A 57065-nucleotide genomic window follows, 5' to 3' on the forward strand; every position below is an offset into this window, starting at 1 on the left:
ACCGACATCTCGGCAGGTCAGCGCGTGAGCGTCGACAGTGCCTGCGCCACGTTGGACACCTCGAACTTCTTCATGCCCTTCGGCACTCCCTCGACATCGCGCGGGACCACCCCGCGGTCGAAGCCGAGCCGGTTCGCCTCCGCGAGCCGACGACCCGCACCGACGACACGACGGACCTCCCCGGCGAGACCGACCTCGCCGAGCAACACGGTGCCGGCCGGGACTGGCTGGTCGCGCACGGCCGAGGCGACTGCGAGCGCGAGCGCGAGGTCGGCGGACGGATCGGTGATCCGCATACCGCCGACGGTGGAGGCGTAGACGTCGCAGTTGCCGAGCCGGCCGAGCCCGCAGCGACGCTCGAGCACCGCGAGCACCATCGCCACCCGCGCCGAGTCGAGACCGCTCACGGCGCGTCGCGGTGACGGATTGTGCGTGGGCACCACGAGCGCCTGGACCTCACCGAGGAGCGGGCGTTTGCCGTCCATCGTGACCGTGACGGCGGTGCCGGGCACGGCCTCGTCGCGGTGCTGCAGGAACAATCCCGACGGGTCGCTGACGCCGACGATCCCGTCCTCGGCGAGTTCGAAGCAGCCCACCTCGTCGGCGGCCCCGAACCGGTTCTTCACCCCGCGCACCATGCGCAGCGTGGAGTGCTTGTCGCCTTCGAAGTGCAGCACCACGTCGACGAGGTGCTCGAGGGAACGCGGACCGGCGACCGCGCCGTCCTTGGTGACGTGGCCGATGAGCAGCACCGGGATGCCGCTGGACTTCGCGAGGGAGGTCAGGGCGCTGGTGACCGCGCGGACCTGCGTGACACCGCCGGTGACGCCGTCGACGTCGGCGGCGAGCATCGTCTGGACGGAGTCGACGACCAGCAGCGTGGGTTCGACCTGCTCGACGTGTCCGAAGATCGTCGCGAGGTCGTTCTCGGCGGCGAGGTAGACCCGGTCGTGCACGGCGCCGGTGCGGTCGGCGCGCAAACGCACCTGACCGGCCGACTCCTCGCCGGTGACGTAGAGCGCGCGATCGGCTTCGCCACGCAACGCCCAGCGGTGCACCACCTCGAGGAGCAGTGTGGACTTGCCGACACCGGGTTCGCCGGCGAGCAGGACGACCGAACCAGGGACGACACCGCCACCGAGGACGCGGTCGAGCTCGGGGATGCCCGTGGGCTTCGCGTGGGTGGACTTGCCGTCGATCTGCGACAGCGGGATGGCCGGGGTGCTCGGTAGTACGGCGGCGGCACCGGCGCGGGCGAGCGAGGTACCCGACCGCGAGGCGACCGCGACCGGCTGGACGGGTGCTTCGTCCATCGACCCCCACGTTCCGCATTCGGGACAGCGCCCGACCCACTTCGCGACGGTGTGCGAGCAGTCGGAACAGCGGTAGAGGGTCTTGGTCTTTGCCACGGCCGGAGGATAGACGGTCGCACCGACATCGGAGCGGATGCGAAAGGGCCCGGCCGAGCTGTGCTCGACCGGGCCCTTCTGCAGGAAAGTCCTAGTGTGCTTCGCCCACGATCGGCGAGAGCTCCGACTCGTCGCGGGGGAGCTCCGGGCCGGCATCGATCGGCACGGACAGGGTCACGTCGCCGGCCTCGGCGAACGTGAAGGTCACGGGGATGGTCAGGCCCGGGCGGACACCCTCGGAGAGGTTCACGAGCTCGACGTTGTTGACGACTTCTGCCGGAGCCGGGGAAGGGGTCTCCTCGGTGCTGTTCGGACGCGGCGACTCGTCGACCTCCTCGACGAGGGCGGCGTTCTCCTCGGAGACACCGGCGACCACGGAGGACTGGGGCGGAATCTCGAGGCGGGCACCGGTGACCGAGGCTGCGAAATCGGTGGAGATATCGGTGAGCTGATCGCCGACGTACGGGTCGAGGTTGACGATCGTGAAGCCGAGCTGGGCGGTGCCGCCGGGCTCGATGCTGTACTCCTCGGAGTCCGGGTAGATCACGTGCACGTTGCGCAGCGCGAGGCTGCCGGCGTCCACGTTGGAACCGTTGATGGCCGCGACCTGGGTCGAGGTCTGGGTGATCTGACCGGCGCTGCACGCGGACATCGTGAGCGCCGCTCCCGCGGCAAGGGCGAGAGCGGTCACGACTCGGCGAGTCGGCGCTTTGAGAGCAGTCACGGGTTCCTCCACTCGAGTAAGGCTCGCAATCCACTAGGCAGAGTAGTAGTTCCCGTGTGCGCTGTGTACGTCGGGGCCGGATGTCGTGCGGATTCGCGCGCGGAAGACAAGATCGACAGGCGCCGACGGACGGGTGTGTCGGAGGTCACCCGATACACGGAAGGAACTGCCTGTCAAGCCCTACGCTCAGTGCTCGGTGCCCCTGACCTGCACCGTTGACGGGAGGGTGATGTGGTCACGTGTTAAACTGGGAGAATCGAAAGGGGCACGGGACACATGATTTTCAAGGTCGGAGACACCGTCGTATACCCCCATCACGGTGCGGCGCTGATCGAAGCAATCGAAACACGCACCATCAAGGGTGAGCAGAAGGAATATCTGGTTCTGAAAGTCGCGCAGGGCGACCTGACGGTCCGGGTACCTGCAGAGAACGCGGAGTACGTCGGAGTGCGCGACGTCGTCGGGCAGGAAGGCCTCGACAAGGTTTTCCAGGTGCTGCGCGCACCCCACACGGAAGAACCCACCAACTGGTCACGGCGGTACAAGGCCAACCTCGAGAAGCTGGCCTCCGGCGATGTCAACAAGGTCGCAGAAGTTGTGCGCGACCTGTGGCGCCGGGAGCAGGACCGCGGCCTGTCCGCAGGTGAGAAGCGGATGCTCGCCAAGGCACGTCAGATCCTCGTCGGTGAGCTCGCGCTCGCCGAGGGCACCGACGACGTCAAGGCGGAGACCATGCTCGACGAGGTTCTCGCCGCCGCTTCCTGACGCGCGAGACATCGGCAAACTGCACATGAGCGATCGCAACGGGCCGGTCGTCGGAATCCTTCCGGCGGCCGGCCGCGGTGTTCGCCTGGGAGAACCACTGCCCAAGGCGTTCGTGGAACTGGACGGCCGCACGATGCTCGACCGCTCGGTCGAGGCGATGCTCTCCTCGGCGGTCATCGATCGAGTGGTGATCGTGGCGCCACCCGAACTGGCGGCCACGCCCACGGACCGGCTCGTCGGCGGGTCGTTCGCCGACCGGGTCACCGTGGTGGCGGGCGGAGCCGAGCGTGCCGACTCGGTGCGCGCCGGCCTCGCCGCGGCATCGGGAGCGCGTTTCGTGCTCGTCCACGACGCCGCGCGTGCGCTGACCCCGGCCGATCTGTTCGTCCGGGTCGTCGACGCGTTGCGGGCCGGCAGCGACGCGGTGATCCCCGTCCTGCCCGTCGTCGACACCATCAAGAGTGTCGACGCCGGCGGGACCGTCACGGGCACTCCCGACCGGTCGACCCTCCGCGCGGTGCAGACGCCGCAGGGATTCGACGTCGAATTGCTCGAGCGGGCCAACCGCGACGCCGCCGACGCGACCGACGACGCGGGACTCGTCGAGCGGCTGGGGGAGCGGATCACCACCGTCGTCGGAGACCCTCTCGCTTTCAAGATCACCACCCCGCTGGACCTGGTGTTGGCACGAACCGTGCTCGCGTCCGGCGTCCGCACCGAGAAGGAGATGTGAGCATCGTGCGTGTCGGCATCGGAACGGACGTGCATCCCGTGGAGGCCGGACGGCCGTGCTGGATGGCCGGTCTGCTGTTCGAGGACGCCGACGGGTGCGCGGGTCACTCCGACGGGGACGTCGCTGCGCACGCGCTGTGCGATGCGGTGCTCTCGGCCGCCGGTCTCGGCGACCTCGGATCGGTCTTCGGCACGGGCCGACCCGAGATGGCCGGCGCGTCCGGTGTCGCCATGCTCGGCGAGGTACGTCGACTGCTCGACGATGCCGGCTGGGTGGTGGGCAATGCCGCTGTCCAGGTGATCGGGAACCGCCCCAAGATCGGGCCGCGGCGCGAGGAGGCGCAGGCGGTGCTGTCCGAGGCGCTCGGCGGTCCGGTCTCCGTGTCGGCGACCACCACGGACGGACTCGGGCTCACCGGTCGGGGAGAAGGTGTGGCCGCGGTTGCGACCGCACTGGTCCTGGCCCAGCAGGACGAGCGGTAGGATCGACGGTCGTGACCTTGCGCTTATACGACACCGAATCGCGGGCCGTGCGGGATTTCGAACCGCTGGTCCCCGGCCAGGCCTCGGTGTACCTGTGTGGGGCCACCGTCCAAGGCGAACCCCATATCGGGCACGTACGCAGCGGCGTTGCGTTCGACGTGCTCCGTCGGTGGCTCGCTACCAAGGGTCTCGATGTCTTGTTTGTGAGAAATGTCACAGACATCGAAGACAAGATCCTCCGCAAGGCCGCAGAGGCAGGTCGGCCGTGGTGGGAGTGGGCCGCGACCTACGAGCGGGCCTTCAACCGCGCCTACGACGCGCTCGGTGTGCTTCCACCCTCGGTGGAACCTCGCGCGACCGGCCACATCACGCAGATGGTCGAACTCATCCAGCGCCTCATCGACGCCGGGCACGCCTACGCGGCCGACGGCGACGTCTACTTCGACGTACTGAGCTACCCCGAATACGGTGCTCTCTCCGGACACCGCATCGAGGACGTCCACCAGGGCGAGAGCGCCGGACTCGGCAAGCGCGACCCCCGCGACTTCACGCTGTGGAAGGCCGAGAAACCCGGTGAGCCGTCGTGGCCCACCCCGTGGGGACGCGGGCGCCCCGGCTGGCATCTCGAGTGCTCCGCGATGGCCGGTTTCTATCTCGGCGGCACCTTCGACATCCACTGCGGCGGCATGGACCTCGTCTTCCCGCACCACGAGAACGAGATGGCGCAGTCCCGCGCCGCCGGCGACGGCTTCGCCCGCTACTGGCTGCACAACGGCTGGGTGACGATGGGCGGCGAGAAGATGTCGAAGTCGCTCGGCAACGTACTGTCGATCCCCAACGTGCTCGCCCGCGTCCGGCCGCAGGAACTGCGCTACTACCTCGGCAGCGCCCACTACCGTTCGATGCTCGAATACTCCGACGACGCGCTCGCTGAAGCGGCCGCCGCGTACCGGGGACTCGAGTCGTTCGTGCTCAAGACCCGCGACCGCGCGGGTGAGGTGCCCGTGGGCGAGTGGACCGAGGCCTTCGCCGAGGCGCTCGACGACGACCTCGGCGTCCCCAAGGCGCTCGCCGAGATCCACCGTAAGCGCAGCGAGGGCAACAAGGCGCTCGACAACGGCGATCTCGACACGGCCGTGCAGATCGCCTCGCAGGTCCGGAGCATGCTCGACATCCTCGGTGTCGACCCGCTCGACGAGCACTGGTGCTCCACCGACGACTCCGGATCGGCCGCACTCGCGGCACTCGACGTGCTGGTCGGCGCGGATCTCGAACGCCGCACGACCGCCCGGGCCGAGAAGAACTGGGCGGTGGCCGACGAGGTGCGGGACCGCCTCGCAGCCGCGGGGGTCGAAGTGACCGATACGCCCAACGGACCCGAGTGGTCTCTGAAAGCAGGACAGTGATGGCAGGCAATTCCCAGCGTCGCGGCGCTATTCGTAAGGGCGGCACGAAGAAGGGTCAGGTCGTCGGGTCCGGCGGACAGCGGCGACGCGGGCTCGAAGCGCGTGGCGCCACCCCCAAGGCCGAGGACCGGCCCTACCACCCCGCCGCACGGCGCGCCCGGGCTGCGGCCAAGGCCGCCGACCCGCGCGGCGGCGGTCGTCGTCCCGCGGCCGGTCGCAAGGCCGAGGACGGGCCCGAGATGGTGCTCGGCCGCAACCCGGTCGTCGAGTGCCTGCGTGCCGGTGTGCCCGCGACCGCTCTGTACGTCGCCCTCGGCGCCGAGGCCGACGAGCGGCTCAAGGAAGCCGTGCAGCGCTCGGCCGAGATGGGCATCTCGATCCTCGAGGTCTCGCGTTCCGAGCTCGACCGGATGTCGTCGAACGGGATGCACCAGGGCATCGGTCTGCAGGTGCCGCCGTACCGCTACGCGCACCCCGACGACCTGCTCGCGCGCGCCGCGGAGAACCACGAGCGTCCGCTGCTCGTGGCTCTCGACAACATCTCCGATCCGCGTAATCTCGGTGCGGTGATCCGCTCGGTCGCGGCCTTCGGCGGGCACGGTGTGGTCATCCCGCAGCGCCGCTCCGCGTCGGTGACGGCCGTGGCGTGGCGCACGAGCGCCGGCGCCGCAGCGCGACTGCCCGTCGCGCGTGCCACCAACCTCACCCGCACGCTCAAGGACTGGCAGTCCCGCGGTGTCCGCGTCGTCGGTCTCGATGCCGGTGGCGACACCAGCCTCGACGATTTCGACGGTACCGATCCCGTCGTCGTGGTCGTGGGGTCGGAGGGCAAGGGGCTCTCGCGCCTGGTGCGGGAGACCTGCGACGCTGTTCTCTCCATTCCGATGGCCGGAGACGTCGAGTCGCTCAACGCCTCCGTCGCGGCGGGCGTGGTGCTCGCCGACATCGCGCGGCAGCGCCGCGTTTGACAAGACTGCACCGCAGTCGGGTCTGACAAGACTGCACCGCAGTCGGGTCTGACAAGACTGCACCGCAGTCGGGCCTGATCGAGTCGGTCCGATTCGCGGTCGCGAGGGCCTAGTCTGTCCTCGTGGTCGCATCCCTGCCGTTCCGTACGAAGGTGTTCGCCTTCCTCGAACGCTTCGCCAACAAGTCCATCGCCGACGCCTCCGTCGACGAGATCCCGGCACGTCGTGCTGCACGCGCGAAGCTGCTGTCGTCCCCGGTCGGCCGGTTGATCTCGGGGCGGACGCATCCCGGCGTGCGGATCGAGGACCGATGGGTCGATCTCGAGCACGAGGTGATCGACGATCTCGCCACCGAGGGCTCCCCGGTCCGGACCCGTCTGCGGATCTACCGGCCCTCGGCGCGGACGAACGGTCCGCTGCCGGTCGTGCTTCTGTTCCACGGCGGCGGGTGGGTGCTCGGCAATCCGGAGCAGAACGAGTGGTGGGCGAGCCACACCGCCGCGCGGACCCCGAGCGTCGTGGTGTCGGTGGACTACCGGCTCGCCCCCGAACACCCCTATCCGGCAGCGGTCCTGGACTGCTGGGCGGCGTTCCGGTGGGTCCTCGCACACGCTGCGGAACTCGGCGGTGATCCGTCGCGCGTCGTGGTCGCCGGCGACAGTGCCGGAGGTAACCTCGCTGCGGTCGTCGCCGATGTGGCCGGACGCTCGGGTGGTCCGTTGCCGGTCGGCCAGGTGCTGATCTATCCGGCGACGGAGATGGAGGAGGAGTTCCCGTCGGAGCGGCAGTTCGCGAACGCTCCCGTGCTCACCTCCCGCGGTATGCGGGCGTTCGTGCGTCTGTATCTGGCCGGCGCCGATCCGTATGCGCCGACCGCGGCTCCGCTGCGCGGCACGCTCGCCGGTGCCGCAGTACCGGCCCTCGTCCAGATCGCGGGGCACGACCCGTTGCGCGACAACGCCGTTCGATACGCCGAAGCATTGCGGGCCAAGGGCGGCGACGTCACGGAGATCGACTATCCCGACACCGTGCACGGCTATCTCAGCCTGCCCGGCATCTCGCCACCCGCGCCACGGGCACTCGACGAGGCGATCACCTTCGTACGGCGGGTGACGGCCGCCGATCCGACCGACGAGGACGACGCATCCGTGCGGTCGCGCGCCTGACGGTCACCCGGCTGCGGTCACCTCGCAACGATCAGCGCACCGGCACGAACCGCACCCGCTGTCCGGGACGCAGTTGCGCCGCGACCGGCAGATCGGCGGCGACCGCCACCGCGGCCACCGGATAGCCGCCCGTGACGGGATGGTCGACGAGGAACAGCACCGGATGCCCGTCCGGCGGTATCTGCAGCGAGCCGGGAACCATGCCCTCGCTGGGCATCTCCTCGTGTCGTGCCCGGTGCAGTCGGCCGGGACCGTGGAATCTGATGCCCACCCGGTCGAGTTCCGGTGTCACCGTCCATGTCTCGTGGAACAGCGCCCGCAGTGATCCGGGCGTGAACCAGTCGTCGCGCGGACCGGGTCGTACCCGGATCTCCACGGGGTCGTCGATCGGCGGCGGTGGTGGGAACTGCTCCTCGTCGGGCAGGTGACCCGACATCGCCCCGACGAGCAGACTGTCGCCGGCGCGAACGGGTGACGGTCCGGTGTGCGACAGGGTGTCGGTGGATCTGCTGCCGAGCACCTCCGGCACGTCGATGCCGCCGCGTACCGCGAGGTAGGTCCGCAGGCCTTCGTTCGGGATGCCGATCCGCAGCACGTCGTCGTTGCGGAGGGTGATGCGCGCCCAGTCGCCGACCGGCCGGTCGCACACGGTCACGTCGGCGCGGGCGCCGGTCACGGCCACGATCGTCTCGCCGACGCTGCGGACGGCGAGACCACCGCCGGTCACCTCGAGTGTCGCCGCGTCCGGTTGGTTCCCCACGAGCCGGTTCGCGGCGTCGTGTGCGCGCCGGTCGGCGGCACCGGACCGGGTGAGGCCCGAGGAGCCGTAACCGGGACGTCCGCGATCCTGGACCGTCGTGAGCATTCCGCCGGAGAGCACCTCGAACCACGCCACGATGTTCATTCTCACCCACCGGCTTCGATCGCACGGCCCGACTCCGGCCGAACGATCGCGTTAGGTTGAAGATCATCGAGGACGGAGGTGACGATCATGGACGAAGCAGACGTCCGGGCAGCGACGACGCGACTGATCGAGAAGGCCGTGGAGGCCGACGACCTTCCGGCCGCGCACGACGCCGTCGCGGATCTGAGCGTCGAACAGGTCGTCGACGTGCTCGAACGGCTCGGCCGGACGGACCGCGCGGTGCTCTACCGGCTGTTGCCCAAGGACCGGGCGATCGACGTCTTCGAACAGCTCGACCCGAGCATGCAGAGCGAACTGCTCCGCGGGCTGCGCGACGACCAGGTGGCCGCGATCTTCGCCGACCTCGAACCCGACGACCGGGTGGAGTTGCTCGACGAACTGCCCGCCACGGTCGCATCGACCCTCATGCGCGGCCTGCCGCCCGCCGACCGCGAGGCGACCGCCGCGATCCTCGGCTATCCGCAGCGGGCGATCGGCCGGCGGATGAGCCCGGCCTTCGTGTCGTTGCGGCAGGACATGACCGTGGAGCAGGCGATGGACGTCGTGCGTCGTCGGCTCGACGACGCGGAGACGGTGTACACGCTGCCGGTGGTGGACGACGGTCGTGTGCTCGTCGGGGTTGTCGGTCTGCGCGAGCTGATGAGTGCGGCGCCGGGAACAGCGCTCGCCGACATCATGAGCGAGCCCTACTGGGCGCGCGTGACCGACGACGCCGAGGAGTCCGCGCGCCGCTGCGCCGAACTCAAACTGCTGGCGTTGATCGTCGTCGACAGCGAGACCAGGTTGGTGGGCATCCTGACCGTCGACGACGCCCTGCGGATCCTCGAGGCCGCCGACAGCGAGGACCAGGCGCGCATCGGCGGTACCGAGCCGCTGCGCCGTCCCTATCTCGCGACACCCGTCGGGCAGTTGGTGCGCTCGCGGGTGGTGTGGTTGCTGGTCCTGGCCCTCGGCGCGACCCTCACGGTTCAGGTCCTCGAAGTGTTCGAGTCGACCCTCGATCAGGTGGTCACCCTGGCCCTGTTCGTGCCGCTGATCATCGGCACCGGGGGCAACACCGGAAACCAGGCCGCCACCACGGTCACCCGTGCATTGGCGCTCGACGACGTGACGCCACGCGACATCGGCGGGGTGATCGCCCGCGAGCTCCGGGTGGGGCTGTCCCTCGGTGTCCTGCTGGGCTCGGTCGCGTTCGTCCTGACGTCCCTGGTCTACGACTCGTCGGTGGGTGCGGTGATCGGGCTGACGCTGGTGAGCATCTGCACTCTCGCTGCCACGGTCGGTGGTGCGATGCCGTTGGTGGCCAAATCGATTCGCGCCGACCCCGCAGTCTTCTCCAATCCGTTCATCACGACCTTCGTGGACGCGACCGGCCTGGTGATCTACTTCCTCGTCGCGAAGGCCGTGCTCGGTATCTGACCACCACGAAGGACCGGATCAGATCGCGACGAAGCGCACCGTACACCCCGGCCGCAGCAGCGCCGCAGGGGTCCGATCCGGTTGCCACAGCGGGGCACTGGAGGTTCCGATGAGCTGCCATCCTCCGGGCGACTTCCGCGGGTAGACGCCCGAGAACTCACCCGCCAGTCCCACGGCGCCGGACGGGACGGAGGTGCGCGGCGAACTACGGCGCGGCACATGCAATCGCGAATCCCCGCCGGTGAGATACGCGAAGCCGGGCGCGAACCCGCCGAAGGCGACCGTCCAGAGGCTGCCGGTGTGGGCGGCGATCACGCCGTCCGCACCGAGGCCCGTCAACTCGCCGACCTCCTCGAGATCGGCCCCGTCGTACCGGACTTCGAGCGTCACCTCCTCGACGTCGACCTCGTCCCGGGACACCGGTGGGGTGGTGGTAACCCATTTGTGCACGACCTGCACGCCGGTCTCCGACGGATCGAAGCACACCAGGAGTGTCCGCGCCGCCGGCACGAGATCGACGACGCCACGCGGCCGCTCGCGGTCGAGTGCCCGGAATTGGGCGAGAACCTCGTCGAGGGAATCGAATTCGGCGAGCAGTGCGCTGTCTCCGGCACGAAGGATTCTCATCGGTGGACCTCGCGGTGTCGGGCGTTCACACGAACGCCCGGATGTCGATCTTCTCGGCGTCGAGGCGACGACGCACGGCGACGGCCATCGCCGTGGCGTCGGGGGAGTCGCCGTGGATGCACACCGACTGCGCGTTCACGCGTACGTCGCTGCCGTCGACCGCGGGGACCACCCCCTCGGTGACCATGCGCAGGACCCGCTCGGCGACCTCGTCCGGATCGTGCAGTACCGCACCGGCTTCGCGCCGGGAGACGAGCGTGCCCTCGGGGGTGTAGGCGCGGTCGGCGAACGCCTCGGTGACCACCCTCAGCCCGGCCCGTTCGGCCTCCTCGAGGAAGACGGAGTCGGGTAGTCCGAGGACGGGCAGCGAGGCGTCGTAGGCGCGCACCGCATCCACGACCGCGCGGGCCTGTTCGCGGTGATGGGCGATCGCGTTGTACAGCGCGCCGTGGGGTTTGACGTAGCTCACCGACGAACCGGCCGCCCGGGCGAGACCGTCGAGCGCGCCGATCTGGTAGATGATCTCGGCGGTGAGATCCGCCGACGGCACCTCGATGAACCGGCGGCCGAAACCGCCGATGTCGTTGTAGCCGACCTGGGCGCCGATCCGTACCGCGCGCTTCGCTGCGCCGTGGCAGGTGCTCAGCAGTGTCGCCGGGTCGCCGGCGTGGAATCCGCACGCCACGTTGGCGCTGGTGACGATGTCGAGCATGGTCTCGTCGTCGCCGAGGCGCCACCGGCCGTAGCTCTCACCGAGGTCGCTGTTGAGGTCGATGCGGGTCACGACCCGAGTCTAGGCCCGCTCAGAAGACCGTTCCCACGTCACGGACGACGATGTCGTCGAGGGCGCGTTCGACGACCGCGGCGATCGTCATCGTCGGGTTGCACGCGGCGGTGTTGCCCGGCATGAGGGCGCCGTCGAGCACGTACAGCCCGCGCTGGCCGACGACCCGGCCCTCGAGATCGCACACCGTGCCCATGCTCGCGCCGCCGAGCGGATGCCAGGTCGACGGGACGATCGAGTTGGTATCGGTCAGGATGCTGCGTTCGCCGGCGATGCGGCGCACGGTGGGGTCGATGTGGCCCGTCTGCAGCACCGAGTCCCCTTCGTGCGGCCAGCGCAGGACGGCGTCGTCGCGAGCGGCGTCGTAGACGAAGTGCCCGCGACCCTTACTGACGCCGTAGCCCACCAGTACGGTGCTGCGCATGTCGATCCCGTAGAAGCCGGGAATGGAGGCCTGGATGACGGTGTACGCGGAGTTCGGGTCGTCCCAGTTCTTGCTCCCGTAGACGACGGGACCGCCCTGAACCGCGCCGAACTCCTCCTCGAGGTTCGTCCAGAGGTAGATGCGGTCGGCGTTCGAACCCCAGCCCTGTCCGACGCCGTCGGGCAGGTCGGAGATCAGATCCTTCGCGGCGGCCTTCATCAGCAGCCGGGTGGTGTTCATGGTGCCCGCGGACAGCACCAGCGCGTCGGCGGTGAGGATCTTGTTCTCGACGACGGCACCGGAGGTGTCGATGTGATTCACGTGCACCGTCCACCGGCCGTCCTCGGCACGTTCGATGTCGGTGACCTCGTGCTGCGTCGCGACGGTGACCAGACCGGTGGCCTCGGCCTCCGCGATGTAGGTGACGTCGACGGAGTGCTTGCCGCCGTTGTTGACACCCATCGCGCCCGAACCGTCGGTGTAGGCCGGGGCCATCTCGCCGCGGAGTTCGGCGAGCGCGTAGTCCCAGTCGATCGGCATCGGGATCTTGTCGATCGGGAAACCGGCCTTCCGCGCACGGTCGGCGAAGATGCGCGAGGTCGCGTAGTTGGGGCTGGCGACGAGTTCGTCCGGTGCCACGGCCAGGCGCAGCATCTGCGCGACGCGCGGGTAGTGGACGCGGTCCATGCGTGCCCAGTCGAGTTCGTTCGGGAAGTGGGCGTTGAACACCGCTTCGTCGGGTTGCAGCGTCATGCCCTGGTAGACGAGCGACCCGCCGCCGACACCGGCGGCGCACAGGGCCGTCATGTTCTCTCCCACGCACGCCTCGACCAGACCGGTGTAGGGCTCGAAGGCGAGGTGGCGACCGAACACCTCGGGGTTCGACCGGTGCCACAGGAACCGCTTGTCGGGGTTGTCGACGCGGGGGAAGGTGTTCGCGTTCGGCCCGGTGGGCCATCGGATGCCGCGCTCGAGCATGTGCACGCGCACGCCGGCCTGGGCCAGCCGCAGGGCGGTCACCCCACCGCCGAAACCGGTACCGATGACGACCACCCGGTGTTCCTCGTGGGTGAGCGGCACGTTGTTCACGCGGGCGGGGATGCCGGGCACCGCGCGGGCACCGGCGGTGCCGGTGAGGGCGAGTCCGGCGGCCGCGGCCGCTCCGGTCAGGAAGGAACGACGCGTGACGTGCTGCACTCTCTACCCCCGATGTCTGTGACGTCCCGTTACCGGAACAACCTCGGGAAACTAGGCGGACATCGAGGAGCGCGTCAAGATCACATCCCGGTGGCGGTGGGGTCAGGCAGTTGCGGCGACCCGCCCGGAACCACGCCGGTTGCGGGCGGTGCCGATCACGCGGCAGATCATGTAGATGACGAACGCGATCGTCGTGATGAACGCCGAGACCGGCACGCCCGGCGCCAGTGCGAGCAGGATGCCGCCGACCGCCGAGATCTCCGCGAAGACCACAGACAGCACCGTGGCGGCGAGCGGACCGCTGACCACCCGGGCCGCCGCGGCGGCCGGGGTGATGAGCAGTGCCATCACCAGCAGCGCGCCGACGATCTGCACACCGAGTGCGGCGGTGACACCGACGAGCACCGCGAACACGATCGACAATGCGCGCACCGGGACGCCGCGTGCAGCCGCGACCTCCGGGTCGGTGCTGGCGAACAGTAGTGGACGGTAGATCACCAGCAGCGTGAGGATCACAACGGCAGCGCACGCGGCGAGCAGGGCGATGCCGGTACCGCCGGGCGCCACGATCTGACCGGTGAGCAGCGAGAAGGCGGCACCGGTGCGTCCGTCGTAGGCCCACAGCAGCAGGACGGCGAGACCGAGACCGAAGGCCATCACCACGCCGATGACGGAGTCGCGCTCTCGGGCACGTGTCCCCAGGACCCCGAAGAGGATCGCGGCGATCACGGCGCCCGCGACCGCACCGATCCCGACGGAGACCCCGATGATGAGCGCCGCCGCGGCACCGGTGAGCGACAGTTCGGAGGTGCCGTGGACGGAGAACGCCATCTGACGGCTGATGATCAGCGGGCCGATCACGCCGGCGAGCAGACCGAGGATCGCACCGGCGACGAGCGCCTGCTGCACGAAGTCGTACTGCAGGAGTTCGACGGTGGTCTCCACGTCGAACATCCGCCCGAGGGCGTCGGTGAACTTGCTGCTCATTCGTGATCCTCGTGATCGTGGTGGACGCCTTCCCCGGGGCGCAGTCCGCCGGCGCTGCCGAGCGCGTCGATGGCGTCGCCGGTGCCGACGACCACCAGGCGGCCGCGCATCTCGAGTACCTCGACGTCGGTGCGGTAGAGCTCGGAGAGCACCTGCGAGGTCATCACCTCGGCGGGGGTGCCGATGCGGAACTGGCCGTCGACGAGGTACAGCACGCGATCCACCAGCGGCAGGATCGGATTGATCTCGTGGGTGACGAACAGGACGGAGGTGTCGTGGTCGCGGCGGCGCCGGTCGATGAGCGCCGACACCAGGTGCTGGTTGGCGAGATCGAGACTGAGCAGCGGCTCGTCGCACAGGAGTACGCGCGGATCTCCCACGAGTGCCTGCGCGATGCGCAGCCGCTGCTGCTCACCACCGGAGAGCGTGCCGATCGGGGCTCCGGCATAGGTCTCTGCGCCGACCTGGGTGATCGCGTCGTCGACCGCGACGCGGCGCTGCCGGCGCGTGCGCAGGCCGGTGCCCCAGCGATGTCCGTCCATGCCGAGGCCCACGAGATCGCGTCCCCGCAGCGGGACGCCCTCGTCGAGGGACTTCTGCTGCGGCACGTATCCGACGTGCGAGTTCCCGGTCCGGACGGGCTGCCCGGCGATCGTCGCGGTTCCGGAGGTGAGCGGGAGTTGACCGAGCAGCACCTTGAGCAGCGACGTCTTTCCGGCACCGTTCGGTCCGAGCACCGCCAGGAACTCGCCGGGTTCGACGACGAGGTCGAGTGCGTCCCAGAGGACCCGATCGCCGAATGCCAGCCGGGCATCGCGGAGTTCGACGGTGGGCGTGCGGTCGGATGGAGGAGGTGTCACCGGGGTCCGTGTTCTCGATCGGATGGTCAGGAGGCGGTCTCGAGCGCGGCGGCGAGGGTCTCGGCGGTCCGGGCCTGCCACTGAATGTAGTCGACACCTTCGGGCAGGGTTTCGAAAACCTCGACCACGGGGACGCCCGACGACTCTGCTGCCGTGCGCATCTCGCGGCTGATCCGGTCCTCGGTCTGCGGGTTGTAGAGCAGGACGCGAACCTGCTTGTCGACCAACAACTGCCGTGTGGCTGCGATCGCCGCCGGGGACGGATCGGTGCCGTTCTCGATGGCGTCGGTGAAGTCCGGGGGAGTGACGTCGTCGAGCGTCGCGGCCGAGACGAGGTAGTGGCCGATGGTCTCGGTCTGGGCGACGGGTGCGTCGCCGTGCGTGTCGGCGAGCTTGTCGACGACATCCGCGACGTAGTGCAGGTTCTCGTGGAAGGCCGCGGCGTTGGCCTCGTAGACGGCGGCACCGTCGGGGTCGAGTTCGGCGAGCTGTTCGGCGACGGCGTGCGCGACGGCGTCGGCGGTCGCGAGGTCGTACCAGACGTGCTCGTTGATGCCGCCGTGGTCGTGACCCTCGTGCGAGCGCCCGTCGCCGGCGACATCGGCGTCGGACACCTCACCGCTCTCGTGCGAGTGGTCCTCGGAAACGGTTGTCTCCGAGCCGCTCTCGATGGCGTCGTCGGTGCCGTCCTCGTCGCCGTGATCGTGTCCGGCGTGCAGGTCCGAGTACGCGCCGGATTCGAACAGGGCGAAAGCCTCCACGACCGCAGGCTTGTCCCCGGTGGCGCCGAGGATGTCGTCGACGAAGTGGTCGTAGCCACCGCCGTTGTAGACGACGAGCGAGGCGTCGGAGATCGCCGCGGCGTCGAGGGGGCTGGCCTCGTAGGAGTGCGGGTCGGCGCTCGGTTCGGTGATGAGCGAGCGGACCTCGATGCGATCTCCGGCCACGGCCTGCGCGATCGACCCCCACACGTTCGTGGAGGCGACGACGCTGATCTCGTCGTCGTCGGCGCCGGAGGTATCGGTGCCGCACGCGGCGAGGGCGGTCGCGCAGGCTACGGCGGCGGCTGCGAGGGCCGTGCGGGAGGACAGTCGCACAGTTCTTCTCCTGAGGATCGGCGGTCTTCGACGAACGGGGTCCGGAACGACCGAGCGACCGACCCAAACGTTATTGGTAACCGTTACCGTTCCACTTTAGCGGACGACGCGGAGCCCTCCTACCATCCCTGGGTGGTCGTGACCACGGACACAGGACTACGGTCCTCTCATGTCCAGGTCTCGTCAGCCGCGCCGACAGGCGACCCTGGCGTCGATTGCCGCCGAGTTGAAGATCTCCCGCACCACGGTCTCGAACGCGTACAACCGCCCCGACCAGTTGTCCGCCGAGCTACGCGAACGTGTCCTCGAAGTCGCCAAACGACGCGGATATGCAGGCCCGGATCCGATGGCGCGGTCGCTGCGCACCCGCAAGGCAGGAGCCGTGGGGGTCCTGCTCACCGAAGCGTTGAGCTATTCCTTCCGGGATCCCGCCGCCATGAGTTTCCTGTCGGGACTGTCCGAGGCCTGCGAAGCGGCCGGACAGGGACTGCTGCTCATCCCCGCCGGACCGGGCCGGACCGACGACGAGGCCGCACAGGTCGTGCACCGCTCGTCCGTCGACGGGTTCGTCGTCTACTCGGTCCCCGCCGAGGACCCCTACCTCGCGGCCGTGCTCGAACGGCACCTCCCGGTCGTCGCGTGCGACCAGCCGCGCGGTCTCGAGAACACCCCGGTGGTGGGCATCGACGACCGGCGGGCGATGCGCGATCTCGCCGCCCACCTCATCGAACTCGGCCACCGACAGATCGGCATGTTGTCGATGCGCCTCGGCCGCGAACGGCACGACGGGGTCGTCGACCTGTCGACCCTCGAATCCGGCGCCTTCCACGTGCAGCGCGAACGCATCCGCGGCGTCCAGGACGCCATGAGCGCCGCAGGGCTGGCCCCCGGATCGCTCACCGTCGTCGAGCGCTACACCCACACCGCGGAGGACGGCCTGTCCGCCGCGGCGCAGATCATGCGCGTCAACCCGCGGATCACCGCGCTCGTGTGCACCACCGACGTGCTCGCGCTCGGCGCTCTCGCCTGGGCCAATCAGATGGGCCTCGACGTGCCCGGGCACCTGTCGATCACCGGTTTCGACGGCATCGACGAAGCGATCCGCGAAGGTCTCACGACCGTGCGGCAACCGCAGAAGGACAAGGGGCGGCGCGCCGGCGAACTGCTCCTCGCCGCCCCCTCGCACTCCGGTGTGCCCGCGCTCGAGACCCTGGGGACCCAGCTGTGGTTCGGTGCCAGCTCGGGTCGGGTCGAGAGCGAGTGGTACGCCGAGTGACCGAGCGGTCCCGGCTGGGACCGTAGCTCAGCGGTCCCGGTCGCCCATGGCCTTCGCGCCCGACAGCAGCTGCGCACAGCGCAGCAGACCGATGTGGCTGTACGCCTGCGGGTGGTTGCCCAGCGCACGCTCCGCGACGGGGTCGTACTCCTCGCTGAGCAGGCCGGTCGGTCCGGCCGCCGCGACCAGCTGCGCGAACAGTGCTTCGGCGTCGTTGCGCTGCCCGACCAGCAGGTAGGCCGCGACCAGCCACGCCGCGCACAGGTGGAAGCCACCTTCGGCGCCCGGCAGGCCGTCGTCGCTGTGATAGCGGTAGACGGTCGCGCCGCTGCGCAGCTCCCGTTCGGTGGCCTGCACGGTCGCCCGGAACCGCTCGTCCTGCGGGTCGACGAGTCCGGTGAGGCCGATGAACAGGGTGGCCGCGTCGAGATCGGTGCCGTCGTAGGCCGAGGTGAACGACTGGACCTCGTCGTTCCAGCCCTTCTCGGTGACCTCCTCGGCGATCTCGTCGCGCAGCGCCGCCCAGCCCTCGCCGGCGGTCCGGCCGAACTTCTCGGCGAGCGTCAGCGCCCGGTCGACGGTCAGCCACCCCATGACCTTCGAGTACACGTGGTGACGGGGCGCGTGGCGGATTTCCCAGATGCCGTGGTCCGGCTCGAACCAGCGCCGTTCGACCGCGGTGACCATCGAGCAGACGAGTTCCCAGTCGCGGTCGGTGAGGGCCCGGTCGTGGGGCACGCCGAGTGTCTCGCGGCTGTGCGCGAGATCGGAGATCAGGTCGACGATCGGGCCGAAGACGTCGAGCTGCACCTGCTGGTTCGCCGCGTTGCCGACCCGCACGGGCCGCGAACCGGCGTATCCGGGAAGCGAGTCGATCACGGCCTCGGGCGGGAGCGGTCCGCCGGCGAGCGTGTACAGCGGGTGCAGGCGTTCGGGGCCGGGCACCGTCTCGAGGACGCGGTGGACCCAGTCGAGATAGTTCTCGGCCTCCTCGAGCGATCCGACCCGCACGAGCGCCTGCGCCGTGAGCGCGGCGTCGCGCAGCCAGCAGTAGCGGTAGTCCCAGTTGCGGACACCGCCGATCTCCTCGGGGAGCGAGGTGGTCGCTGCGGCGAGGATCGATCCCGTCGGTCCGTGGACCAGTCCGCGTAGGGTGAGCGCCGAACGCTTCATGAGATCGGGCTTGAGCGGCGGCAGCTCGAGGCGGGACGCCCACGTGTGCCAGTAGGCCTCGGACTGCGCCCGGCGCTCGACCTCCGGCGCAGGGTGCTCGTCGAGATCATCGGTGCCACAACGGAGTTCGAGGATGATGTCGTTCTCGGTGGGATCGACCACGGCGTGGGCCGTCTGGTGCACCCCGTCGGTCGTGATGTCCCACCGCACACCGGGGGAGCGAAGGACGTAGGGCTCGTTGAAGCCCATCACGCGGATGCCGTCGTCCTCGACCTCGAGGGTGACCTGGCCCTGCCCGAACTCCGGTCGCGGCGCGAAGGTCACCACCGCGCTCGCGCGCCCGGTGATCACGCGGGTCAGGTCGGTGCGACCGGCGTCGACATCGTGCGGGAGGTAGTCGATCACCGCGAGCGACGCCCACCGGGTCACCACCGTCATCGTCGAGTCGACGTAGCGCTGGCTGAGAGGCAGTGCCTGGCGGGTCGGACCGATGGTGAAATGACCCGCGGCGTCGCCGCCGAGGAGATGGGCGAACACCGCCGCGGAATCGGGTTCGGGGTGGCACAGCCAGGTGATCGTGCCGTCGGGGGTCACGAGCGCCTTCGAGCGGGGGCTCGCGAGCATCGTCAGACGTTCGATCGGCGCGACATGGGCACCGGACAGCCACGTGCGACGTTCCTCGAGCAGGAACGCGAGCGCGGCGATGACCTCTTCGCTGGTGCGGACGCGGTACTCGGCGGCGGTGTCGTCGTCGCCGATCTTCACGCCGACGTCCGGGCCCTGCAGTGAGCGGAAGGCCTTCTCGTCGGTCACGTCGTCGCCGAAGAAGACCGCTGCGGTGGCAGCTTCCTGGTGCCGGATGACGTCGAGTGCCTTGCCCTTGTCGGTGGGCACCACGGACAACTCGATCACGGCCTTGCCCTCGGTGACCTGCACGCCCGGCCGGAGTGCGAGGTCGTTCCGTACGAGGTCGAGGGCCTGCTCGGCATCGGCGGGAGCGGCGTTGCGCACGTGCAGCGCGGCGCTCGCGGGCTTGGCCTCCACCCGCACGCCGTCGAACCGGGATGCCACCGAGTGCAGTCCCTCGACGATCGTGACGAGGAGGTCCCTGGCGTCGGGATCGATCTCGTGGACGAATCCGATGTCGAACTCGGAGCCGTGGCTGCCGACGAGTTTGACCTCGACCGGCAAACGCGACAGAGCGGCGAGATCCTTGAGAGCGCGTCCCGAGATGACGGCAGCGGCCGTCGACGGCAGAGCGGCGAGGCCCCGCAGTGCCCGCACCGCATCGTCGTGCGGGTAGGCCTTCTCGGGGTCGCTCACGATAGGGGAGATGGTGCCGTCGTAGTCGGTCGCCACGAGCAGACGAGGCGTCCGCGCGACAGCCACCAGAGCACGTCGAAGGTCAATCGGAAGATCGTGGGCACTCACCTGATCCACGTTAGGTCAGAGTGGGGCATGAATCCGACCCGGTGTGCATTCCGACCACGTGTTTCCGGTTACAGGACGCGGCGGATCGGACGTCAGGCTTGCGGCGCGAGCGCCGTCATGCTTCCGACGCGACCGTCTTCGGTGCTCGTGAGCCGTCGCCGAGCAGCAGATCCACGGTCAGTTCGAGCCGGCGGGCGACATCGGTGGCCGACGAACGGCGCGTGAGCCAGGCGACGAGATTCGACAGCCACACGTCGCTGATGACGCGCGCGATGGCGAGCTCTTCCTCGGTGGGTTCGCCGTCGTTCATGGCCCGCGCGAACAACCGGTCCATGAGGGTGCCCACCTGGTCGACCTCGGCGGCGGCGGAGGCGTCGGCAAACATGAACGCCCGCGTCATGGCCTCGGTGAGCAGGGGATCGCGCTGCATGGCCTTGGTGATCAGACTCAGGATGAGGTGCATGCGCTCGAGGGGGCTGTGGCCGGGTGGGATCCGGCCCTTGCCCTCGATGCGGGCGAATTCACGGCCGAGGGCGGAGACCAGCAGGTGGACCTTGGACGGGAAGTACCGGTAGAGGGTGCCGACCGCGACGTCCGCGCGTTCTGCCACCGCCCGCATCTGCACGGCCTCGTAACCACCCTTGGACGCGAGCGCCAGGGTGGCGTCGAGAATCCGCTTGCGCCGTTCCTTCTGGGCATTGGAACTGAGATCGTCCTCGGTGAGGGCGGTCAGAGTTCCGTGTCCGTTGGCACGGGAGCGGGACGGGGTGGCCATAGATTCGTTTCCTCACGCCTTGACTCTGAATCGGTGTCATATTAGAACACGTTCTAGCAATGATGTCATTCGGAAGGGCGGAAACCGCTGTGAGTATCGCCACGACCGAGGAGCAGCGGGCCGTCCAGGCGTCTGTCCAGGCCTGGTCACGTGCCGTAGATCCCATGTCGACGATACGTCGCGCAGGCGACGCGACGTGGCGCGACGGCTGGTCCTCCCTCGCAGAACTCGGAATCTTCGGCGTCGCCGTCCCGGAGGAGGCGGGCGGTCTCGGCGCGACCACCGTGGACCTGGCCGTCATGCTCGAGCAGGCCGCCTGCGAACTCGCGCCGGGCCCGGTCCTGACGACCGCCGTGGCGGCCCTCGTGTTCGGCCGTGCCGGTGAGACCGTCGCCAAGACGACGGAGCGGCTCGCCGAGGGCGAGGTCCCCACCGCGCTCGCTCTCGACTCGGCCGTGACCGCGGAGTCGGCGGGTGACGGATTCCTGCTGCGCGGTGAGGCCGGACCGGCCGTGGGTGCCGAAGCCGGGATCGCCGTGCTCGTGCGTGTCGACGGCGAGGGTGATCCGGCCGTCGAGAGCTGGGCGCTCGTCGAGGCCGACGATCCGGGTCTGCACATCGAACCGCTCGAGACCATCGACGCCTCCCGCGCGGTGGCCCGCGTCCGCATCGACGGCGCGACGGTCTCGACCGATCGGGTCGCGACCGTCCCGGCCGGTTTCGTGCGCGACCTCACCGCCGGCCTCGCCGCCGCGGAGCTGGCCGGTCTCGCCGGTTGGGCGCTGAGTACCGCCGTCGAGTACGCGAAGATCCGCGAGCAGTTCGGGAAACCGATCGGTTCGTTCCAGGCCGTCAAGCACATCTGCGCCGAAATGCTCTGCCGCACCGAGAAGATCCGGGCGGTGGCCTGGGATGCGGCGGTCACCGTCGACGCGCAGCCCGACGAACTGCCGATCGCGGCGGCCGCCGCCGCGGCGGTCGCACTCGACGCAGCGGTGCAGACCGCCAAGGATGCGATCCAGGTGCTCGGTGGCATCGGGTTCACGTGGGAACACGACGCGCACTTCTATCTTCGCCGTGCGGTCGCCACCCGCCAGGTGCTCGGCGGTTCCACCGCGTGGCGGTCGCGGCTGACGACCCTGGTCCGCGACGGCGCGCGCCGTCACCTCGGTATCGACCTGTCCGATCGCGAGGAGGAGCGCGCACGGATCAGTGCGGAGGTCGAGAAGATCACCGCTGCACCCGAATCCGAGCGCCGTGTCGCTCTCGCCGAGTCGGGTCTGCTCGCGCCGCACTGGCCGCCGCCCTACGGTCGCGGAGCCGGTGCCGCCGAACAGCTCGTCGTCCAGGAGGAGCTCGCCGCCGTCGGTATCGAACGTCCCGACCTCGTGATCGGCTGGTGGGCGGTTCCGACCGTCCTCGAACACGGAACACCCGAGCAGATCGAACGTTTCGTCATGCCCACCCTGCGCGGCGACGTGGTCTGGTGTCAGCTGTTCTCCGAACCCGGTGCCGGCTCGGACCTGGCGGCACTGCGCACGAGTGCCGAGAAGGTCGACGGCGGATGGGTGTTGCGCGGGCAGAAGGTGTGGACCTCGCTCGCGCAGCAGGCGGACTGGGCGATCTGCCTGGCCCGCACCGACCGCGACGTCCCCAAGCACAAGGGCATCACGTACTTCCTCGTCGACATGAAGTCGGCGGGCATCACGATCTCGCCGCTGCGCGAGATCACCGGCGACGCGCTGTTCAACGAGGTCTTCCTCGATTCGGTCTTCGTGCCGGACGACTGCGTGGTCGGCAATCTCGGCGACGGCTGGAAGCTGGCCCGCACGACCCTCGCCAACGAACGCGTCGCGATGGGCGGCAAGTCGTCGCTGGGGCCGCGCATCGAGGAACTGCTCGAACTGTCGACCCCCGGTGATCCTGTCGCCGAGGACCGCATCGCGACGCAGATCGGGGAGGCGACGGTCGGTTCGCTCCTGGATCTGCGGGCAACCCTCGCGCAGCTCGAAGGTCAGGATCCGGGCGCCGCGTCCAGCGTTCGCAAGCTCATCGGTGTGCGGCAGCGGCAGGACACCGCCGAGCTCGCTATGGATCTCGCGGGCGAGGCCGGCTGGGTGGAAGGTCCGCTCACCCGGGAGTTCCTCAACACCCGCTGTCTGACGATCGCCGGCGGAACCGAGCAGATCCTGCTCACCGTGGCGGCCGAGCGGCTCCTGGGCTTGCCGCGCGACTGAGCGGTCCTTCCGCGTGGCGCCCCGTAGTGCTACAACTAGAACACGTTCTATTCGAAGGTGGGTGACGGTGGACTTCGCACGTGACGAGACACAGGAGGAGATCGCCGGCGTGGCGGCCGGTCTCCTGAAACGCGGCCTCACCGACGACGCGTTGTGGGCCGCGCTGGCCGACGCCGACCTGCTCTCGCTCGCCCTGCCGGAGCGTCTCGGCGGATCGGGCCTCGGACTCGGAGAAGTCGCCACCGTGCTCACCGAGATCGGACGCGGAGCCGCGCAGACCCCGGCGCTCGCCACCCTCGGCCTGGGCGTCCTGCCGATCCTCGCGCTCGCCTCCGAACAGCAGCAGGACGACCTGCTCGCCGGCGTCGCCGAAGGGGCCGTGCTCACCGCCGCGCTCGGCGAACCGGGGCGTGCCTTCCCGGAGCGGCCGGCCGCCACGGCGGTCGCCACCGACGGGGGCCACGCGGTCACCGGTTCGTTCGTCGCCGTGCCCTACGCCGATCGGGCACGCGTGGTGCTGCTGCCCACCGACGCGGGGGTGGTCGCGGTGGCTCCCGACGCCGCGGGTGTGAGCCTACGTCCGAGCCCCACCTCGACCGGCTCTCCCGAGTTCTCGGTGCGCGCCGACGGCGCCGTGGGTGTCCTGCTCGCCGGATCCGGCGCCGACGCCGTGGTGACGCTCCACCGGATCGCGCTCGCCGCCGTGGCGGCCTTCGCCGACGGACTGCTCTCCGGGGCGACCGAACTCACCGCGAAGCACGTCAGCGAGCGGCATCAGTTCGGCAAGCCGCTCGCGACCTTCCAGGCCGTCGCGCAGCAGATCGCCGACGTCTACGTCACCGCCCGCACCCTGCACGTCGCGGCGCTGTCGTCGGTCTGGCGCCTGGCCGAAGGTCTCGACGCCGCGGACGATCTCGACGTCACCGCCTACTGGATCGCCGCCGAACTGCCACCGGCGATGCGGGTGCTGCACCACTTGCACGGCGGCGTGGGTGTGGACGAGACCTATCCGCTGCACAAGTACTCGTCGACCGCCAAGGACCTCGCCCGGTTGCTCGGCGGCGCTTCGTACCGACTCGACCTCGTGGGGGCCCGGTGTTCATCGATCTGACCGACGACCAGCGCGCACTGCAGGCCGAACTGCGGCGTTACTTCGGCAGCCTCGTCTCACCCGAGGAGGCCGCGATCATGCGCACGGAGCGGCACGGCCCCACCTACCGCGAGGTCGTGCGTCGCATGGGCAAGGACGGTTGGCTCGGCGTCGGCTGGCCCGTCGAGTTCGGCGGCCGCGGCTTCGGCGACGTGGAACAGCAGATCTTCGCCAACGAGGCCGTCCGCGCCGACGTGCCGTTGCCGAGCGTCACCCTGCAGACCGTCGGCCCGACCCTGCAGGTCTACGGCACCGACGAGCAGAAGCGGAAGTTCCTGCCTGCCATCCTCGCCGGTGAGGTGCACTTCGCGATCGGCTACTCCGAACCCGAGGCCGGTACCGACCTCGCGGCTCTGCGCACCACGGCGGTCCGCGACGGCGACCACTACATCGTCAACGGGCAGAAGATCTTCACCACCGGGGGACACGACGCCGACTACATCTGGCTCGCCGTCCGCACCGGCCCCGCCGAGTCGCGTCACCGCGGCATCTCCGTGCTCATCGTCGACACCAAGGATCCCGGCTTCAGCTGGACCCCGATCATCACGTGCGACGGTGCCCACCACGTCAACGCTACCTACTACAGCGACGTGCGCGTTCCCGTCGAGATGCTCGTCGGCGAGGAGAACAAGGGGTGGAAGCTCATCACCACCCAGCTCAACCACGAACGCGTCATGCTCGGCCCGGCCGGTCGCGTCGCCGGCATCTACGACCGGCTCGTCGAGTGGGTCCGCGCCCACGAACTCCAGGACCGTCCCGAGGTGCGACGCGCACTCGGCGAGATCCACGCGACCTGGCGACTCAACGAACTGCTCAACTGGCAGGTCGCGGCGAGCAGCAACGACGCCGTGGACATCGCCGACGCCTCGGCGACCAAGGTGTTCGCCACCGAGCGGATCCAGCGCGTCGGTCGCCTCGCCGAGGAAATCGTCGGTGCCTTCGGTGATCCGGCCGACGACGACACCGCCGATCTGCTCCGCTGGCTCGACATGATGGCCAAACGCAATGTCGTCATCACCTTCGGTGGTGGCGTCAACGAGGTGATGCGCGAACTGATCGCCACCGCCGGTCTGGGCATGCCGCGGGTACCTCGGTGACACAGGAGAATTCGGTGATGCAGGAGAATGCGGTGACACGACATTCGGGGACACGAGATGTTCCGGGGAAGACCCCCGAGGAGATCCTGCAGGCTGCCGAGAAGGTACGCGGCGACGGCCCGTCCGCGCCGCGACCCGGGCGCGATCCGGTGAACATGCCGATGATCCGCAACTGGCTCGAGGCGATCGGCGACGACAACCCGATCTACACCGACGAAACCGCGGCGATCGCCGCCGGTCACGGCGGTCTCGTGGCCCCGCCCGCGATGGCGCAGGTGTGGACGATGCGCGGCCTCGGCGCCGAACGCGAGAAGGACGACCCGCTCGGCCGGATGACGCAGATCCTCGACGACGCCGGCTACACCTCGGTGGTCGCCACCAACTGCGACCAGATCTACCACCGCTACCTGCGCCACGGCGAACAGGTGACGATCGAATCCACCCTCGAGGACGTCGTCGGCCCGAAGCGGACCGGGCTCGGGGAGGGCTGGTTCTTCACCACCCGCAACCTGTGGAAGGTCGGCGACGAAGTCGTCGCCGAGATGCTCTTCCGCATCCTGAAGTTCGCGCCGCCGTCGAAGGACGAGAGCGCAGAGACGCCGCAGGACCGGCCCGCCTCCACGGTTCCCGACGATCTCGACCCCACCCGGATGCTCCGCCCGTCCGTCTCCCGCGACACACAGTTCTTCTGGGACGGTGTGGCCGCCCACGAACTGCGCATCCAGCGACGCCCCGACGGCACCCTGCAGCACCCACCCGTCCCGGTGCTCTGGCTCGACAAGTCGGAGACCACCGACTACGTCGTATCCTCCGGTCGCGGAACGGTGTTCAGCTTCGTCGTCCACCACGCACCCGAGGTGCCGGGGCGGCAGGTGCCCTTCGTCGTCGCTCTCGTCGAACTCGACGAGGGTGTCCGGATGCTCGGTGAACTCCGCGACGTCGAACCCGGGCAGGTACGCATCGGGATGCCGGTCGAGGTCACCTTCCTCGATTTCCCCGGCGACGACGAGACCGGCGGGCAGCCGTGGACCCTGTACGCCTGGAAGCCGATCGAGGAGGACGTGTGAGCACCCCGACCGTCACGACGGGCGAGAGCCTGCCCTCCCTCGAGATCCACGCCGATCCCACCTTCATCGTGTCGACGGCCTTGGCCACACGCGACTTCCAGGACGTGCACCACGACCGCGACAAGGCGCAGCAGCGCGGATCGAAGGACATCTTCGTCAACATCCTCACCGACACCGGACTCGTGCAGCGCTACGTCACCGACTGGGCCGGTCCCCGCGCGGTGGTGAAGTCGATCTCGCTGAGACTGGGTGTGCCCTGGTACGCCTACGACACCCTGACCCTCTCGGGCACCGTTGCGTCCGTCGAGGGCGGACTGGTCACCGTCGACATCACCGGTACCAACAGTTTGGGCAAGCACATCACGGCCACAGCCACTTTCGTGATCGGAGGCACCGCATGAGCGGCCTGTCGGGTGCAGCGGCGATCGTCGGCATCGGCGCGACCGACTTCTCGAAGGACTCCGGCCGCAGCGAACTCCGTCTCGCGGCCGAGGCGGTGCGCGCCGCCCTCGACGACGCGGGACTGACCCCGGCCGACGTCGACGGTCTGGTCTCGTTCACGATGGACACCAACACCGAAGTGGCCGTGGCCCGTTCGGTGGGGATACCTCATCTGAAGTTCTTCTCCCGCATCCACTACGGCGGCGGTGCGGCGTGCGCGACGGTGCAGCAGGCGGCGATGGCCGTCGCGACCGGCGTGGCCGACGTGGTGGTCGCGTACCGGGCATTCAACGAGCGGTCCGGCGCGCGATACGGACAGGTCAACACCGCCCTTGCCGCGCAGGTGAACTCGTCGGGCACCGACAACGCGTTCTCCTACCCGCACGGGCTGAGCACACCGGCCTCGTTCGTCGCGATGGTCGCGCAACGCTACATGCACGTCTCCGGGGCGACGAGCGCCGACTTCGGCGCCGTGGCGGTCGCCGATCGGGCCCACGCCGCGACCAACCCGAAGGCGTTCTTCCACGGTAAGCCGATCACGCTCGAGGACCACCAGAACTCGCGATGGATCGCCGAGCCGCTGCACCTGCTCGACTGTTGCCAGGAATCGGACGGCGGCGTCGCCATCGTCGTCACCAGCGCCGAGCGGGCGAAGGACCTGAAGCAGACCCCGGCGGTGATCGCGGCCGCGGCGCAGGGGAGCGGCCCCGACCAGTACATCATGACCAGCTACTACCGCGACGGGCTCACGGGCCTGCCGGAGATGGGGATCGTCGGCGACCAACTGTGGGAGCAGGCGGGCATCGGACCGCAGGACATCGCCACGGCGGTGCTCTACGACCACTTCACCCCGTACGTGCTCATGCAGCTCGAAGAACTCGGATTCTGCGGACGCGGAGAGGCCAAGGACTTCGTCGCCGACGGCATCCAGGTGGGTGGGCGGCTGCCGATCAACACCCACGGCGGTCAGCTCGGCGAGGCCTACATCCACGGCATGAACGGCATCGCCGAGGGCGTCCGGCAGATCCGCGGCACGGCCGTCAACCAGGTCGACGACGTCGGCCACGTCCTGGTCACGGCAGGAACAGGAGTTCCGACCTCGGGTCTGGTGCTGTCGCGGTCCTGACGCCGTTTCCCTCCCACCGACGGGCGGGCGTGCCTACGATGAGGGCTCACATTCCGGTGGGACCTTGTGGGAGGACCCGTGTCGGTCACGGACGGGCATGTCGTGCATCCGACCCGCGAACAGCGGGTCCAGAACGGTCTCGCCGCTCGGAGGGTCACCCCCGTCGAGTCGCTCGCCGAACTCGGGAAGTCGTCCCGGGATCCGATCGCCCTGCTCGAGAGTCAGGCGCAGACCCGCGTTCCGCAGCTCGTCCCGGTGCGTTACGGCCGCATGGCGACATCGGCGTTCGCGTTCTACCGCGGCGCCGCGCTCGTGATGGCCGACGACCTGTCGCGCACACCGAACAGCGGTCTGCACACGCAACTGTGCGGCGACGCCCACGCGAGCAATTTCGGTCTGTTCGCTACCCCGGAACGCAGAACGGCCTTCGACGTCAACGACTTCGACGAGACCTATCCGGGACCGTTCGAATGGGACGTCAAGCGTCTGGTCGCGAGCCTCGAGATCGCCGGTCGCGACAACGGGTTCACCGCGAAGGAACGCCGGAAGATCACCCGCGCATGTGCGGCGGAGTACCGCGAGACCATCTGCAGACAGGCGCAACTCGGGAACATGGCGGTGCGTTACGCGCATCTCGATCCCACCACCGAGATGGCGGAGCTCGGCGACAAGCTGACCACCCGGATGGAGAAGCGCACCCGCAAGGCGCTCGAAAAGGCCTCACAGCGCGACAGTCTCCAGGCGCTGGAGAAACTCACCACCGTCGCCGACGGCCGCCGCCGGATCATCAGCGACCCGCCGCTCATCGTGCCCGTCGAAGAGGTCTTCGCCGACCTCGACGCCGAAGCGATCTACGACGAACTGCACGACCGCGTCCGCTCGTACCGGGCGACGCTGCAGTGGGACCGCCGGGTCCTCCTCGAACAGTTCGAACTGGTCCAGGCCGCGCGGAAGGTCGTCGGAGTGGGCAGCGTCGGCACGCGGGCGTGGATCCTCCTGCTGCGGGGCGCGGACGACGACGATCCGCTGTTCCTCCAGGCGAAGGAGGCCCAGCGGTCGGTGCTGTCGTACTACGTCGACGGTCCGACCTTCCGGAACGAGGGCGAACGCGTCGTCAACGGTCAGCGGCTGATGCAGTCCGCGAGCGACATCTTCCTCGGCTGGCAGCAGGGTGCCGGAGCCGACGGCGTGAACCGGGACTTCTACATACGCCAACTCCGCGACGGCAAGGGTTCGGCGGTGATCGAGGAGATGGTGCCCAAGGGCATGAAACTCTACGGCCGACTCTGCGGCCGGGTCCTCGCCTACGCCCACGCCCGGGCCGGCGACCGGATCGCGCTGGCTGCCTATCTCGGCACCGACGAGGAGTTCGACGAGGCGCTCTCGTCGTTCGCGGTGTCCTACGCCGACCGCAACGAACGCGACCTGCAGGCGCTGCACGAGGCCGTCGAACAGGGACGAGTGAAGGTCCGGACCGGACTCTGATCCCCGTTCGTGTCCCGGACACGTCCGCTGTCCGGGACTCACTCACCTGTCCTCTCTCCCGGCGCGGTACAAGGGAGGCGATCACGCGCCGACGGAAGGACGTCAAGATGGGTTTCGAGGGCAGGGTCGCATTCGTGACGGGAGCGGCGCGAGGCCAAGGACGCTCGCACGCCGTCGCATTCGCCGAAGCAGGGGCCGACGTGGTCGTCTGCGACCGATGCTCCGACTCACCGGTGGTGGGATATCCGCTGGCGACCGAGGAGGACCTGGCGGAGACGGTGCGACTCGTCGAGGCGACCGGTCGCCGGGTCGTCTCGGCGACACTCGACTCCGCCGACCGTCCGGCGATGGACGCTCTGGTCGCCCGCGCCCACGCCGAACTCGGGCGGATCGACATCGCGGTCGCCAATGCCGGGGTGTCGGTGGCGGCACCGGTGCACCGGATGCCGCAACAGATGTGGGACGAAGCGATCTCGTCCAATCTCACCGGGGTGTTCAACACCGTCGCCGCGGTCGCGCCCGGGATGATCGAGCGTGACTACGGTCGCATCGTCACGGTGTCGTCGATGCTCGGCCGAGCGGGCAACACCAACATGGCCGCATATGCGGCGTCGAAATGGGGCGTGATCGGCCTGACGAAGAGCGCGGCCCTGGACCTCGCGCAGAACGGCATCACCGTCAACGCCGTCGCCCCGGGCAACATCTCCACGCCGATGATCCACAACGACGCGCTCTACGGGATGTTGCGGCCCGACCTCGAAGAGCCGACCGCCGACGATGTCGCTCCGGTGTTCGCCTCCCTGCACGCACAACCGGTGCCGTGGCTCGACCCGGCCGAGATTACCCGTGCGGTCCTGTTCTTCGCCGACGAGGCGTCCGCACACATCTCCGGCACCGTGTTGCCGATCGATGCCGGCAACGCCGCCCGGGTGACGGGCTGAGCGATCCGCCTGACGGAGCGATGAGAAAACCTGTCGAACCGTGTCGGTCTCTTCGTGCACACTGTGCTCACCACCACAGTCAGGGAGAAACTCATGGCCGACGCCATAGTTGCAGAAGGACTGATCAAGACATACGGGCAGGTCAGAGCGCTCGACGGGGTCGATCTGCGGGTGCCGGAGGGGACGGTCACCGCGCTGCTCGGTCCCAACGGCGCCGGTAAGACCACCACGGTGCGGGTGCTGACGACACTGCTCGTCCCCGATGCCGGTCGCGCCGAAGTGGCGGGATACGACGTCCTCACCGAGGCGCGGGAGCTTCGTTCCCGGATCGGAGCGTCGGGGCAGTACGCGGCGGTCGACGAATATCTCACCGGGTTCGAGAACCTCGAGATGGTCGGCCGGCTGTACCACCTCGGCGTCAAACGGAGTCGCCTCCGCGCCCGCGAGCTCCTCGAACAGTTCGACCTCGAGGAAGCGGGCGATCGCCCGGTGAAGGGTTATTCGGGCGGTATGCGACGCCGCCTCGACCTCGCCGGTGCGCTCGTCGCCGATCCTCCGGTGCTGTTCCTCGACGAACCCACGACGGGTCTCGATCCGCGGGCGCGCCTCGGGTTGTGGGACGTCATCGACACCCTCGTACAGCGCGGCACGACGCTGTTGCTGACGACGCAGTACATGGACGAGGCCGAACGCCTCGCCGACGACATCGTCGTGATCGATCGGGGCGCGGTCATCGCCCGCGGCACGGCCGACGAGCTCAAGAGCCGCGTCGGTGGCGAACGTATCGAACTCGCCGTGACCGACGCCGATCAGCGAGACCGAGCGGTCCGTGAGCTCGAATCGGTGGCGGCTGGGGAGATCAGGGTCGAGCGCAGCACCGGTCGCATCACCGTGCCGGTCAGCGGCGACTCGGGCGGCGGAACCGACGGGCTCGTGACGGCGCTGGGGAAGCTGTCGGCCGCGGGCATCCGGGTCTCCGACGTCGCTCTGCGGAAACCGACCCTCGACGACGTGTTCCTCACGCTCACCGGTCGCGGGACGGACGAGAAGGTCGAGGAGGCGGTGTCGTGAACACACTCGAGATGGTCGCATCCGACGGCCTGACCATCGCCAAGCGCAACATGATCAAGATCAAGCGTGTGCCGGATCTGTTGGTCTTCACGACGTTGTCGCCGATCATGTTCGTGCTGTTGTTCGCCTACGTCTTCGGCAGTGCGATCGACGTCCCCGGCATCTCGTACCGGGAGTTCCTCATCGCAGGCATCTTCACCCAGACGGTCATCTTCGGGTCCACCTGGACGGGCCTCGGGATGGTCGAAGACCTGCAGAAGGGCATCATCGACCGGTTCCGATCGTTGCCGATGGCTCCGTCCGCGGTGCTCATCGGCCGTACCAGCACCGACGTGCTGATCAACGTGCTCAGCCTCGTGGTGATGTCGTTGACCGGTCTCCTCGTGGGGTGGCGGATCAACACCTCGCTGGGCGAGGCGCTCGCCGGCTACCTGTTGCTGCTGCTGTTCGCCTACGCTCTGTCGTGGGTGATGGCCGTGATCGGCATGTGGATCCGCACACCGGAGGTCTTCAACAACGCGAGTTTCATGGTGATCTTCCCGCTGTCGTTCATCGCCAACACGTTCGTCGACCCGTCGTCGATGCCGACGGTGCTGCGCGTCATCGCCGAGTGGAATCCCATCTCGGCGGTCACGCAGGCGGTCCGCGAACTGTTCGGCAACACCAATCCCATGGTGCCGCCGCCCGACGTGTGGCCCCTGCAGAATCCGGTCCTCGCGTCGCTGATGTGGACAGCGTTGATGCTGATCGTGTTCGTGCCGTTCGCGATCCGCAGGTACCAGAAGGCCGTCAGCCGCTGACGGTCGGCGTCCGGCCGGCGGGTGGGCTCATCCCGGGTAGGGCGCGTACTGGCGCTGACGCAACAGTGTCGCCAGGTGCACGGCGTTGCGGGCGACGGATTCGGTGGTCGAGCGCACCGCTTCGGGGATCTCGTCGAGATCCTTGAAGTCGGTGCCCGACATCGCCTCGCCGTTCCAGTAGGTCGAGCCCTGCGCGGGGATCGAGAAACCGATGTCGTTGAGACTCTGGAACAGGTCGGCGACGATCTTGTGCGCGCCGTCCTCGTTGCCGACGACTGCGGCGATCCCGACCTTGCCCACCATGCGTGGACGGTTCTCGTCGTCGGTGTTCGACAGTTCGGCATCGAGCCGCTCGAGGACACGTTGGGCGACGCTCGACATGTGTCCCACCCAGGTCGGTGTGGCGACGAGCAGGATGTCGGCCGAGACGATGCGCTCGACGATCTCCGGCCACTGATCCCCGTCGCCCATGTCGGCTTCGACACCGGGCTTGACGTCGAAGTCGACGACTCGGACGGTTTCGACGCTGACGTCGTGCTTCGACAGTGCGTCGAACACGTGCGCCACCATTTTGTCGGTGCTGGACTCGGCGGGGGACGGCTTGAGCGTGCAGTTCAGGGCCACGGCGTGCAGTGCTGTCATGCGCCCGGGATACCCGAGTTACACCACGACAATCAGCTGCAACACGACAATCACCTACAGCACGACAATCACCTACAGCACGACAGTCAGCGACCGCGTGCGGCCGCCCAGCCGTCGATCGCCGCCGAGAACTCGAACGAGGTGGGCAGCAGCGCCATCTGGTCGGCCGGGCCGGGCTGCAACGGGCCGAGCTCCTCGAGGCTGTGGTTCGCGGTGGTGAAGTGCTCGAACTGCAGGTCGGTGTGGGCGAGGGCGTCCCGCAGCGGCTCGACCTGCGCACAGCTGATGTTCAGGTCCTTGTCGGAGCAGGTGAGCAGCACCGGGGTGTCGGCTGCCAGCTCCGCGGCAAGCACGGCCGGGTCGAGCTGGTCGGACTCGAAGAGGAACTTCGCGTTCGCGGGGTTCATGCCGAACTGCGCGAGGATCGGGTGCAGATCGGTGGGGAAGGCCCCGGTCGTCCGCAGCGACTCGACGGCACGCGACAGGTCGGCCCGGACCGCCTCGCCGTCGGGGCCGAGCTGCCCGGAATCCACCACGGCATTCAGCTGGACGGTCAGCAGGTCCAGGTAGCGCATCGGCAGCGGAGCGAGAAGTGCGAAGCCGCTTCCGATACCGCGATCGGCGAGTGCGAGGGCGGTCAGTGCACCCTCGCTGTGTCCGAGGACGAGGATCTCCTCGGGGGAGACTCCGGTGCGTTCGGCGAGCAGACGCACCGCCGCCTCGGCGTGGTCGACCTGCTCGGTGAAGCCGTACTCGCCGATGGTCTCGACCGTGTAGGACCCGAGACCCGTCTCACCGGCCCCGATCTTGTCGAAGCGCAGGCTCGCGATGCCGTGGGCGGCGAGTGCGTCCGCGGTGCGCACCAGGGTGTCGGACGCGAAGCCGGGCTGGTTGCCGTTGCGATCGGTGGGGCCGCTGCCCGGGAGCAGCAGTGCGGCGGCGACCGCGGCTCCGTCCGGGTTGCGGAGGCTGCCGTGGAAGGTGGTGCCGTCGGCCTCGAAGGTCACCGGGGCGTCGGTGCCGTTCGACACGGCGACCGAACCCGTGTCGGGAAGGGCCACCGCGGTTCCCGCGAGTGTCACACCTCCCGCGAGAACCAGCACGGGCACAGCAGCAGCACCGATCCACCTTCGCATGTTCCGCATGGTGCGAACCCTAGCAAAGGACTGCGCTGTGCCCGTGGTGAGCGAGGACGCCCGTGGGAGATCAGGGGAGCAGGGTGTCGATGAAGGTGTTGCTGAACACCCGATGCGGATCGAGACGGTTGTAGACCGCGCGAGCCGAATCCCAGTTCTCGTCCGACGGAACACCTTCCCGGTAGGTGTCGGGCAGGCCTTGCGTCAGGATCTGCTCGTCGGTGTACGGCAGGTCGGGACCGAACGCCCAGCCCTTCGACCATTCCGGCCGGAAGGTCGAGTCGCTTCCGTTGTACCGCTGCCGCATCCACTGCTCCATCTCCCGGTAGAAGGCGAACATGCCGGGAGTTCCCGGGACACCGAGAACGTTGAGCCAGATGGCGGTGTCCCAGTCCGGGTGGTCGGGACGCGGACGGGTCGACGCGATCGTCGGCGGTCCGGCCGACGGGACGAGGACGTCCTCCGGCCGATCCAGTCCGCAGCAACGGATTTCGACCGGACCGTTGAGAGGGAACTGTCCCAGGCTGCGGTAGTGCTCGATGCGCTCGGAGAACCAGTGCGCGAAGTCGTGGATCACGTTGGCGATGTTGGCGCGGTTCGTGAGCACCGCACCGCCACCCTCGGTCAGTCGCAGGGTGGTCGCCTTGATGTAGAACTGCAGATCCTTCGACCAGCCCCAGATGTCGGACGATCCCGTCGCCGCGAGACCGGCCACGGTCACGCCGTAGTAGGTCTGCCCGAAAGCCGGTGCGATCGACGTGTTCCCGGCCGTGATCTGCCCCAGCAGGTCGGTGATCGGTTCGGGCACGTTGTCGGAGAACGGGTAGTTGTACGGTCCGGTCACCTCGCGCGAGGTGGGCGGTTTCTCCGGTGCGAGCGACCACACCTTCATCCACGGACGTTCCGTGAACGGATACCAGATCGCCTCGGCCCGACCCGCCGAATCGACGAACGACTCGAAGGTCCGTCCCGGCGCGCCGGCGGGTGAGAACAGTTCCTGCCAGGTGATGTCGGTGAAGGACTGACAGCGCATGCGGTAGTTCGGCCCGGCCTGCAGTGTGACGGACGTGATGAACGTCCGGCCGAGATGCGTGAGCAGCGGGGTGATCTCGGGATCGGCGCGGGTGAAGGTGCGCAGCGCGTAGGCACTGCCGTCCCACACGACGGCCGTCAGTTCGGTCACGAGATTGCTCAGCGAACCGAAGGTGTGCCCGGGAAGGGTGGATTCGCCGTTCGCGGGCAGCGCGGCACCGTGCGCGTTGACGGCGAGTGCTCCGGCGATCGACAACACGCCGGGCGCAGGAAGATTCGCGAGACCGAGACCGTGGTTCTGCAGTGCCGTGGTGATGGCGTCGAGTGTCGCGCCGGGACCTGCCGTGACGGTCGCGGGGGAGCCGCCGGGGTTCACCTGGACCCCGTTGAGGTGAAGCATGGTGTCGGCGAGGATCACCCGGTCGACGGGTGCACCGTTGACGATCGTCAGCGGTGTCCAGCCGTGCATGGCCCCGCGCGGGCGGATGGTGTATCCGTTCTCGTGCGCCCAGTTCACCAGGCGCACCACGTCGTCGGGGGTGCGAGGCGCGCAGGTCCAGATGGCGTCCAGCATGATCTCTTTCGACCAGTTCTGGTATGCCTGCTGGTAGAGGTCGATGCCGGCGGGGAACGCCGGAGGAGTGGGGAGCGTCGAGGCCGCGGACCCGGAAGGGACGGCGTGCACCGGGGTCCACCCACCGAGGGCGGAGACCGCCAGCGCGCCGGCGCCGGCCGCGAGGAAGCCGCGCCGCGACAGGCGCGGCGACGAATCACGAAGTGTCATATTCGAATGTCGCTCTTTCGGGAGGGCGTGGCGATCACGCCACGGTGAGTACCACGTCGGCCAGGGCAGGGGCGAGGTCGCGTTCGACGACGGAGGCGGTCACGAGCTTGCGGTCGCCGTCGTTCCACACGCGCACTCGGAGGGTCTCGCCGGGGAAGACCACGCCGGCGAACCGGGCGCGGAATCCCTTCACGCGCGAAGCGTCCGCGTCGAGCAGGCCGTCGGTCACCGCCTTGCACACGATGCCGTAGGTGCACAGCCCGTGCAGGATCGGCGCCGGGAAGCCCGCCGCGGATGCGAACTCGGGATCGGAATGGAGGGGATTGCGGTCGCCGCACAGCCGGTACAGCAGCGCCTGCTGCGGGAGGGTCGGCACGTCGAACTCGGCGTCCGGCTCACGATCGGGGTACTCCACCGACTCCGACGGACCACGCTCACCGCCGAAACCGCCCTCACCGCGGGCGAAGATCGACGACCGTGCGGTCCACAGAGGATTGCCGTCGAGATCCTCGGTCACCGATTCCTGCACGACGACCGCGGCCTTGCCCTTGTCCCACACCTCGGCGATACGGGTGATCGTGCGGCCCTTGCCCGAAGCGGGGATGGGCGCGTGCACGGTCACCTCCTGACTGCCGTGGACGACCTTGGCGAGATCGATCTCGATCCCGGGGAACGAGACCTTCGGCGGCTCGACCTGGTGGAAGGTCGCGGCGACGGTCGCGAAGGTGGGGAGTACCTGGGGGTCCTTGTCCCGGAGGTAACGCAGTTCGCCCGCGTCGGTGGGGTGGGACCCGGCGCCGATGCCGAGGTTGTAGAGCTGGACATCGGTGCTGCTCCACTCGAACTCCTGGGCGGGCAGTTCGGCTCCGACGGCAACCGAGGGATCGATGGGCACGGGCGCTTCCTTTCTACGGCACGAACGCGGGTCGATCGGGTCACACGGTGTCGGCGGATTCTCGCAGTTCCTCGGCACGTTCGTCACGCGTGCGGTCCAGGATGTCGAGGGCCGCCAGATAACCGAAGGTCATCGCCGGCCCGATGGTGGCGCCGGGCCCGGCGTAGGTGTGACCCATGACCGGGGAACTGGCGTTGCCGGCCGCGTACAGGCCGTCGATCACGCTGCCGTCCTCGCGCACCACCCGGCCGTGGACATCGGTGACGAGCCCGCCCTTGGTGCCGAGATCGCCCGGGACCACCGTGAACGCGTAGAACGGGGCTTTGTCGACCACGCCGAGGCTCGGATTCGGCTTGTTGCGCGGATCTCCGTAGTAGTGGTCGTAGTGGGATTCGCCGCGGCCGAAGTCCTCGTCCTTGCCGGCACGCGCGAAGCCGTTGAAGCGTTGCACCGTCTCGGTGAGGGCATCGGCCGGTACCCCGATCTTCTCGGCGAGTTCGGCGAGGGAACCGGCCTTGACGAGCACTCCGGCCTCGAGCCACCGGCGAGGGAAGGGGGTGCGGGGGGTGATTCCGGCGAAGGTGTAGCGGTCGCGGTAGCGCTGATCGAGGATCAGCCAGCTGGGGATGTTCTCGCCCGGTCCCTCACCGCGTCCGTGCTCGCCGCCGTACATCGCGTGCGTCGCCTCGACGTAGGGCGCCGACTCGTTGACGAAGCGCTTGCCCGCCGCGTTGACCATCAGGCACCCGGGAAGGCTGCGCTCCGACAGCGCGAACCACGGGCCGCCGGTGAGCGTGAAGGACGGACCCCACCAGGCGTCGTCCATGAAATCGACTGCGGCGCCGAGCTTCTGTCCGGCGCGGATGCCGTCGCCGGTGTTGGCCTTCGCGCCGACGGTCCACTCGGTGCCGATCGGCTGACGCTGGTACTGCGCCCGCATCTCGGCGTTGTGCTCGAAACCGCCGCTCGCGAGGATCACGCCCTTGCGGGCACGGATGACGCGCTTCTCGCCGTTCGCGACCACCTCGACGCCGCGCACGACGCCGTCCTCGACGACGAGATCGGTGAGCGCCGTCTCCAGCAGCAGGGGTACACCGGCGTCGCGCAGACCGATCCGCAACCCGGCCATGAGAGCCTGGCCTCGGACGAGCAGGTGCTTCTTGGTGATGTTCGCCCAGACGAAACGGGCGCCGACCCGTATGGCGCGAACAGGTCCGCGCGGGTTCCGCATGAGCAGGTTCAGCCACTTGTAGTCGGCCTGGGTGATGACGAAGTTCTTGGGAGCGCGCGCGTAGTCGGGTTCGAGGAGAGCGAGATCCTCACCGAGACGGCGACCGTCGAACGGTGTCGGTTCCACCGAACGGCCACCGGGACGCCCGCCGGGCGCCTCGGGGTAGTAATCGGAATAGCCCGGCACCCACTGCAGTTCGAGTGCGCTGTTCTTCAGGACGAAGGAGAGCATCTCCGGTCCACGATCGATGTAGGTGTCGATCTTCTCGGCGGGCACGTCGTCGCCGATGATGCTGTGGAGGTACTTCCGGGCTTCTTCGAGGGTGTCGTCCACCCCGGCGGCCTTCAGTGCCTCGTTGTTGGGGATCCACACACCGCCGCCCGATCGGGCGCTCGACCCGCCGTAGCGCGGCGCCTTCTCGATCAGGACCACGTCGGCGCCCTTGCGGGCTGCGGTGATGGCGGCGGTCATTCCGCCGGCACCGCTGCCGACGACAACGATGTCGTACTCCTGCTTCGTCATGTAGAACACGTTATAGAAATGGCGGTGCCGAGTCCATCCCCGAATGCGAAGAGTCCTGGACGTGAAGCGAAGACGCAGTGACGTCGGGACTGGAACGCGATATCGCCGGCCGACGACGAGCGACGGCACCGTCCGATGGGGACGGTGCCGTCGCGGGGTCGATCGGGGTCGGAATCGGTCAGGTGGGCGATCCGTCCGATACGGGAAGGGTGCCGTCGAGCACGGCCCGGTCGATGCTCTCCCGAAGCTGCGGACACCCCTCGCGCGGTGTGATGGACGAGCCTCGGAGCGAGGCGGTCTCGCGGAAGGTCGGGCACACGGTGTCCGGATCGTCCTGCCACTGCACGCTCGTGTGCGACAGGCTGTTCTTGCGCACCAGCACGCAGGTGCCGCACTCGCGGCACTGAACCTCGTGCTGACCCGAATCCAGATAGTTGATCTTGTCGATCGCGGTCTGGGCGGCGACGGCCTCGGCCCGCTCGGGCCATTGGGAGAAGTCCGGGGACTTCGCCCAGCTGCTCCGCCGGGTCGAGGCACTCATCGTCACACCTCCGCTTCCTGCTTGCCTTGTTCTTCCTCGCGCTTCTTGCGCTCGAGATTCTCGGCGACCTCCTTCTCCCAGGCCTCGTTGGCCTTGGCGGTGTCGACCTCGAACTCGAATCGGCCCGTCATCTTCTCCGTCACGTCGGCGACGTCGACGTAGAACTGCTCGTACCAGCGACGGAGCTGGTAGACCGGACCGTCCTCATCGCACAGCAGGGGATTCTCGATCTTTGTCTTGTTCTTCCAGATCTCGACGTCCTGCAGGAAGCCCTCGCCGACCCCTTCGGTGAGCTTGGCGGCCAGCACGTCGGACTGCTCGGGTGACATGCCCTGCGGCTTCTTGACGATGATGCCGTACTGCAGCATGAACGAATCGTGCGTGATCGGGTAGTGGCAGTTGATCAGCACGGATTCGGTCTGGTACCCGCCGTAGTTGTTCTTCAGCGGATTGATCATGTAGGAGGGGCCGTAGTAGGCCGCGTACGACTCGAGCGTCGACTCCAGTCCGTACTGCGTCGCCATGCCCTTGTCCGGCCGGCCGCGGGTGTTGAGGTACTGCTCGGCGATGTGCCCCTCGAAGACGTTCTTGAAGAACGTGGGGAAGGCGTAGTGGATGTAGAAGAAGTGCGCCATGTCGACGACGTTGTCGATGATCTCGCGACAGTTGGAACCTTCGATCAGGATCTGGTTCCAGGTCCAGTCCGTCCACTCGTCCGAGCCGTACTGCTCGATCTCGGGGATGGTGACCTCCGCAGGCGGAGTGTTTCCCTCGGGGTCGTTCCACACGAACAGCTGGCCGTGCTTCTCCATCGTGATCCATGAACGGGTGCGAGCCAGCGGGGGAACGCGCTTGGCGTACGGGATGTCCGTGCACTTGCCGTTGCCGCCCCAGCGCCAGTCGTGGAACGGGCACGCAACCGAATCGCCCTTGATCTCGCCCTGTGACAGGTCGCCGCCCATGTGGCGGCAGTACGCGTCGAGCACCTCGAGGTCGCCGTTGCTGTCGGCCCACACCACGAGTTTCGTGCCGAAGGCCTCGACGGCGTGAGGCTTGCCGTCCTTGAACGTGCGACTGAGGCCGAGGCAGTGCCAGCCTCGCGCGAAACGCGTCCGGACCTCTCCGACGTCGATCTCGCGAATCTGTGCCATGTCCGCTCACTTCCTTCCGGAAATCTCTTCTAGAACACGTTATAGAATTCGCGTCGCGAGGGGAAGGGTTCGGGGACTTTGGTCCCGCCGTAGGGATTGTCTACCTGCGAGTGTGCCGAGTCTCGACACGAATAAGAACATGTTCTAGTCTCGGTACAAGCGATCAATTCCTGAACAGACGGGAGCGTCCAGTGGGTGACCACGACAGCCACGAGGTACTGCAGCGGATCGACGCTCTGCTGCCTACGCTGCGAGAACGTGCGCAGGAGGCCGAGAATCTGCGCCGGGTGCCCGACGACTCGATCAAGGAGCTCCAGGAGGCCGGCTTCTTCAAACTTCTGCAACCGGCCCAGTGGGGTGGATACGAGGCCGATCCCGTCACCTTCTTCACCGCGGTGCGCAACATCGCGAGCGCATGCGGCTCGACCGGATGGGTCTCCGGCATCATCGGCGTCCACAACTGGCACCTCGCACTCTTCGACCAGCAGGCCCAGGAAGAGGTCTGGGGCGACGACACCGACGTCCGCATCTCGTCGTCCTACGCGCCCATGGGCGCCGGTGAGGTCGTCGACGGCGGATACAAGGTCAACGGTGCGTGGGCGTGGTCGTCCGGATGCGACCATGCGAGCTGGGTCGTCGTCGGTGGCCCGGTCATCAAGGACGGCCGCCCCGTCGACTTCGGCAGCTTCCTGATCCCTCGTTCCGAGTACGAGATCGACGACGTGTGGCACGTGGTCGGTCTGCGCGGCACCGGATCCAACACGGTCAAGGTGAAGGACGTCTTCGTCCCGCGCCACCGTTTCCTCAGCTTCAAGGCCATGAACGATCTCGCCTCGCCCGGGCTCGAGCGCAACACCGCGCCCGTCTACAAGATGCCGTGGGGCACCATCCATCCCACCACCATCTCGACGCCCATCGTCGGCATGGCCTACGGCGCGTACGAGGCCCACGTCGAACACCAGGGCAAGCGTGTCCGTGCGGCGTACGCGGGTGAGAAGGCCAAGGACGATCCGTTCGCCAAGGTGCGCATCGCCGAGGCCTCCAGCGACATCGACGCGGCCTGGCGCCAGCTGTCGGGCAACGTCGCCGACGAGTACGCCCACCTCCTCGCCGGCGAGGAGGTTCCGATGGAACTGCGTCTGCGGGCACGTCGCGACCAGGTCCGCGCGACCGGCCGTGCCATCACGTCGATCGATCGTCTCTTCGAGAACTCGGGTGCCACCGCACTCGCGGACGGCACACCCATCCAGCGTTTCTGGCGCGACGCGCACGCCGGTCGTGTGCACGCCGCCAACGACGCCGAACGCGCCTACGTGATGTTCGGTGCCGCCGAATTCGGCCTGCCGATCACCGACACGATGGTCTAGGGGTGGATGTGACCGCAATCGACGAGATCACCTACGAGTCGACCTCCCGTTTCGCGCAGGTCCGCGACGACCTCCGCCTGCACTACCACGAGGCCGGCGTCGGCAACGACACCACGATCGTCCTGCTCCACGGCGGGGGCCCCGGCGCGTCGTCGTGGTCGAACTTCGCCAGGAACATTCCGGTGCTGGCACAACGGTTCCACGTGCTGGCCGTCGACCAGCCCGGCTACGGAAGGTCCGACAAGCCGACCGAGCATCCGCAGTACTTCGTGCACAGCGCGTCCGCGCTGAACGACCTGCTCGACACCCTCGGGATCACCGACCGCGTCCACCTCCTCGGCAACTCGCTCGGTGGCGGCGCCGCCGTGCGGTTCGCACTCGACTACCCCGAGCGCGCCGGACGACTCGTCCTCATGGGACCGGGTGGGCTGAGCGTCAACCTGTTCGCACCCGACCCCACCGAGGGCGTCAAGAATCTCGGCCGGTTCTCGTACGAACCCACCCGCGAGAATCTCGAGTCGTTCCTGCGGATCATGGTCTTCGACCAGTCGCTGATCACCCCCGAGCTCGTCGAGGAAAGGTTCGCGTCGGCGAGCACCTCCGAGTCGCTCGCCGCGGCGAAGGCGATGGGGAAGTCGTTCTCCAGTGCCGAGTTCGAGAAGGGAATGCTCTGGCGCGACGCCTACAAGCTCCGTCAGCGGGTACTGCTGATCTGGGGTCGCGAGGACCGCGTCAACCCCCTCGACGGTGCACTCGTCGCACTGAAGATGATCCCGCGCGCGCAGTTGCACGTGTTCGGTGGATGCGGCCACTGGGCACAGCTCGAGAAGTTCGACGAATTCAACCGCCTGACAGTGGATTTCCTCACGGATGGAGTCGAGTAGATGAGTATCCGGTCGCTGGCATATCTCCGGATCGGCGCCACCGACGTCCCGGCCTGGCGCGAGTACGGCCTGAAGGTCCTCGGCATGATCGAGGGCAAGGGCACCCACGCCGATGCGCTGTACCTGCGGATGGACGACTTCCCGGCCCGGCTCGTCATCGAGCCGCACGAGTCCGACAAGCTGCTCGTCTCGGGTTGGGAGACTGCGAACGCCGCCGATCTCCAGACGGTTCGCGACAGTCTGTCCGCGGCAGGTGTCCCGTTCAAGGAAGGCACCGCCGAGCAGCTCGCCGATCGTCGCGTCGACGAACTGATCGTCTTCCAGGATCCGTCGGGCAACACCCTCGAGGCGTTCCACGGTGCCGCCCTCGAACACCGCCGCGTGGTCAGCCCGTACGGGCACAAGTTCGTCACCGGCGAGCAGGGCCTCGGCCACGTGGTGCTCTCGACCCGCGACGACGAGGAATCGCTGCGCTTCTACCGCGACGTGCTCGGCTTCCGCCTGCGCGACTCCATGCGGATGCCTCCGCAGATGGTCGGCCGGCCCGCCGACGGAAAACCGGCCTGGCTGAGGTTCTTCGGATGCAACCCGCGCCACCACAGCCTCGCCTTCCTGCCCATGCCCACCCCGTCGGGGATCGTGCACCTGATGATCGAGGTGGAGAACTCCGACGACGTCGGTCTCGCCCTCGACCGCGCACTGCGGAAGAAGGTCAAGATGTCGGCGACGCTCGGGCGCCACGTCAACGACAAGATGCTGTCCTTCTACATGAAGACCCCCGGCGGATTCGACGTCGAATTCGGTTGCGAAGGGCTGCAGGTCGAGGACGACGACTGGATCGCCCGTGAATCCACGGCCGTGAGCCTGTGGGGCCACGACTTCTCGGTGGGAATGCAGTAATGACCGCGCCGGAGGACGGAGAGAACGGTGCGATCGACCCGCGGGCCTTCCGCACCGTGCTCGGGCAGTTCTGCACCGGCGTCACCGTCATCACCGCCACCGAGGACGACGGAACGCCTGTGGGATTCGCGTGCCAGTCGTTCGCAGCGTTGTCGCTCGACCCGCCGCTCGTGTTGTTCTGCCCCACGAAGCAGTCGCGGTCGTGGGCGGCCATCGAACGAGCGGGCCGGTTCTGCGTCAACGTCCTTGCCGAGGAACAGCAGGAGACCTGCGCGCGGTTCGGTTCCCGCGAACCCGACAAGTTCGCCGGACTCGACTGGACGCCCTCCCCGTTGGGCTCACCCGTCCTGACGGGCTCGCTTGCGCACATCGATTGCACGGTCGAGACGGTGCACGACGGGGGAGACCACTGGGTCGTATTCGGTCGCGTCTCGTCGCTGAGCGAGGTGCGCGACGAGAAGGAACGCCCGTTGCTCTTCTACCGCGGGCAGTACACCGGGATCGAACCGGAGAAGACGACTCCGGCGCCCTGGCGCGACGATCTCGAAGCGTTCCTCACCTCCGTCACGGAAGACACCTGGCTGTAGATCGCAGACTGTAAGTACTGCACGACGAAGCCGGGACGACCACATCGAATGTGGTCGTCCCGGCTTCGTGTGTGGATCAGGAGCGATCGGTGTCGGTCGCGTCGTCCGGTGACTCCTCGTAGTATTCCGTGGTCACGACGCGGCGCACCAGGCGTGGCTTGCGCGGCCGGTCGGCGTCCGGGCCGCCTGCCGTGTCCGTCTTCGCGTCGGTCGTGCTCGTGTCGGTGTCGGCCGACTGCGGCGGCGTGAAGTGCGCCGGTCCCGTCGGTCCCGGACCGACGATCTCCTGATCGCTGCCGCTGCCGGGAGCCGCATGGCGGGCGGTGTCCGCCGTCGATTGCGCGGTGCCGGAGGGTGTGGACGGCGTCGAGGCGGTATGCCCCGGCATCGAGTGCTCGAGCGATTCGTCGCGCTGGCCCTCGCTCGGCCGATAGTTGCCGGCGATCTCCTCACGCGCGACGTCGGGCGGTGTCGGTGAATGCCCGGTTCCCGCCGGTGTGGTGGTGCCGTACGTCTCGCCGGTGTGCGGCGTCCCGGTGCCTCCCGGTCCGCCGGCCGCGCCACCGACGAGACCACCACCGGCGGCGCTCCGCTCGCCGAGTCCGCTCCGTTCGTCTCCGCTCCGTTCGTCGGTCAACCCGGCCCGATCGTCCGTGAATCCGCCCTGATCGCCGGCGGATCCACCCCCTGCAGGGGTGTCCCCGAACCGGCGGTAGTAGCGGTACAGCTCGTCCTCCTCGAGCGGGGTCAGCTCACCGTTCTCGTCGATGTTCGGGGCGCCGGTGATCGTGTCCTTGTCGAAGGGCAGGCGCACTCCGGTGCTGTCGAGCACGGCTTCGTCGATGGGGGCGAAGTGCCGGCGCGTTCCGAACAGACCCGTGACGACGGTGATCCAGGCGGGTCGGCCCGTGTCGTTGTCCAGGTAGACCTCTCCGACGCGTCCGAGCTTGTCACCGTCCGGCCCGTACGCGGTGGCGCGAGCGAGGGTGTCGATGTCGTCGTTGCTGATCATGATGTCCTCATCCGTGGGCGATGCGGCTTCCTGCTGTGCGGATGCCCTCCGGTGGGAGTGACGAAACGCTGCCGTTACACCGCTCGCCGTTGCGTCGTCCATCCCCGCGTGTTATCCATATTGTCAACAATCCGACAACCGGCACGGGGGTTCGCGCCCTCGGCTGTTCGGAGGGATCGTCATGACCCGTCTTTCACCCCGCCTGCTGCAGGCAACGCCCGTCACCGTCGACCACGCCGAGGGGTGCTACATCCACGGCACCGACGGACGTCGGTATCTCGACTTCACCGCCGGTATCGGCGTCACGAGTACCGGTCACTGTCACCCGCACGTCGTCGAGGCCGCCCGCCGGCAGATCGGCTCGCTCATCCACGGGCAGTACACGACCGTGATGCACCGGCCCCTGCTCGAACTCACCGAACGTCTGGGCACGGTGCTGCCCGAAGGACTCGACTCACTGTTCTTCGCCAATTCGGGCAGCGAGGCCGTCGAGGCGGCGCTGCGTCTGGCCCGTCAGGCGACAGGACGACCCGGAATCGTCGTCTTCCACGGCGGTTTCCACGGCCGGACCGTCGCCGCCGCCACGATGACGACCTCGGGAACCCGCTTCTCCGCAGGGTTCTCGCCGCTCATGGGCGGTGTACACGTCGCTCCCTTCCCCACGGCCTATCGCTACGGCTGGTCGGAGGAGGAATCGACCGATTTCGCCCTGCAGGAGCTGGATTACCTGTTCGCGACTCTCGTGGCGCCGGACGAGATCGCGGCCTTCGTCGTCGAACCGGTCCTGGGCGAGGGCGGTTACGTCCCCGGCAACACCAGGTTCTTCCAGGGATTGCGGCAGCGGGCCGACGAACACGGCATCCTGCTCGTCTTCGACGAGATCCAGACCGGATTCGGGAGGACGGGAAAGTTCTTCGGCCATCAGCACTTCGACGTGCGGCCCGACATCATCACCATCGCCAAGGGCCTCGCGAGCGGTTTCCCGCTGTCGGGTATCGCCGCCTCCGAGGAGCTCATGGAACGCGCCCGTCCGGGATCGCAGGGCGGCACGTACGGGGCGAATGCGGTCTCGTGCGCGGCGGCCGTGGCCACTCTCGACGTGATCGAGAAGGAGGGGCTCGTCGACAACGCCGCCGTGCGTGGACGTGAATTGCTCTCCGGCGCACGGGAGAACACGACCGACGCCATCGGCGACGTGCGCGGCCTCGGTCTCATGGTGGGCCTCGAGTTCACCACGGACGGAGCACCGGACCGGGAACGGGCGACCGCAGCGCAACAACTCGCCGCGCAGAAGGGGCTGCTGCTGTTGACCTGCGGTGCACACATGAACGTGGTGCGCATGATCCCGCCGTTGATCGTCACCGCCCAGCAGATCGAGGATGCGCTCGGGATCTGGTCCGAGGTCCTCGCCGAGGTCCGATAATCCGTCGAACGAGGGAGTCCGCGTGGCCCGATACATCACGATCACTCTCGACAAACGCGACATCACGTGCAGAGCACGGCTTCTCGACGACGAGGCGCCGCTCACCTGCGCGGCGGTGTGGGACGCCCTGCCGCAGAGCGGCTCCGCCTTCCACGCCAAGTACGCGCGCAACGAGCTCTACACCCTCGTCCCGAGGATCACCGCGGCACCGCACCGGGAGAACCCGACGGTGACGCCGATCCCGGGGGATGTGTGCCTGTTCGACTTCGAACCGTGGGAGATCGGTAATCCCGCATACGGTTACGAACCCGGATCGCAGGCCCACGCGCAGCAGGGAGCAACCGACCTGGCGTTGTTCTACGGCCGGAACAATCTGCTGCTCAACGGCGATGTGGGCTGGGTTCCGGGCAACGTCTTCGCGACCATCGAGGAGGGTCTGCCCGAACTCGCCGTGGCGTGCAACGACCTGTGGATCCAGGGGGTCGTGGGGGAGACGTTGAGCTTCGCACGCGCATAGACGGGCGTTACACGAGAAACGGCACCGCACGGAATGTGCGGTGCCGTTTCTCGTGTTGCTCTTCTCATCTCAGATCAATGCGTACTCGGCGAACCGTGCGACGGCGAGCAGTAGGTCGTCGGAGTGCCGCGGCCCGACGATCTGCAGACCCACGGGCAGACCCGCCGAAGTGGTGCCCACGGGGATGCTGATGGCCGGCTGCTGCGTGAGATTGAAGGGATAGGTGAACGGAGTCCACTGCGGCCACGAGGTCAGCGATGAACCCGGAGGCACGTCGTGGCCGGCCTCGAAGGCGGGGATCGGCATCGTCGGGGTGATCAGCACGTTGTACTTCTGGTGGAAGATCCCCATCGTGATGCCGACCGCCGCCGCGACCGCCCGGGCCTCGAGATAGTCCACGGCACCGAGTTGTTCGCCGTGGGACCACACGCGTCCGAGGCCGGGATCCACCTTGTCCCGCGTGCCCTCGGGGAAGGTCTTCAACATCGTGGCCGCGCCTGCCGCCCAGAGGTTCTCGAAGGCCTCGAGCGGGTCGATGAAACCGGGGTCGGCAGCGGTCACGCGCAGTCCGGCCTCGTCGAGGACGCGGACCGCCCGGTCGACGATCTCACCGACCTCGGGGTCCACGTCGACGTAGCCGAGGGTCTTGGAGTAGGCGACATCCATCCCCACCACCTCGCGGTTGAGGCCACCGCGGAAGGTCGTCAGGGGCGGTGCGAGGGCCGTCGGGTCCCGGGGATCGGGCAGCGCGAGGATGTCGGTGAGCAGCGCTGCGTCCTCGACCGTCCGGGTGATCGGCCCCGCGTGCGCGAGCGGCCCGAACGGGCTGGCGGGAAAGATCGGGATCCGGCCGTGGGTGGGCTTGAATCCGACGACGCCGCAGAACGATGCGGGAATGCGAATACTGCCCCCACCGTCGGTGCCGACGGAGCACGGACCGAAGCCGGCCGCGACCGCCGCCGCGCTGCCACCGGACGAGCCACCGGCGGTCTTCGTCGTATCGACGGGATTCGTGGTCACCCCGTACAGGGCCGAATCGGTCACCGCCTTCCACGCGATCTCCGGGGTGGTGGTCTTGCCCACCAGCACCATTCCGTCCTCGCGCAGCCGGGCCGCGACCGGACTGTCGACGTTCCAGTCCTGGTTCTCGTCGACGGCCTGCGAGCCCCGCAGGGTCGGCCATCCGTCGGTGAGGAAGACGTCCTTGATCGAGATGGGAACCCCGTCGAGCAGGCCCTTCGAATAGCCGGTCCGCCACCGTTCCTCGGACCTGCGCGCCTGGTCGAGGGCCTTCTCCTCGTCGATGAGGCAGAACGAGTTGATCTCGCGGTCGTGCGCCGCGATCCGATCGAGCACGGCCCGCGTCACCTCGACGGGAGACAACTCGCCCGAGGAGAACGCCGACACGAGTTCGACGGCGGTCATGTCTGTGGGCTCCATCGTGCCTCCTTCTCGTCGGACGATGCCGACTTTCACGCGCCGGGCACGTAACCCAGCTTCTTGTCCACCACGTTCCGAAGAGGTCCGCCACTGCGGTGACGGTGGAAGTTGTCGACGAAGACGTCCATCAGCGCATCGCGCCAGCCCACGAAATCCCCCGAATTGTGCGGGGTGATCGAGACGTTCGGCATGTCCCAGAGCGGATGGCCCTCGGGGAGCGGTTCGACGTCGAGCACGTCGAGCGCGGCGCCGGCGATCGTGCCCGACCGCAGTGCCTCGACCAGGTCGTCGGTGCGCACGAGCTCGCCACGCCCGACGTTGACGAAGCGGGCCTGTGGCTTCATCGCGGCGAACATCCGGGCGTCGAACAGGTGCCGGGTCTGATCCGTGAGAGGTGCGGCCACGACGACGAAATCGACGTCGGCGAGGGCGGCCGGAAGGTCGGCGGTCGCGGTGACGCGACCGAAATCGGGGTCGTCGTCGCGAGAGCGCCGGCCCGAGCCCTGGACCGTCATCCCTACGGCGGTGAGCAGGCGGGCGATCGCGCGACCGATCGGGCCGGTGCCGACGACGAGCACGGAGCGACCGGCGATGCGTTCGGACTCCCGGTGCTTCCAGATGTGCTCGTGCTGGAGCCGCAGCGATTCGGGGATGTCCTTGGCGAAGGAGAGTATCTGGGCGAGCACGTATTCGGCGATCGCCCCGTCGAAGACTCCGCGGGAGTTGGTGACGACCACGTCGCTGTCGCGCAGTTCGGGGAACATGAGGGCGTCGACTCCGGCCGCGGCGACATGGATCCACTTCAGGGACGCTGTGGCGTACCAGGCTCCAGGCAGCGCGTCGGTGAGGAAGTCGTACGCGAAGAGGATGTCGGCGCCGTCGAGCGCGTCGGCCAGACCGGAGGCCTCGGTGTAGCGCACCGTGGCGTGTTCGGCCACCGGCGCCATCCACGCACGATCCGGCACGGCTTCGGCATGAAGCACTGCAACGACCGGCTGGGCATCCACGTTGACACCGTATGAGCGCCTCGTATTATTGTCAACAATCCTCAAGGCTGAGGGAACTCTTGACGAAGCCGAGGGACCGCATGGAACTGAACATTCCCGAATTCGAAGGTCCTCTGGCTCAGCGGGGCATCGGTGTGATCGCACCCTTCGATCTCGCCCTGGAACGAGAACTGTGGCGATGGGCGCCGCTCGAGGTCACCCTGCACCTCGCTCGAACCCCCTACGAGCCGGTGCCGGTCAGCCGTGCCATGGCCGAGCTGGTGTCCGACCGACGGCACCTCATGGTCGCGACCCGCGACGTGCTGTCGGTGGAACCGGAAGTCGTTGCCTATCTGTGTACCTCGGGCAGTTTCGTCAACGGGGTTGCCTACGAGAAGGCCCTGTGCGACGCGATCTGCGAAGCGGGCGCATCGTGCGCGGTCACGACCTCCGGAGCGCTGCTCGAAGCCCTCCACAAACTCGACCTCACCCGCATCTCGGTGATCACCCCCTACGACCGGGAACTCACCGACCTGCTGCACGACTTCCTGAAGGAGGCCGGAACCGAGGTCGTCCGGTCGTCACATCTCGGGCTCGGCGGCGGCATCTGGAAGGTTAACTACCGCACCATCGCCGAACACATCATCGGGGCCGACACCCCGGACTCACAGGCGATCTTCGTCAGTTGCACCAACCTGCCGACCTACGACCTGATCGCGCCGCTCGAACGGGAACTCGGCAAGCCGATCCTCACGGCCAACCAGCTCACCATCTGGGCGTGCCTGGGACGGATGAAGCTGCCCATGACCGGGCCGGGGAAGTGGTTGAGAGGAGTGTTCTGAATGCATCGTGACCGTCCGACCGTCGGGATCGTCTACCCGGATCATGCCGCCGAGGACGACTACCCGTTCGCCGCCGAACTCCTGGGGGTGAACCTGCCCGTCGCCCACATCTACGGAACCGATCTGCACGCCGTTCCCGAACTCCTCGACCTCGGGAGCCCGGCCAAGCTCGCCGGGGGAGCGGCGCAGTTCGCGGACGAGCCCCTCGACGCCCTCGTGTGGGCGTGCACGTCGGGCAGCTTCGTGTACGGACCCGAGGGGGCACGCACCCAGGTCGAGCAACTCTCCCGGGATGCGGGAGGCGTGCACACGACGAGCACGAGCATCGCGTTCGTCGCCGCACTACGGGCGCTCGGAATCACCCGGGTGGCCGTGGCGGCGAGCTATCCGCGGGACGTCGCCGAACTGTTCGTCGCCTTCCTCGCGGACGCCGGTGTCGACGTCGTCTCGCTCGCCGACGCCGGCATCGACACCGCTGCCGAGGTCGGCACCCTGACCGACGAGGCCGTCCTCGAATTCGCGAGGACCAACGATCATCCCGACGCACAGGCGGTCCTTGTCCCCGACACCGCGATGCACACGCTGCGGATCATGCGGGAGCTCGGGAAGGAGACCGGCAAGCCGGTGCTGACCGCCAACCAGGTCACCGTGTGGCACGGCCTGGAACTCGCCGGATATACAGTGGAATGCCCGGACCTGGGCTCACTGTTCGAGGAGGATACCGATCATGGTGCTCGGTGATCTGGAAGATCTACGTCCTGTCACCCGGCCGTCCACGGCCGAGCTCATCGCCGAACAGATCCGGTCGGCCATCGTCCGGGGTGCGCTCGGTCCCGGGGAACAGCTGGGCGAGGCCGAACTCGCGGCGCACTTCCAGGTATCGCGGGGCCCGCTACGAGAAGCCATGCAGCGGTTGCTGTCCGAGGGTCTGCTCTACAGCATCCGCAACCGGGGGATCTTCGTCACCGAGCTCACCTTCGACGACGTCGTCGACATCTACCGCAGCCGCTGGGTCATCGAGGGCGGTGCCCTCGACCTGGTGCTGGACGGCCGTCGCGAACAGACGTGGAAGGCCCTCGAACCGGCGATCGAGGAGATGCGCACCGCCGCCGAACGCGAGGACGCCACCGGTGTCTCGGACGGCGACCGGCGTTTCCACGAGATCCTCGTGGCCAGTGCCGACAGTCCGCGGCTCGTGCGGGCGGCCCGCACGCTGCTCGTCGAGACGCGGATGTGCCTCGGCGCGTTGCAGACCACCTATCCCGACCTGCATGTGCAGGTGGACGAGCACGTCGTGCTGCGGGAGGCGATCCGCACCGCCGACCGGGAGGAGGTGCGGCGTCTGCTCGACGAGCACCTGCACGACACGGTCACCCGGCTCCGCGAGCGTCAGAATGTCGACGGCGTGATCGCGTCCGGCTGATACCGCTCAGGCGGGCGGGGTGAACGACGACAGGGCCGTTGCGGCGATGTAGTCGGCGGCGTCCTCCGCCGACAACCGTCCTGCCGCGACTTCGGTTGCGGCACAATGGACCAGACTGTGCAGGACCGACGCCAGCCAGGATGACGACAGGTCGGTGCGGAACGCCCCTTCGGCGCGACCGCGCTCGATGAGGGCGGTCGCGCGGGCGAGTAGGCCGTCGTGTGCGGCGCGGACGTCCTCGGCGGGGAGTGCTTGTTCGGCGGCCGCGAGCAGTGCCCCCGCGTCGGCGGTCAGCGACCACGAACCCGCGATGAGGCGGTGCAGGGCGTCGCGTGGGTCGCCCGTGAGGTCGATCCGGTCCACGGTCTCCTCCGCCTCGGCGAGCGCGCGCTGCACCACGGCGGTGACGAGTTCTGTGCGAGTGGGGAAGTGGCCGTAGAGCGTGACACGCCCGACGCCGGCGACCTCGGCGATCTCCCCCATGCTCGCGCCGGGAGCGCGACTCAGTGCGATGCGCCCGGCGTGGAGGATCGCCTCGATGTTCCGCTCGGCGTCCGCACGTTTCCTGGCACGGGGGGATTCGGGGCGGGGGGATTCGGGACGGCGGGATGCCTCGTGGGTGGTCACGGATCCTCCTCTTGTCGAACACTGATGTTCAGGTTACGCTGACCATCAATTCGAACATCACTGTTCAACTTAGGGCGGATCCTCATGACGAGCTCCGACATCACCGTTCCTGTCGATCGATCTGCGACCGGCATCGACCCGAAGGCGCTGCTACGAGGGGTGCTGCGCCGGTGGCCGAGCCTCGTCGCAGTCGCCCTCGCCGCGTTCGTCCTCGCGGACGGGGGCACCGACTTCCCGGCGATCCTCACCGGCGCGGCACTGGTCTATCTCGGTGCCGCCGTGCTGGGTCGTCGCAGCGCGGCCTGGCCGCTGTTCCTCGGCGCCGTCGCGGTGATCGGCGTCGGCAAGGTCGCCGTCGTCGCGCTCGGGGTGCCGGTCGAGATCACCGTGGTGATGGTCGCGCTCGGTGCCGCCGGCGCCGTCTACGGACTCGCGCGCACCCCGGCCGGCCGGGCGATGTTCGTCGGGCAGTCGGCCGTGGCCATGCTGGGTTTCGGTGCCGTCGCGGTGGCCGCGGTGACCGTCACCCCCGTCCCGGCGGGCGTGATCGTCGGGCTCGGACTGCTCGGTCACGCCGCGTGGGACTACGTTCATTTCCGCCGGAACACCGTGGTCGCCCGCTCGCTCGCGGAGTTCTGCGGTGTGCTCGACACCCTGCTGGGTGTCGCAGTGATCGTCCTCGCCGTCTCGGGTGCGCTCTCCTGAGTCCTCAGGATCGTCAGACGACGGTCGCGTCGCCGAAGGTCATCCGCAGATCGGGGATCGACGACGAGGCCAGTGCGCGTCGCGGCAGACCGAGCGACCGCAGTTCGTCGGCGATCGGATGCGTCCCCAACCGCAGGGTCGCGCCGCCGAGCCGGGTGCGCACGCCGCTCGGATTCATCTCCCAGGTCGTGCAGCGGGTGACGTCGTCGATGTGCGAGTAGGCGGCGAGCGAGGCCGCGAGACCCTTGCCCGGAACCGGAAGTCCGGGCGCCACGGTCAGTTCGGCGATCAGCGCTCCGTCGGCGGAGACCGAACCACGTTTGGTGCTGCTGTCGTGGTCGGCGTCGAAGTCGGCGAGGGTCTTCGGGAAACCCCAGATGCCGCGTCCCGCCGCGAGAGTGAAGTCGCCGTCGACGGGCAGGTGGTGGATGAGCGCACCGGCCTGCCCGCCGACCAGGCTCCGCCAGTCGTCGACGATGCCGTCGCCGCGGTTGCGGTGGTTGCGGACGAGGAAGCACACCCCGAACTCGTTGTACGGGCCGAGATCCCCGTCGACGTAGTCCACGAAGACGATCGTGCAGATCCCGTGGCCCGGCCGGTACTGCAGGATCTCGAGCCCGGTGTGGGCGACGAGTTCCTGCGCGGGGCGCACGGGAACCGAGAACATCCCCATGAACGCCGTGGCCGTTCGGACCTGCACGGGCATCGTGACCGGTTGGCCCAGCACCAGATGCGTCGTCGTCTCGCTCATCGCTGCCTTCCGGAAGTCGGACGTGCGTACCCCGACAATGAGAACACGCTCCAGTTCCGGAGGGAAGGGATCAGGAGGGGGCGCCGATGTTCATCTCGTCGGGATGCGCGCCCACCCGCGTGCCGTCGTCGAGCGTGTCGAGTTCGCTGAGGTCGAGCTCGTCGAGCTCGAAGTCGAAGACGTCGATGTTCTGGGAGATACGCTGCTCGTGCACCGACTTCGGGATGACGATCAGTCCGTTCTGCAGATGCCAGCGGATCAGCACCTGCGCGGCCGACTTGCTGTGACGGTCGGCGATGCGGGTGACGATCGGGTCGACGAGCAGGGTGTTCGGCTTCGAGTTCGGACCCCAGCCCGAGTTGCTCGTGCCCCCGAGCGGGCTCCACGACTCCACGGCGATGCCGTGTTCGGACGCGAACCGGCGGATCTCCTGCTGCGACAGGTGCGGATGCAACTCCACCTGATCCACCGCCGGCAGCAGCCCGCCACGATCGACCAGCAACTGCAGATGGTGCGGCTCGAAGTTGCACACCCCGACCGCCTTCGCACGCCCGGACTCGGCGATCTTCTCGAGGGCGTCCCAGGTGCGCAGGATCCGCTCACGGTCCTGCAGCGGCCAGTGGATCAGGTACAGGTCGACGTACTCGGTGCCCAGCTTCTTCAGGCTCGTGTCGAAGGCCTTCAGCGCCGGCTCGTAGTCCTGATCGGAGTTCCACAGCTTGGTGGTCACGAAGATGTCCTCGCGCGGCACCGACGACGCGGCGAGCGCGCGCCCGACGCCTTCCTCGTTGCCGTACGCCGCGGCCGTGTCGATGTGCCGGTAACCGGCCTCGTCGATCGCGTATCGGACCGCGTGTTCGGTCTCGTCGTCGGTGGCCTGCCAGACTCCCAGGCCCAGCTGCGGGATCGTCGTTCCGGAATTCAGCGTGATCGTGGGAGGTGTCATCTCTCCGACGTTAGCGAGCCGCCGCGGTGGGCGCGAGGAATCCCGGACGATCAGATGTTCTCCTCCCGGCCGGTTCGGACCGTGATGGAGCCCATCGATCTCGACGTGCGGAAGGTCGAGGATCTCCCCGATCCCCGCGGCGATGGTCGTCCTGCCGGAACCGTTCGTCCCCGCCACGAGGACGCGGCGGGGACGAACGGGGAGCGGAGCCGAGGAATCGAGGAGGCGCATCACCGATCTTTCGCAGGGAGCGCCGCCGACGATATCGTTCAGGCGGAGACCGCGCTCAGGTATTCGCGCGGTTGCCCGAACAGCTGGGCGCTGCCGTGCGCCCGCTTGAAGAACAACTGCGCGTCGTGCTCCCAGGTGATCGCGATGCCGCCGTGCAGTTGCACGGCCTCCGACGCGACCTGCTGGAAGGCCTCCGAACAGTAGATCTTCGCTGCGTACGCGTCCTGAGGATCCTGCGACAACGCAGCCGCATACGACATCGACCGCGCCGTCTCCACGAGCGCGTACATGTCGGCCATGCGGTGCTTGAGCGCCTGGAACGATCCGATCGCGCGACCGAACTGCTTGCGGTTCTTCGCGTAGTCGACGGTCAGGTCGAGCACGGCCTGTGCGGCGCCCACCTGCTCGGCCGACAGGGCGATCGCCGCGGACGCCTGCAACCGGTCGACGAGATCGTCGGACGACGACAGACGACGGCAGGTCACCGCCGAGAACGACACCTCCGCGAGGGAACGTGTGGGATCCATCGTGGGCACGCGGCGCCGCGTCACCCCGTCGGTCTCCGGATCGACCTCGAACAGGCCGACCGTGTCGCCGTCGACGGCGAGCACGAGCAGAGTGGACGCGATGTCGCCGCCGAGCACGTAATGCGCGGTTCCGGTCAGCACGTCGCCCTCGGCGCACACACCGGGACGCTGCCAGCCGGCGGCCGACGCCCAGCACACCGCGACGACGTCGCCGGCCGCGATGCCGGGGAGCAGACGCGTCGCCGCATCGGTATCACCGGACAGCAGCACGGTCTGCGCCGCGAGCACCGCCGACCCGAGGAAGGGCGACGGCGTGAGCGTGCGGCCGAGTTCCTCGAGCACCACGTGGGTCTCGACCCACGAGGCGCCCACACCGTCGTATTCCTCGGGGACTGCGAGGGCCGCGACCCCGACCTGCTCGACGAGCATCGTCCACAGTTCGTCGTCGTATCCGCTGCCGGTGGTGATCGCCCGCCGGACGGCAGCCGAATCGGAATGCTTGGCGAGCAGGGTGCGCACCGAGTCCCGCAGTGCGGCGCGCTCTTCCGTCTCGAACGTCACGACGCCTCGCTCTCGAGTGCCGCGACCACGCGTGCCCGGTGCTCGTCGGGGGTGCCCCACGCGGTGACGAGCGCGCGGACCTTCGTGATCCACAGCGACAGATCGTATTCCTGGGTGTAGCCGATCGCGCCGTGCACCTGCAGTGCCGTGCGCGCGGCGAGATAGGCGGCGTCGCCGCACGCGACCTTGGCCGCCGAGACGTCCCGGGACGCGGTGGGCAGCTCGTCGCGGACGGCGATGGCCGCGCCGTGCAGTAGCGGACGTGCCATCTCCAGCGCGACTGCCACCTCGGCGAGATGGTGCTTGACCGCCTGGAAGGAGCCGATCGCACGACCGAACTGCTTACGCTGCTGCGCGTACTCGACGGTGGTGTCGAGCAGAGTCCGGCCCAGGCCCTGGAGCTGAGCGGCGGACGCGAGGACGCCGATATCGAAAGCCGCAGCGGTATCTGCGGATCCGAGCGACTCGCCGGCAGTGAGCGAGGCGAGCGTGCGCGACCGATCGATCGACTCGCGCGTCTCACCCGGAGTGCCCACCGAGACGGTGCCGTCGGCCACGTGCAGCGCGAGGTCGGCGATATGCGCGTCGACCGCGTACGGCGCGTGGGGGAGCATCGCGACGGTGGCGAGCGAGCCGGCGGCAAGAGGCCTGAGACGCTCGGGTGCCACGGCTGCGAGCAGAACCGGTGCCACCGCGACGGTTTCGACCACCGGACCGGGCACGGCATGGCGACCGAGCTGTTCGACGGCGACGACGAGATCGACCGCGTCGGCCCCGAGACCGTCGTGCTCCTCCGAGACGAGCAGACCGTTGACGCCGGTCTCGGCCAGTCGCTCCCACACCTGCAGACCCGGTGTCGTGTCGCCGCTGTTCCACGCACGGATCACCTGCGGCATGTCCGACTTGGTGAGCAGGGCGTCGATACTGGACGCGAAGTCCTCATGGGACTCGTCGAGTGCGAATCTCATCGCTCACCCCTCGGAAGGCCGAGCAGCCGCTCGGCGATGACGTTCTTCTGGATTTCGTTGGTACCGGCGTAGATCGGGCCCGACAGTGAGAACAGATAACCGTCGGTCCAGCCGTCGACGAGCTCGGCGTCCGCGCCCTGCAGGTCGAGCGCCGTCTCGTGCGCGGCGATGTCCCACTCGGACCAGAACACCTTGTTGATCGACGATTCGGCGCCCAGCTGCCCACCGGAGGTCAGGCGCGTGACGGTCGCCCAGGTCGACAGCTCGTAGGCGCGCGCCCCGATCCACGCGTCGGCGACGCGGTTGCGCAGCGCCGTGTCGCCGTGGAGGTCGGACTCGCCGTAGGCGCGCAGGAGCCGGTCTGTGGTGGCGAGGAATCGGCCCGGTGCGC

At 68.5% G+C, this 57065-nt stretch carries 55 protein-coding genes (1 of these 55 cut by a window edge); 28 read left to right on the forward strand and 27 right to left on the reverse strand.

Annotated features, from left to right (window positions below):
* Positions 1–17 precede the first annotated feature (17 nt).
* Together radA and ACWPOC_RS03615 are read right to left on the reverse strand one after the other, a co-directional pair.
* On the reverse strand, positions 18–1409 hold the full coding sequence (gene radA, locus ACWPOC_RS03610) for a DNA repair protein RadA (RefSeq protein ID WP_120281279.1): 1392 nt from the start codon (positions 1407–1409) through the stop codon (positions 18–20).
* A gap of 91 nt (positions 1410–1500) precedes the next feature.
* Positions 1501–2133, reverse strand: coding sequence for a hypothetical protein (locus tag ACWPOC_RS03615; RefSeq protein ID WP_183070634.1), 633 nt, complete (start codon positions 2131–2133; stop codon positions 1501–1503).
* A 276-nt stretch (positions 2134–2409) separates the two neighbouring features.
* On the opposite strand from ACWPOC_RS03615, the gene carD reads away from it, so the two are divergent.
* From carD to ACWPOC_RS03645, 6 genes are all read left to right on the forward strand, one after another.
* The gene (gene carD, locus ACWPOC_RS03620) at positions 2410–2898 is read left to right on the forward strand and encodes an RNA polymerase-binding transcription factor CarD (RefSeq protein ID WP_006550486.1); all 489 of its coding nucleotides are present in this window, start codon (positions 2410–2412) and stop codon (positions 2896–2898) included.
* Between the two features lie 25 nt (positions 2899–2923).
* Positions 2924–3631 (forward strand): 2-C-methyl-D-erythritol 4-phosphate cytidylyltransferase, encoded by a 708-nt coding sequence (ispD, locus tag ACWPOC_RS03625; RefSeq protein WP_120281281.1) that lies wholly within the window; start codon positions 2924–2926, stop codon positions 3629–3631.
* 5 nt (positions 3632–3636) lie between these two features.
* On the forward strand, positions 3637–4113 hold the full coding sequence (gene ispF, locus ACWPOC_RS03630; RefSeq protein WP_024102859.1) for a 2-C-methyl-D-erythritol 2,4-cyclodiphosphate synthase: 477 nt from the start codon (positions 3637–3639) through the stop codon (positions 4111–4113).
* Between the two features lie 11 nt (positions 4114–4124).
* Positions 4125–5519, forward strand: coding sequence for a cysteine--tRNA ligase (gene cysS / locus ACWPOC_RS03635; RefSeq protein ID WP_120281282.1), 1395 nt, complete (start codon positions 4125–4127; stop codon positions 5517–5519).
* Positions 5519–6487: a 23S rRNA (guanosine(2251)-2'-O)-methyltransferase RlmB gene (rlmB, locus tag ACWPOC_RS03640; protein ID WP_120281283.1), complete on the forward strand. Its 969-nt coding sequence runs from the start codon at positions 5519–5521 to the stop codon at positions 6485–6487. Before cysS ends, rlmB begins: the two co-directional genes overlap by 1 nt.
* A gap of 122 nt (positions 6488–6609) precedes the next feature.
* On the forward strand, positions 6610–7653 hold the full coding sequence (locus ACWPOC_RS03645; protein ID WP_120281284.1) for an alpha/beta hydrolase: 1044 nt from the start codon (positions 6610–6612) through the stop codon (positions 7651–7653).
* Between the two features lie 31 nt (positions 7654–7684).
* On the opposite strand, the gene ACWPOC_RS03650 is transcribed toward ACWPOC_RS03645, so the two are convergent.
* Positions 7685–8557: a 5-oxoprolinase subunit C family protein gene (locus tag ACWPOC_RS03650; protein WP_120281285.1), complete on the reverse strand. Its 873-nt coding sequence runs from the start codon at positions 8555–8557 to the stop codon at positions 7685–7687.
* An 87-nt stretch (positions 8558–8644) separates the two neighbouring features.
* Between ACWPOC_RS03650 and mgtE the strand changes: the two genes are divergently transcribed.
* Entirely contained in the window at positions 8645–9997 is a 1353-nt protein-coding gene (gene mgtE, locus ACWPOC_RS03655) for a magnesium transporter (RefSeq protein ID WP_230788508.1), read from the forward strand.
* 18 nt (positions 9998–10015) lie between these two features.
* On the opposite strand, the gene ACWPOC_RS03660 is transcribed toward mgtE, so the two are convergent.
* From ACWPOC_RS03660 to ACWPOC_RS03685, 6 genes are all read right to left on the reverse strand, one after another.
* Entirely contained in the window at positions 10016–10624 is a 609-nt protein-coding gene (locus tag ACWPOC_RS03660) for a 5-oxoprolinase subunit B family protein (RefSeq protein ID WP_120281286.1), read from the reverse strand.
* A 25-nt stretch (positions 10625–10649) separates the two neighbouring features.
* The gene (locus ACWPOC_RS03665) at positions 10650–11408 is read right to left on the reverse strand and encodes a 5-oxoprolinase subunit PxpA (protein WP_120281287.1); all 759 of its coding nucleotides are present in this window, start codon (positions 11406–11408) and stop codon (positions 10650–10652) included.
* A 19-nt stretch (positions 11409–11427) separates the two neighbouring features.
* Positions 11428–13029, reverse strand: coding sequence for a GMC oxidoreductase (locus ACWPOC_RS03670; RefSeq protein WP_455408023.1), 1602 nt, complete (start codon positions 13027–13029; stop codon positions 11428–11430).
* A gap of 102 nt (positions 13030–13131) precedes the next feature.
* Entirely contained in the window at positions 13132–14016 is an 885-nt protein-coding gene (locus tag ACWPOC_RS03675; RefSeq protein ID WP_006550474.1) for a metal ABC transporter permease, read from the reverse strand.
* Entirely contained in the window at positions 14013–14876 is an 864-nt protein-coding gene (locus ACWPOC_RS03680; RefSeq protein ID WP_120281290.1) for an ATP-binding cassette domain-containing protein, read from the reverse strand. Before ACWPOC_RS03680 ends, ACWPOC_RS03675 begins: the two co-directional genes overlap by 4 nt.
* Positions 14877–14902: 26 nt before the next feature.
* The gene (locus ACWPOC_RS03685; protein ID WP_455408024.1) at positions 14903–15973 is read right to left on the reverse strand and encodes a metal ABC transporter solute-binding protein, Zn/Mn family; all 1071 of its coding nucleotides are present in this window, start codon (positions 15971–15973) and stop codon (positions 14903–14905) included.
* A 169-nt stretch (positions 15974–16142) separates the two neighbouring features.
* Between ACWPOC_RS03685 and ACWPOC_RS03690 the strand changes: the two genes are divergently transcribed.
* Positions 16143–17249, forward strand: coding sequence for a LacI family DNA-binding transcriptional regulator (locus ACWPOC_RS03690; protein WP_120281292.1), 1107 nt, complete (start codon positions 16143–16145; stop codon positions 17247–17249).
* Positions 17250–17276: 27 nt separating this feature from the next.
* Here ACWPOC_RS03690 and otsB read toward each other — a convergent pair whose 3' ends face one another.
* Entirely contained in the window at positions 17277–19853 is a 2577-nt protein-coding gene (otsB, locus tag ACWPOC_RS03695; RefSeq protein WP_455408025.1) for a trehalose-phosphatase, read from the reverse strand.
* Between the two features lie 115 nt (positions 19854–19968).
* Positions 19969–20628, reverse strand: coding sequence for a cholesterol catabolism transcriptional regulator KstR (gene kstR, locus ACWPOC_RS03700; protein ID WP_145692932.1), 660 nt, complete (start codon positions 20626–20628; stop codon positions 19969–19971).
* Between the two features lie 89 nt (positions 20629–20717).
* Here kstR and ACWPOC_RS03705 point away from each other — a divergent pair, with 89 nt between their 5' ends.
* From ACWPOC_RS03705 to ACWPOC_RS03750, 10 genes are all read left to right on the forward strand, one after another.
* The gene (locus ACWPOC_RS03705; protein ID WP_455408026.1) at positions 20718–22865 is read left to right on the forward strand and encodes an acyl-CoA dehydrogenase; all 2148 of its coding nucleotides are present in this window, start codon (positions 20718–20720) and stop codon (positions 22863–22865) included.
* 67 nt (positions 22866–22932) lie between these two features.
* The gene (locus tag ACWPOC_RS03710; RefSeq protein ID WP_455408027.1) at positions 22933–23976 is read left to right on the forward strand and encodes an acyl-CoA dehydrogenase family protein; all 1044 of its coding nucleotides are present in this window, start codon (positions 22933–22935) and stop codon (positions 23974–23976) included.
* On the forward strand, positions 23961–25112 hold the full coding sequence (locus tag ACWPOC_RS03715; RefSeq protein ID WP_159416813.1) for an acyl-CoA dehydrogenase family protein: 1152 nt from the start codon (positions 23961–23963) through the stop codon (positions 25110–25112). Before ACWPOC_RS03710 ends, ACWPOC_RS03715 begins: the two co-directional genes overlap by 16 nt.
* A gap of 17 nt (positions 25113–25129) precedes the next feature.
* Complete coding sequence (locus ACWPOC_RS03720; RefSeq protein WP_455408238.1) at positions 25130–26179, forward strand: bifunctional MaoC family dehydratase N-terminal/OB-fold nucleic acid binding domain-containing protein; 1050 nt, start codon at positions 25130–25132, stop codon at positions 26177–26179.
* The gene (locus ACWPOC_RS03725) at positions 26176–26580 is read left to right on the forward strand and encodes a MaoC family dehydratase (RefSeq protein WP_159416811.1); all 405 of its coding nucleotides are present in this window, start codon (positions 26176–26178) and stop codon (positions 26578–26580) included. The genes ACWPOC_RS03720 and ACWPOC_RS03725 overlap by 4 nt, the downstream gene beginning before the upstream one ends.
* Positions 26577–27746: a lipid-transfer protein gene (locus ACWPOC_RS03730; protein WP_120281298.1), complete on the forward strand. Its 1170-nt coding sequence runs from the start codon at positions 26577–26579 to the stop codon at positions 27744–27746. Before ACWPOC_RS03725 ends, ACWPOC_RS03730 begins: the two co-directional genes overlap by 4 nt.
* 78 nt (positions 27747–27824) lie before the next feature.
* Positions 27825–29231, forward strand: coding sequence for a DUF2252 domain-containing protein (locus tag ACWPOC_RS03735; RefSeq protein ID WP_120283917.1), 1407 nt, complete (start codon positions 27825–27827; stop codon positions 29229–29231).
* 107 nt (positions 29232–29338) lie between these two features.
* Positions 29339–30172: a mycofactocin-coupled SDR family oxidoreductase gene (locus ACWPOC_RS03740; protein WP_455408028.1), complete on the forward strand. Its 834-nt coding sequence runs from the start codon at positions 29339–29341 to the stop codon at positions 30170–30172.
* 93 nt (positions 30173–30265) lie between these two features.
* A complete protein-coding gene (locus ACWPOC_RS03745; protein WP_455408029.1) occupies positions 30266–31243 on the forward strand; it encodes an ATP-binding cassette domain-containing protein in 978 nt (325 codons plus the stop codon).
* Positions 31244–31254: 11 nt separating this feature from the next.
* On the forward strand, positions 31255–32043 hold the full coding sequence (locus ACWPOC_RS03750; RefSeq protein WP_172415019.1) for an ABC transporter permease: 789 nt from the start codon (positions 31255–31257) through the stop codon (positions 32041–32043).
* A 27-nt stretch (positions 32044–32070) separates the two neighbouring features.
* Here ACWPOC_RS03750 and ACWPOC_RS03755 read toward each other — a convergent pair whose 3' ends face one another.
* The 7 genes from ACWPOC_RS03755 to ACWPOC_RS03785 form a co-directional block, all read right to left on the reverse strand.
* The gene (locus ACWPOC_RS03755) at positions 32071–32685 is read right to left on the reverse strand and encodes a flavodoxin family protein (RefSeq protein WP_019290163.1); all 615 of its coding nucleotides are present in this window, start codon (positions 32683–32685) and stop codon (positions 32071–32073) included.
* Positions 32686–32771: 86 nt separating this feature from the next.
* Positions 32772–33821, reverse strand: a complete 1050-nt coding sequence (locus ACWPOC_RS03760) for an alpha/beta hydrolase family protein (RefSeq protein ID WP_455408030.1) — start codon at positions 33819–33821, stop codon at positions 32772–32774.
* A 70-nt stretch (positions 33822–33891) separates the two neighbouring features.
* Positions 33892–35637 (reverse strand): cholesterol oxidase substrate-binding domain-containing protein, encoded by a 1746-nt coding sequence (locus ACWPOC_RS03765; protein WP_120281302.1) that lies wholly within the window; start codon positions 35635–35637, stop codon positions 33892–33894.
* A gap of 34 nt (positions 35638–35671) precedes the next feature.
* Entirely contained in the window at positions 35672–36532 is an 861-nt protein-coding gene (locus ACWPOC_RS03770; RefSeq protein ID WP_120281303.1) for a MaoC/PaaZ C-terminal domain-containing protein, read from the reverse strand.
* 40 nt (positions 36533–36572) lie between these two features.
* Positions 36573–38285 (reverse strand): 3-oxosteroid 1-dehydrogenase, encoded by a 1713-nt coding sequence (gene kstD / locus ACWPOC_RS03775; protein ID WP_183070635.1) that lies wholly within the window; start codon positions 38283–38285, stop codon positions 36573–36575.
* A 178-nt stretch (positions 38286–38463) separates the two neighbouring features.
* Complete coding sequence (locus ACWPOC_RS03780) at positions 38464–38826, reverse strand: hypothetical protein (RefSeq protein WP_174246941.1); 363 nt, start codon at positions 38824–38826, stop codon at positions 38464–38466.
* Between the two features lie 2 nt (positions 38827–38828).
* Positions 38829–39977, reverse strand: coding sequence for a Rieske 2Fe-2S domain-containing protein (locus tag ACWPOC_RS03785; RefSeq protein WP_455408031.1), 1149 nt, complete (start codon positions 39975–39977; stop codon positions 38829–38831).
* Positions 39978–40168: 191 nt separating this feature from the next.
* Here ACWPOC_RS03785 and hsaA point away from each other — a divergent pair, with 191 nt between their 5' ends.
* From hsaA to hsaB, 4 genes are read left to right on the forward strand one after another with little or no spacing between them, the layout of a single operon-like run.
* The gene (hsaA, locus tag ACWPOC_RS03790; RefSeq protein ID WP_120281307.1) at positions 40169–41344 is read left to right on the forward strand and encodes a 3-hydroxy-9,10-secoandrosta-1,3,5(10)-triene-9,17-dione monooxygenase oxygenase subunit; all 1176 of its coding nucleotides are present in this window, start codon (positions 40169–40171) and stop codon (positions 41342–41344) included.
* A gap of 8 nt (positions 41345–41352) precedes the next feature.
* Complete coding sequence (gene hsaD / locus ACWPOC_RS03795) at positions 41353–42228, forward strand: 4,5:9,10-diseco-3-hydroxy-5,9,17-trioxoandrosta-1(10),2-diene-4-oate hydrolase (RefSeq protein ID WP_455408032.1); 876 nt, start codon at positions 41353–41355, stop codon at positions 42226–42228.
* Positions 42229–43128, forward strand: coding sequence for an iron-dependent extradiol dioxygenase HsaC (gene hsaC, locus ACWPOC_RS03800; RefSeq protein WP_120281308.1), 900 nt, complete (start codon positions 42229–42231; stop codon positions 43126–43128).
* Positions 43128–43715, forward strand: coding sequence for a 3-hydroxy-9,10-secoandrosta-1,3,5(10)-triene-9,17-dione monooxygenase reductase subunit (gene hsaB / locus ACWPOC_RS03805; protein WP_120281309.1), 588 nt, complete (start codon positions 43128–43130; stop codon positions 43713–43715). Before hsaC ends, hsaB begins: the two co-directional genes overlap by 1 nt.
* Positions 43716–43791: 76 nt before the next feature.
* Here hsaB and ACWPOC_RS03810 read toward each other — a convergent pair whose 3' ends face one another.
* Positions 43792–44727: a PRC-barrel domain-containing protein gene (locus tag ACWPOC_RS03810; protein ID WP_455408033.1), complete on the reverse strand. Its 936-nt coding sequence runs from the start codon at positions 44725–44727 to the stop codon at positions 43792–43794.
* A 181-nt stretch (positions 44728–44908) separates the two neighbouring features.
* Here ACWPOC_RS03810 and ACWPOC_RS03815 point away from each other — a divergent pair, with 181 nt between their 5' ends.
* Together ACWPOC_RS03815 and ACWPOC_RS03820 are read left to right on the forward strand one after the other, a co-directional pair.
* Positions 44909–46150, forward strand: a complete 1242-nt coding sequence (locus ACWPOC_RS03815) for an aspartate aminotransferase family protein (RefSeq protein ID WP_120281311.1) — start codon at positions 44909–44911, stop codon at positions 46148–46150.
* A gap of 22 nt (positions 46151–46172) precedes the next feature.
* On the forward strand, positions 46173–46667 hold the full coding sequence (locus ACWPOC_RS03820) for a DUF3830 family protein (RefSeq protein WP_016694735.1): 495 nt from the start codon (positions 46173–46175) through the stop codon (positions 46665–46667).
* Positions 46668–46736: 69 nt separating this feature from the next.
* Here ACWPOC_RS03820 and ACWPOC_RS03825 read toward each other — a convergent pair whose 3' ends face one another.
* Both ACWPOC_RS03825 and ACWPOC_RS03830 read right to left on the reverse strand, forming a co-directional pair.
* Positions 46737–48107 (reverse strand): amidase, encoded by a 1371-nt coding sequence (locus ACWPOC_RS03825; RefSeq protein ID WP_455408034.1) that lies wholly within the window; start codon positions 48105–48107, stop codon positions 46737–46739.
* A 32-nt stretch (positions 48108–48139) separates the two neighbouring features.
* Positions 48140–49054: a D-2-hydroxyacid dehydrogenase gene (locus tag ACWPOC_RS03830; RefSeq protein WP_455408239.1), complete on the reverse strand. Its 915-nt coding sequence runs from the start codon at positions 49052–49054 to the stop codon at positions 48140–48142.
* 140 nt (positions 49055–49194) lie between these two features.
* Here ACWPOC_RS03830 and ACWPOC_RS03835 point away from each other — a divergent pair, with 140 nt between their 5' ends.
* From ACWPOC_RS03835 to ACWPOC_RS03845, 3 genes are read left to right on the forward strand one after another with little or no spacing between them, the layout of a single operon-like run.
* A complete protein-coding gene (locus ACWPOC_RS03835; protein ID WP_230788456.1) occupies positions 49195–49935 on the forward strand; it encodes a maleate cis-trans isomerase family protein in 741 nt (246 codons plus the stop codon).
* Complete coding sequence (locus tag ACWPOC_RS03840; RefSeq protein ID WP_230788452.1) at positions 49936–50676, forward strand: maleate cis-trans isomerase family protein; 741 nt, start codon at positions 49936–49938, stop codon at positions 50674–50676. It begins immediately after the preceding gene.
* Positions 50663–51358, forward strand: a complete 696-nt coding sequence (locus ACWPOC_RS03845) for a GntR family transcriptional regulator (RefSeq protein ID WP_006550439.1) — start codon at positions 50663–50665, stop codon at positions 51356–51358. Before ACWPOC_RS03840 ends, ACWPOC_RS03845 begins: the two co-directional genes overlap by 14 nt.
* A gap of 6 nt (positions 51359–51364) precedes the next feature.
* Here ACWPOC_RS03845 and ACWPOC_RS03850 read toward each other — a convergent pair whose 3' ends face one another.
* Positions 51365–51985, reverse strand: a complete 621-nt coding sequence (locus tag ACWPOC_RS03850) for a TetR/AcrR family transcriptional regulator (RefSeq protein ID WP_455408035.1) — start codon at positions 51983–51985, stop codon at positions 51365–51367.
* Between the two features lie 84 nt (positions 51986–52069).
* Here ACWPOC_RS03850 and ACWPOC_RS03855 point away from each other — a divergent pair, with 84 nt between their 5' ends.
* Positions 52070–52690: a hypothetical protein gene (locus tag ACWPOC_RS03855; protein ID WP_455408036.1), complete on the forward strand. Its 621-nt coding sequence runs from the start codon at positions 52070–52072 to the stop codon at positions 52688–52690.
* A gap of 13 nt (positions 52691–52703) precedes the next feature.
* On the opposite strand, the gene ACWPOC_RS03860 is transcribed toward ACWPOC_RS03855, so the two are convergent.
* From ACWPOC_RS03860 to ACWPOC_RS03880, 5 genes are all read right to left on the reverse strand, one after another.
* Entirely contained in the window at positions 52704–53441 is a 738-nt protein-coding gene (locus tag ACWPOC_RS03860) for an acetoacetate decarboxylase family protein (RefSeq protein ID WP_455408037.1), read from the reverse strand.
* A 70-nt stretch (positions 53442–53511) separates the two neighbouring features.
* Entirely contained in the window at positions 53512–54387 is an 876-nt protein-coding gene (locus ACWPOC_RS03865; protein WP_455408038.1) for an aldo/keto reductase, read from the reverse strand.
* 269 nt (positions 54388–54656) lie between these two features.
* Positions 54657–55706, reverse strand: coding sequence for an acyl-CoA dehydrogenase family protein (locus ACWPOC_RS03870; RefSeq protein WP_120281320.1), 1050 nt, complete (start codon positions 55704–55706; stop codon positions 54657–54659).
* A complete protein-coding gene (locus ACWPOC_RS03875; RefSeq protein ID WP_120281321.1) occupies positions 55703–56674 on the reverse strand; it encodes an acyl-CoA dehydrogenase family protein in 972 nt (323 codons plus the stop codon). The genes ACWPOC_RS03870 and ACWPOC_RS03875 overlap by 4 nt, the downstream gene beginning before the upstream one ends.
* Positions 56671–57065, reverse strand: the 3' portion of a protein-coding gene (locus tag ACWPOC_RS03880) for an acyl-CoA dehydrogenase family protein (protein ID WP_120281322.1). It continues 766 nt past the right edge of the window; only the last 395 of its 1161 coding nucleotides appear in the window; the start codon falls outside the window, past its right edge; its stop codon occupies positions 56671–56673. Before ACWPOC_RS03880 ends, ACWPOC_RS03875 begins: the two co-directional genes overlap by 4 nt.

The sequence above is a fragment of the Rhodococcus sp. 5G237 genome (assembly GCF_053764735.1).

What these genes read in the sequence shown, in the direction of transcription:
- carD (WP_006550486.1), top strand. Translation starts at nt 2,410, where the DNA reads ATGATTTTCAAGGTCGGAGACACCGTCGTATACCCCCATCACGGTGCG.
- ispD (WP_120281281.1), top strand. Translation starts at nt 2,924, where the DNA reads ATGAGCGATCGCAACGGGCCGGTCGTCGGAATCCTTCCGGCGGCCGGC.
- rlmB (WP_120281283.1), top strand. Translation starts at nt 5,519, where the DNA reads ATGGCAGGCAATTCCCAGCGTCGCGGCGCTATTCGTAAGGGCGGCACG.
- ACWPOC_RS03650 (WP_120281285.1), bottom strand. Translation starts at nt 8,557, where the DNA reads ATGAACATCGTGGCGTGGTTCGAGGTGCTCTCCGGCGGAATGCTCACG.
- mgtE (WP_230788508.1), top strand. Translation starts at nt 8,645, where the DNA reads ATGGACGAAGCAGACGTCCGGGCAGCGACGACGCGACTGATCGAGAAG.
- ACWPOC_RS03660 (WP_120281286.1), bottom strand. Translation starts at nt 10,624, where the DNA reads ATGAGAATCCTTCGTGCCGGAGACAGCGCACTGCTCGCCGAATTCGAT.
- ACWPOC_RS03675 (WP_006550474.1), bottom strand. Translation starts at nt 14,016, where the DNA reads ATGAGCAGCAAGTTCACCGACGCCCTCGGGCGGATGTTCGACGTGGAG.
- ACWPOC_RS03690 (WP_120281292.1), top strand. Translation starts at nt 16,143, where the DNA reads ATGTCCAGGTCTCGTCAGCCGCGCCGACAGGCGACCCTGGCGTCGATT.
- kstR (WP_145692932.1), bottom strand. Translation starts at nt 20,628, where the DNA reads ATGGCCACCCCGTCCCGCTCCCGTGCCAACGGACACGGAACTCTGACC.
- ACWPOC_RS03720 (WP_455408238.1), top strand. Translation starts at nt 25,130, where the DNA reads ATGCAGGAGAATGCGGTGACACGACATTCGGGGACACGAGATGTTCCG.
- ACWPOC_RS03730 (WP_120281298.1), top strand. Translation starts at nt 26,577, where the DNA reads ATGAGCGGCCTGTCGGGTGCAGCGGCGATCGTCGGCATCGGCGCGACC.
- ACWPOC_RS03740 (WP_455408028.1), top strand. Translation starts at nt 29,339, where the DNA reads ATGGGTTTCGAGGGCAGGGTCGCATTCGTGACGGGAGCGGCGCGAGGC.
- ACWPOC_RS03745 (WP_455408029.1), top strand. Translation starts at nt 30,266, where the DNA reads ATGGCCGACGCCATAGTTGCAGAAGGACTGATCAAGACATACGGGCAG.
- ACWPOC_RS03750 (WP_172415019.1), top strand. Translation starts at nt 31,255, where the DNA reads ATGGTCGCATCCGACGGCCTGACCATCGCCAAGCGCAACATGATCAAG.
- ACWPOC_RS03755 (WP_019290163.1), bottom strand. Translation starts at nt 32,685, where the DNA reads ATGACAGCACTGCACGCCGTGGCCCTGAACTGCACGCTCAAGCCGTCC.
- ACWPOC_RS03760 (WP_455408030.1), bottom strand. Translation starts at nt 33,821, where the DNA reads ATGCGAAGGTGGATCGGTGCTGCTGCTGTGCCCGTGCTGGTTCTCGCG.
- ACWPOC_RS03765 (WP_120281302.1), bottom strand. Translation starts at nt 35,637, where the DNA reads ATGACACTTCGTGATTCGTCGCCGCGCCTGTCGCGGCGCGGCTTCCTC.
- kstD (WP_183070635.1), bottom strand. Translation starts at nt 38,285, where the DNA reads ATGACGAAGCAGGAGTACGACATCGTTGTCGTCGGCAGCGGTGCCGGC.
- ACWPOC_RS03780 (WP_174246941.1), bottom strand. Translation starts at nt 38,826, where the DNA reads ATGAGTGCCTCGACCCGGCGGAGCAGCTGGGCGAAGTCCCCGGACTTC.
- ACWPOC_RS03785 (WP_455408031.1), bottom strand. Translation starts at nt 39,977, where the DNA reads ATGGCACAGATTCGCGAGATCGACGTCGGAGAGGTCCGGACGCGTTTC.
- hsaC (WP_120281308.1), top strand. Translation starts at nt 42,229, where the DNA reads ATGAGTATCCGGTCGCTGGCATATCTCCGGATCGGCGCCACCGACGTC.
- hsaB (WP_120281309.1), top strand. Translation starts at nt 43,128, where the DNA reads ATGACCGCGCCGGAGGACGGAGAGAACGGTGCGATCGACCCGCGGGCC.
- ACWPOC_RS03810 (WP_455408033.1), bottom strand. Translation starts at nt 44,727, where the DNA reads ATGATCAGCAACGACGACATCGACACCCTCGCTCGCGCCACCGCGTAC.
- ACWPOC_RS03815 (WP_120281311.1), top strand. Translation starts at nt 44,909, where the DNA reads ATGACCCGTCTTTCACCCCGCCTGCTGCAGGCAACGCCCGTCACCGTC.
- ACWPOC_RS03825 (WP_455408034.1), bottom strand. Translation starts at nt 48,107, where the DNA reads ATGGAGCCCACAGACATGACCGCCGTCGAACTCGTGTCGGCGTTCTCC.
- ACWPOC_RS03830 (WP_455408239.1), bottom strand. Translation starts at nt 49,054, where the DNA reads ATGGCGCCGGTGGCCGAACACGCCACGGTGCGCTACACCGAGGCCTCC.
- ACWPOC_RS03835 (WP_230788456.1), top strand. Translation starts at nt 49,195, where the DNA reads ATGGAACTGAACATTCCCGAATTCGAAGGTCCTCTGGCTCAGCGGGGC.
- ACWPOC_RS03840 (WP_230788452.1), top strand. Translation starts at nt 49,936, where the DNA reads ATGCATCGTGACCGTCCGACCGTCGGGATCGTCTACCCGGATCATGCC.
- ACWPOC_RS03845 (WP_006550439.1), top strand. Translation starts at nt 50,663, where the DNA reads ATGGTGCTCGGTGATCTGGAAGATCTACGTCCTGTCACCCGGCCGTCC.
- ACWPOC_RS03855 (WP_455408036.1), top strand. Translation starts at nt 52,070, where the DNA reads ATGACGAGCTCCGACATCACCGTTCCTGTCGATCGATCTGCGACCGGC.
- ACWPOC_RS03860 (WP_455408037.1), bottom strand. Translation starts at nt 53,441, where the DNA reads ATGAGCGAGACGACGACGCATCTGGTGCTGGGCCAACCGGTCACGATG.
- ACWPOC_RS03865 (WP_455408038.1), bottom strand. Translation starts at nt 54,387, where the DNA reads ATGACACCTCCCACGATCACGCTGAATTCCGGAACGACGATCCCGCAG.
- ACWPOC_RS03875 (WP_120281321.1), bottom strand. Translation starts at nt 56,674, where the DNA reads ATGAGATTCGCACTCGACGAGTCCCATGAGGACTTCGCGTCCAGTATC.